The following is a 57,671-nucleotide window of genomic DNA, read 5'->3' as shown; positions in this document are numbered from 1 at the left end:
GGCCGAGTCCGTCGCCACGGAGGCGGCAGGGCGCGTACCCCCGGGCTTCGTGGTCGTTACCTACGGATGGGGGCCCGCCTGCGACTCGGCGACTCGGGCCGCCCAGCAGTTCGCCCTGCTCGGTTACCGGGTCAAGGAGATGCTGGGCGGCTATGAATACTGGGTGCGCCGCGGGCTGCCCGTCCTGACGCCTGACGGCCTGTTCAGGAGCTGGCCGGACCCGAGAACCGGCCCCGCCCCGGCGCCGTCGGCCGAAGGAATGTCACGATGACGCCGGCACACCGGCGCGAGGACGCATTGCAGACCCGAGCCGTGCACCCTCCGGCGCCCGAGACCGGCCTGCTGGGGCGGGCCAGTGCGCCTCCTGTGCACCGCACCGCCACCTTTACCTTCGACTCCTCGGACTCCTTCGCCACGGTCATGTCCGACCACACCCGCGGTTACGCCTACAGTCGGATCGACAACCCCACCAGCGACGCGTTCGCCCAGGCCGTCGCCGGGCTGGAAGGTGGTCAGGACGGGCAGCCCTTCGCGTCAGGCATGGCCGCCATCACCACCACCCTGCTCGCCTTTCTTTCCGCCGGTGACCATGTCGTGGCGCAGCGGCGGTTGTACGGCGGCACGCATCACGTCCTGACCCGTGTGCTGCCCCGCTGGGGCATCGGTGTCTCGTTCGCTGACTCGCCGCAGGAAGCGGCGGCGGCGATGACGGACACCACCCGGTTGGTGTGGTGCGAGACGATCTCCAACCCGACGCTGCGGGTGGCCGATATCCCGGCCCTCGCTGCGGTTGCCCACGCCGGCGGAGCGCTGCTCGCAGTCGACTCGACGTTCGCGACCCCGGTCGTGTGCCGCCCGTTGTCAATGGGCGCGGATCTGGTGGTGCACTCCGCCACCAAGTACATCGGTGGGCACAGCGATGCTACGGGCGGGGTCGTCGTCGGCGAGCGTGAGCACCTGGATGCCGTGCGTGCCCTGCGTACGGATCTGGGTGGATCGCTCGCACCGGACGAGGCGTTCCTTCTGCTGAGGGGGCTGCAGACTCTTCCGTTGCGGGTCGAGCGGCAGAACCGCACAGCCGCGCGTCTCGCCGAAGGACTTGCCGTACACCGTGCGGTCGAGAGGGTCGAGTACCCGGGCCTGCCCGGGCGCCCGGATCACGCCCTTGCCGAAGCCGTTCTCGCGTCCGGACGTTTCGGAGGGGTCGTCACGCTCACTCCCCGTGGGGGGAAGGAGGCGGCTCTGCGACTCTGCGACAGTCTCCGGCTGTGCCACATCGTCACTTCGCTGGGCGGAACGGCCACCGGAGTCTCCCACGTCGCCTCGACCAGCCATCGCCAGCTCGACGACGACGCACTGACTGCGGCGGGCATTGCCCCCGGGGCGATCCGCGTCGCTGTGGGGCTGGAGGACCCGGATGATCTGCTGGCGGACTTCCACAGTGCACTGGACGGCCTGTGACGGGGCGGAGACCTGGAGGACAGGCGCCGCACCGGGTGGCTCTGGTCGTCCTGCCGAATCTGGTTCCCCTCGGCCTGGCCGTGCCGATGGACGTGTTCGGTCCGAAGCCGGATCTCGACCGGCCCCTGCCCAACTGGGACTTGGCGCCCTACGAGACGTACCTCGTCGGGGCGGCCGGCCCCTCGGGCACGCTCGGCGACTGGATGGCGATGCGGGACGTCCGCCCGCCGGAGTCGCTGAGCGAGGCGGACACGGTGATCGTGCCGGGCATGGGCGACCCGATGGCCGCTGTCGCCCCGGAGCTGCTGGCCCAGATCGGCGCCGCGGGCCGGCGGGGTGCCCGCATGGTGAGCATCTGCACCGGTGCGTTCGCTCTTGCCCAGGCCGGGGTCCTGGCAGGACGGCGGGCGACCACGCACTGGATGTTCTCGCGCCTGCTGCAGGAGCGGTACCCCGATGTCCGGGTCATCGACCACCATCTGTACATCGACGACGGCCAGGTGCTGACCTCGGGCGGAGTGATGTCGGGCATGGACCTGTGCATGCACATCCTGCGTCGTGACCTGGGCAGCGAACGGGCCAACCGGACCGCCCGCATCCTGGTGTTCCCGCCCCACCGCGACGGTGGCCAGTCCCAGTTCGTGATGCACGCGTGGCCCTCGGACACCAGAGGTCTGGGCAACACGCTCGACTGGATGCGCGAAAACCTCGACCGCACGCTCACGCTGGACGATGTCGCCGCGCACGCCCACATGAGTGTCCGCTCGCTGAGCCGCAAGTTCCGCGAGGTCACCGGCAGCACTGTGGTGACCTGGCTCAGTGAGCAACGCATCGAGCGGGCCAAGCAGATGCTGGAGACCAGCGACCTGACTGTGGGGAGGATCGCCGAGCGCGTCGGCTTCGGCACCCACGAAGCATTCCGCCTGCAGTTCGCACGCCAGGTCGGAGCCACCCCGACTGCCTACCGCGCCACCTTCCGTACTGGTTTCCAGACTGCGGCTCCGCCCCGATAAGTCCATCGGACGCTGCCTGCCTGCCCTCCTCAAAGGCGAGGAGAGTACGGCGGGCAACAGGCATGACCAGGCATGTTGCGCTGCGGGAGCCTGTCCGGATCTTTGGAAGTGCTGGCCGGGCAACCCGTGTCGCCGCCACCGGCCACCGGGAGATCGTGGAGACACACCGGGAGACACCCCCGGGTAACCGGACGCGAACCGCATACATCGCATTCCGGGAACCGTGCACCCCTTTCTTCTTGGAGCCCTTTGATGCGTGCAGCTATAGCCACCGCCGCCGGAGCACCCCTGTCCCTCACCGAGCGGGACGTACCCGAGCCCGGGCCCGGCGAGGTCCTCGTGAAGATCACCGCCTGCGGTGTCTGCTTCTCCGACCTCAACCTGCTGCGCGGCCACTACCCCTTCGCCCGCTTCCCTGTCGTGCCTGGCCACGAGATCACCGGAACGATCGCCGCGACCGGCCCGGGCGTCACCGGCCTCACCGCTGGCGACGCAGTCGGCGCACAGTTCCTCTACGACTCCTGCGGCAACTGCGGGTACTGCGCCGCCGGAGAACAGATTCTCTGCCCCCGCAAGCGGATCACCGGCGTGGTCGCTGACGGCGGGTACGCCGAGTACGCCCTCTTCAAGGCATCCTTCGTCACGCCTCTGCCCGCTGGCCTCGACCCGGTGGCCGCAGCCCCGCTGATGTGCGCGGGCGTCACCGCCTTCAACGGACTGCGCCAGGGCGGCGCGAAGGCCGGCTCCCGCGTCGCGGTGATCGGGGCGGGCGGCATCGGAGCGCTCGCCGTGCGCTACGCGGTCGCCATGGGCGCCCGGGTCGCCGTCATCGGCCGTTCCGCACGCGGCGAAGAGCAGGCCAAGGAACTCGGTGCCGAACTGTTCATCGCCTCCGCCGACACCGACCCGGCTACGGCGCTCAAAGCCTGGGACGGCGGCGCAAACCTCGTTCTCAACGCAGCCCCGTCCACCGCCGCGGCCTCCGCCACCCTAGGCGGACTGGCCCCCGACGGCACGCTGCTGCTGTGCGGTTACGGCAGCGACCCGCTGACCCTGCCGACCCAGCCCATGGTCCTCAACCGTCTGCGGGTCATGGCATCCCCGTCCGGGTCGCCCCACGACCTGCGGGACGCCCTCGCCTTCTCCGCGCAGCACAACATCCTGCCCTCCGTCACGCCGATCACCCTGGAACAGGCACCGGCCGCGCTCGACGCCATGGCCGCCGGCGCGGGCGGCGGACGCTCCGTCATCACCTTCGCCTGACCCTCACCGTCCTGGGTACCGCATCCGCACGCCGTACACCCGGCACACCACCCGGGGCTGGCACCCGACGCTGCCACTTCCGCGGCCCGGATCACCAGCACACTGCGGGCTCCGGCCTGCGGCCCACCTGCCCTGGGGATAACCCCGGCTCGTCCTCGAGGTGCCTACATGAGCAAGACCATCGTCATCACCGGCGCCGGTACCGGTTTAGGGGCCCTGACAGCCCGCGCCCTGGCCGAGGCCGGCCACACCGTCTACGCGGCCATGCGCGACACCACCACCCGCAACGCCCTGAGGGTTGCCGACGCCCGCCGGTACGCCACCGTCCACGGCGTCGACCTGCGCACTGTCGAACTCGACATCCTGTCGCAGAGGTCTTCGGACGCGGCTATCGCGAGGATCACCGCCGAGGCGGGACACCTCGACGTGGTCGTGCACAACGCCGGATGCAGGAGCACCGGCCCCACCGAGGCGTTCACCCCGCAGGAACTTGCATCAGTTTTCGACACCAACGTGCTGGGCACTCAGCGGGTCAACAGGGCGGCCCTGCCCCACCTGCGCGCCCAGCAGCACGGCCTGGTCGTGTGGATCGGATGCACGTCCACCAGAGGCGGGACCCCGCCCTACCTGGCCCCGTACATCGCGTCCAAAGCGGCTGTGGATGCGCTCGCCGTCTCCTACGCCGCAGAACTGGCCCGCTTTAACGTCGAGACCTCGATCATCGTCCCGGGCTCCTTCAGCAGTGCAGGCCACCACGCGATCGGCTCCCGCCCGGGCGATCACAAGGCCGTCCATGCCTACGAGCGCCGCTACACCGGGCTCATGGAACAGGTCTCCCGGCGCCTGGCCGCCATGGCACCCCACGACCCGGGCGCTGAACAGGTCGCCGACGCGATTGTCGCGGTCGTCGATGCAGAGCACGGGACACGGCCCTTTCGCGTCCACGTCGACCCGGCCGACGACGGCTCCGAGGAAATCAGCGAGGTCGCCGACCGCATCCGTATCCACTTCCTGACCCGCCTGGGCCTCGCCGACCTTCTCGCCCCGCACACCGGCACCAGCTGACCTGCCCCAGCGCGCACCGGACCGAGCCGCCGCCCCACACCGCGGTTCCACTCACACCCGTCCAACCGGGTCTACGCGGCGCCCCGGACCCCATACCTCCAGCCGGCGGCGAACCCGTTACCCAGACCGTTCGCCGCCTCCTCCATCCACCAGCCTTCAACACACCCACCGCACCAACAGGAGACACTCCCATGAGCAGCACCATTCTGATCACCGGCGCCGGTTCCGGCTTCGGCGCCCTGGCCGCCCGCGCGCTCGCCGATGCCGGGCACACCGTGTACGCGGCGATGCGCAACACCACCACCCGCAATGCGGGGCGGGTCGCGGACGCCAAGGCATACGCCGCCGAGCACGGCGTCGACCTGCGCACGGTCGAACTCGACGTCCTCTCGCAGGAGTCTGCGGACGCGGCCATCACCACGGTCCTGTCCGAGGCCGGACGGCTGGACGTGGTCATCCACAACGCCGGCCACATGGTGACCGGCCCCACCGAGGCATTCACCCCCGACGAGATGATCGCCGTCTACGACACCAACGTGCTGGGCACCCAACGCGTCAACCGGGCCGCCCTGCCCCACTTGCGTGCCCGCCGCGAAGGACTGGTCCTCTGGGTGGGTTCCACCTCCACCAAGGGCGGCACCCCGCCATACCTCGCCCCCTACTTCGCGGCCAAGGCAGCCATGGACGCGCTCGCCGTCTCGTACGCCGCCGAACTGGCCCGCTTCAACGTCGAGACCTCGATCATCGTCCCGGGGTCCTTCACCCGGGGCACCAACCACTTCGCCACCGGCGGACGCCCCAGCGACCAGACCGTCGTGCCCGACTACGAGGCCCACTACGCCGGCCTGATGGACCAGGTCTCCCAGCGCCTTGCGGACCTCGCCCCGGCCGACGCCGACGTCTCCCAGGTCGCCGACGCCATCGTCGAGGTCGTAGGCACCGAGCACGGCAGGCGCCCGTTCCGGGTCCACATCGACCCCGCCAACGACGGCAGCGAAACCGTCAGCGCCGTCGCCGACCATATCCGCGCCGAATTCCTCACCCGCATCGGCCTGGAAGACCTCCTCCACCCGCACAACTGACCGCTGCCCGCCAAGCGGCCCCTCCAAGAGGAGGCCGCGCGCGGACGGGTACCCCGTGCAGCGCCGGTGCGGCGCCCTCACAGCGCCGCACCGGCACCCCCTTCCCCTGCCAGTCGTTCAGCCCAAGGAGTTCCCCCATGACCGTGATCCCTCTGCCCACCGCCTCCACCCGTGGTCTGCTGATAGGAGGCAAGGAAATCCCCGCCGTCTCCGGCCGCACCACCGACGACACCAATCCCCGCACCGGCGCAGCCTTCGTCCGCGTGCCCGCAGCCGAACCGGCCGACATCCAGCTCGCCGTCACCGCCGCGCAGGAAGCATTCACCGGGTGGGCAACCACCGCACCATCCACGCGCCGGCAGATCCTGAACGACACCGCCGACCTTCTCGAAGAACGCGTGGCTGAATTCACCGAGATCATGACCGCCGAGACCGGTGGCACCCGCATCTGGGCCAGCTTCAACATCCACATGTCCGCGACCCTGATCCGTCAGGCCGCGACCATGGCCACCTCTCCTGCCGGGTCCGTCCTCGCCACCGACGTGCCGGGCGAATGGTCGATGGCCGTACGGGAACCCGCCGGAGTCGTCGCCGCGTTCGTCCCCTGGAACGGTCCGCTCATCCTCTGCGCCCGGGCCATCGCCGTCGCCCTGGCCACCGGCAACCCCGTGGTCATCCGCCCCAGCGAAGACGGCCCCATCACCTCCGGATACTTCCTCGCCGACCTGCTCACCGAGGCGGGACTGCCCGCAGGTGTCGTCAACGTGGTCACCAACGACCGTGCGGACGCTCCCGAAGTGGTCGCGGCCCTGGTCGCCGACCCCCGCGTACGCCGCGTCAACTTCACCGGCTCCACCCCCGTCGGCCGGATCGTGGGCCAGCTGGCCGGCGAACACCTGACCCCCGCCATCCTGGAACTGGGCGGCAAGAACCCCATCATCGTCCTCGACGATGCCGACATCGCCTACGCGGCCGCGGGCATCACCGTCGCCAAGTTCATGAACTCCGGTCAGATCTGCATGTGTGTCGACCGCGTCATTATTCAGGACAGCGCGTACGACGCCTTGACCGAAGCGTTCTTGGCCAAGATCGCCACCCTTGGACAGGGCGACCCGGAGGACCCGCACACCCTCGTCGGACCGCTGATCAACGCCCGGGCCGCCCAGCGTGTGGCCGAACTGGTCGCGGACGCCCTCGCCAAGGGCGCCACCCTCCTGACGGGCGGAGGGGACGCCGACGGCGCGTTCTACCCGGCCACGGTCCTGAGCGACGTCACCCCCGACATGCGCATTTACCACGAGGAAGTCTTCGGACCGGTGGCCACCCTCTTCCGAGTGGACACCGAACAGGACGCCGTCGCACTGGCCAACGACACCCCCTACGGCCTCTCTAGCGCCGTCTACACCGAAAACGGCTCCCGCGGACTCGCGGTTGCCCGCCTCCTCCGCCACGGTGCCGTCCACGTCAACGACCACTCCGTGTCCGACGAACCGCAGGCCCCCGTCGGCGGCGTCAAGGACAGCGGCTACGGCCACTTCGGCAGCGAGTGGGGGGCCGAATTCTTCACTGAGACCCGGTGGATCACCCTCGCCGACCGCCACAGCACCTACCCAGTCTGACCACTGCCGGCCCCGCCCGCAAACCCCTGCGCCCGACCGCAACCGCAGCCCCCGGCCAGGCCCGGAGCCACGCCTGACAAGGAGGAAGAAAGTGCCCGCTTTCACTAGCGGTCTAATCGTTCTCGCCCCCAACCTGGCACGACTGCGGGCGGCCATCACAGCAGCCTCCTGCGCCGGCCTCGCCGTAACGATCGGATCCGCAACCGGCCACGCGGACACCGGTCTGGTCGCCAGCACCGGATCGCTGGCCGCGCTCTACGCCGCCGACAGCACCCCACGGCGCGAAGCCGCCCACGTCGCCGCAGCCGCAGCCGTACTCAGCGTGTCCCTGGCCGCCGGCGCCCTGGCCACCGGGCCGTGGTCCGCGGTAGTCATCACCACCGTGTGGACGGCCCTCGTCGCATACGGGTGCGCTGCACTCGCCACCCGTCCGCCTGGAGCGATGATGTTCATCCTGATGTGCACCCTCGGCACCGTTCTGCCCGGCAGCTCGTTGGCCGCGATCGTCGCCACCGCGGCCACCGGCATCGCAGCTGCCGCCCTCTCCACTGCCAGACCACGGCGCAGCGAGCAGGGCTTTGACCCGTTACTGCACATGGACACGAACCACGCCCGCTTCGCCCGTGCCCAGTGGTCTCTCAACCCCAAGGCGTCACCACTGGTCTTCATGGCGACGCGCAGCGCCTGCGCCGTCGCCCTGGCCGGCTCGGTCGCCGTCGCCGTAGACGCCGAACGCCCGTACTGGGCCATGGCAGCAACCGCAGCGGTCCTGGGCCGGGGCAATCAGGCGGCCACCACCATCCTGCGCGCGGGACAACGGCTGACCGGCACCCTGGTCGGCTGCCTGGTCGCCGGCCTTGTCCTTTTGGCCCATCCCCGCGGCCTGGTCGCGGCCCTCATCCTGGCGGCCCTCACCTTCGCCACAGAGCTCTTCGTCACCCGCAACTATGCCCTGGCCATGGCTTTCGTCACGCCCATGGCACTGCTCCTCACCGACGCCGCCGGGCCAGCGCTCCCACTGGAACCCCTCTTGGCCTCACGCGCCGGAGAAACCCTTCTGGGCTGCGCCGCAGCCGTAGCCGCCTCGCAGGTGGTGACCCGGCGCTGGGCCGTACGTCATCAACGTCACGCGCTAAGAGCCGTAGAGCGTCTCACCGAGTGGGGGTACTCCGGCGCGCGGAACCCGCGGCAGATACAGGAACGGGCAGGGAGTCTCGCAGGTGCCGTCCACCGGCTCGAAACCGTGACCACCCGCACCGCAGCGGAACGTCGCGGGATCCGCGAGTCCACGCAGGATCTGCGGCTTCTCTCCGACCAGGCGCTCATCCACGCACGGACCCTGCTGAACGACCTCGGCCAACAGCTCGGCACAGCGTCTTCCCTTCGAGAAGGAGCGCTTTCGCTGCCTGGCGAACCCAGCGTGGAGGGCCGGCCCACATGATCCGTTTGTTCCCGGCCCACTGCGCCTCGAAGCTTGCCCTTCGCACGGCCGCTCTAGCAGCGGCGCTTGTCGCAGGTGGATGGGCGGCGAACAGCTGCTCTTTTCCTTTCGCCCTTCCCTCCAAGGAGCACCCCATGTCCGCCCGACACGCCCTTCCCCCCATCGTCAACGCTTCCCTGGAAGCTGCGAACGCACATGACACCGACGGGTGGCTGATGACTTTCAGCCCAGGCGGAGCCGTGAACGACTGGGGCCGGGTCTTCACCGGTCACGACGCCATGCGGGACTGGAGCGACACTGAATTCATTGGCGCGAATGTCGACCTGCGGGTCACCGAGCTCAGAAAGCAGGACGACAGCATCACCCTGACAGCACAGGTCGGTGGCGACGGCTTCAACGGCCTCTCCCACTTCGAGTTCACCGTCCAAGACGAACGCATCACGCTGATGCGCATCACCGCATAGGAACCCCGACTCCAACCAGCCCGACGAACCAGACGGCAGAGCACGGCGGTGGCCAGAAAGGCGCCCCCCCATTGCGGATGAGCGTGTCCGCCGTGCGCCCGTTGCTGGCGCGGCGCAAAGCCCTGGTGCCAGTCCTCAGCCACCGAGCCTGCGGCTCGCCCTCACCTCGGAGACCTCCTCATGCGCTCCCTGCGCCTCATACTCACGGGACTTGTTCTTACCGGCACTGTCTTCGTCCTTACCGCACTCCTGGTCCCTCAGGCGCAGAACCCCGCCGCGGCCGCCGTCACCGTGTTCTGTTCCGTGTGGTTCGTCGTGGCGTTGCTCAACGCCACGAGCGGAATCAACAAAGGGCATCCACCCCGCCTCGAAGCCGGTCTTGCCGTACTTGTTTTCGCCGCACCCACCGCTGCCGCCCTGGCCCTGTGGTCCGAGGGCGGACTGGAGATCGACTCAGCTCGCACGCCCTGGATCCTGACAACCGGAGTCGCCCTATGGGCGGTGATCCTGCAGCTCGTAGCAGTCCGCAACAGCCAAGGGACGGTTCCAAATACTCAGAACATGACGGTGACCGTCTTTCTCCCACTCTGGCTGCTCCTCATGCTGGTCAACATGCTCGTGGGCTTGAGACTCGGCTACACGTTGACGGAGGAGTTGTCGGTGCTCTCGCTGAACTTTGGCGTACCCGCAGCCGTCGCTGCCATCGCCCGAGCATGCACCCGCCCCCGCACCGCAGGACGAAATACCGCACGATTCGAATGACGCTCCCACCAGCTGGTGGCTATGCCTGGACCACCGAGCGGCGTCGTCTGTATGCCAACGACCTGGGCTCGGACGTCACCCTCGTCGGTGTCACCGCCCGCTTTAACCGTCAGAAGAGCGACCAGGATCCGGCGACCTGGATGCCCGCGCCGACCGTCTACTGCCGGTACATCGGTGAGTTGGTGGCCACCAAGCACCGGTGGGGTCTCGCTGTTGACCAGGCAGAGCGTGAGACATTGCTGATGTACGCGGCTGACTGTCCGAACGCAGTACTGAACTTCGAGCGGGCCTCTACTCCAGCCGGACTTCTCCACCCCGCCGACGGCGGTGTTGTCTAGAGTGTGGTCATGCCGTCGCTCATCAAGCGTTCCCTTGTCGTGCCCTGGCTCCTCGTGCTGCTGGCCGGTTGTGCTGGTGGCACGGACTCGCCCAACACGAGCGCGATGAAGCCGAGTTCGAGTGACACCCTCGGCGGGTACGGCGACATTCTCGTCGCCGGCAGGCCCGTCACAGGGTCCAAGCCGAGCGGGAACAAGAAGTTTCCGTATCAGCGTACCTACACAGAAGGCGCGTTGTATGCACCCGTGACCGGCTATCGGTCACTCGCCTTCGGCGCCGCGGGGCTGGAGTCCATCTACGAGGACACCTTGACCCACCGCAAGGGCGACGTAGAGACCACCATTGATCCGGAGGTGCAGAAGGCGGCCTTCGAGGCGCTCGGCGAGCGGCGTGGGGCGGCGGTCGCGCTCAACGCCAGGACGGGGGCACTGCTGGCTGTCGTGAGCACGCCTTCCTACGACCCGGCGGCGTTCAGCGGCAACTTTCCGAGGGACCAAGAGGCCTGGCGGAAGGCGAGTGAGGACAAGAGCAGGCCCATGCTCAACCGGACACTGCGTGAGGCGACCGCGCCCGGCGAGGCCTTCGACATCGTGATCGCCGCGACGGCTCTGGACCACGGCCTGTACGACACGGTGGACGAGCCCACGCATGGCGGCTCGGGTGAGTGCGCGAACGCCACCATCCGTGAGGCACTGGCCAGGTCCTGCGACGAGAACATGGCAAAGCTGGCCACGGAACTGGGAGAGGAGAGACTGCGCGATACCGCAGAAGAATTCGGCTTCGGCGATGACGGGCTTTTGGTCCCGAACCGGGTTACGGAGAGCAGGTACGAAAGCTACGGCAACGGGGACATCACCGTCACCCCACTCCAACTGGCCAGGGTGACGGCGGCCCTCGCCAACCGTGGCCTGCTGAAGGGCCCACACCTGGTTGCCGAGGACGAAGGGGGGCAGGTCACGCAGAGTGTCCCGGAAGCCACGGCGGGCCTGCTGCTCCCCGCGGTGCGGGGGAAGAAGGAATGGGCGCCGACCGACGCCGGTGACGGAACCCCTTCCTCCTGGTCCCTCACTTATGCCCGGACCGAGAAGGGCGACACCGTCGCACTCGTGGTCCGCGTGGCAACCTCGGACGCAGCCACGGCCGCCCATGTCACGGCGGCGATGGCCGAGGCGCTTTCCTGAGGAGGGCTTGCGGAGGTGCTGAGAACAGCCTGCGTGACGGTTGTGATCAGGCTTCGCGAGCAAAGACCATCCGCGCATCCCCTCCAACCAATCTGCTGCAAGCAGTCGTTGACCAGCGCTAATGAAGAAGTCCGGCTCGAGTGCTAATCGTGGCAACCTGTTCCGTCCCGAAGAGGAGGAATGGACTGTTGGTCATGACGCTCTGGGCGCCAGCTCGCGGTATCGCGAGCCAGGAAATGGGCTCTGAACTGGGCTTTTCCGAGACTCTCCCCGGCCGGCATCCTTCCGATGACTTATCACGTGAAGAGCGCGGTGCACGGAAGCCGTTGCTCCTGGTTCAAAGTCCCAGAAAAGTCCCAGGGACTCCGTCACACCCCACCTCGACTCTCATTTGTGCAGGTCAGAAGGGGTGTGGCGGTGCTTCTTCCGCAAGCTTTCAGATGTCCCGGAAGAAACCAGCCAGCGAGGTGGCCTGCGACGATGAGAGGGATTCGGTCGCTGACCTGGGAGAATGGTCTTTCAGTTGTTTCATGCTCGTGCCAGTTGATGGAGCCGAAAGTCCCAGAAAAGTCCCAGAGCGCTCCCACGGCTGACGGAGGCTCTTTCGGCTTCACTCGACGTGGGGCAGCGTGGCGGGCCGGGGCCGGGGCCGGGGCCGGGGCCGGGGCCGGGGCTGTGGGCGGAGGTCGGCCTTTGTTCCCCCGCCGCGATGGGCAGCTCACCTCCGCTAGCGCGGAGAAGCACGTCTGCTGGCCTACCTGGGCGCGTCGGTTCAACTTCGCCGTCTCACATCCGAAGGCGCGCAGGTTCCAATCTGTTGCTCACATGCCCTTGCGATAGCCGCGTGCCACCGGCGCCGCCGCTCGGCTTGGAGGAGTTCCTGCTCCCGGTCCGGCCGGGACCCCGGTCTTGCCCTGTCGAGCGGACCGCCGATGGGCTACTCGGAAGTCCGGATGTGCTCGACCGCCACGTGCCCCTTGTGGTGCTTCTGGACGGTCGCCGGTTTCTGTCCTCGGCGGGGGAAGGCTGGCTGGTCAGGGCTGGAGTGGGGTGTTTTAGCTGTAGTCAGAGTTGCGGCACTTGGGTGGGGTCGGGGCTGATGCGTTCGCCGCGTGCATTGAAGACGAGCAGGTTGCGTACGTCGATGAGGAGGGGGATGTGCTGGCCTCTTCGATGACGGGCGCCCGGTTCATCGCGGATGACGAGTTCTCCGATGCCCTTGCGGGTAGGGGACTGCGCCGGAGGCTCTGTGGCGCCGGGGAGCGCGGGGTGGCGGCCGAAGAGGCTGATGCGGCGGCGGAGTTGCCGCAGGACGTCGGCGGCGCTTGTGCGGGCCTGGTGGTGGGGTATGTGGTCGGAGAGCTGGGCCGGTACGTCGGCCTGCTGTCCGCCCAGTGAGAGGTGGAGCAGCGCTTCGTGGCCCTGGAACTCGGTGTGCTCGACGACCCCGGTCATGGCTCGTTCGGAGGCGGTGGCGTGTGTCTTGTCGGCTATGCGGATGGCTTCGGGACGCAGTCCGATGAGGAGCGGCTGTCCCTGGACGACGCGGAGCATCTGGTGGTCATGCGTGAGCGGGTAGGAGAGGGTGATTTTTTGGGCCCCCAAGTTGAGCGCCATGACGCCGTCGACGGGGGCGTACACCGTGCCGTGCAGCAGGTTGATCCTCGGTGTGCCGACGAACGAGGCGACGAAGGCGTTGGCGGGCAGTGCGTAGAGGGTGCGGGGGGTGTCGACCTGCTGAAGGACTCCGTCGCGCATGACTGCCACCCGGTCGCCGAGCGCCATGGCTTCGGCCTGGTCGTGGGTGACGTAAATGGTCGTCGCACCGGTGCTGCGGGTGACCGCGAGCATTTCGGTGCGCAGGCGGGCACGTAGCCGGGCGTCGAGGCTGGAGAGCGGCTCGTCCATCAGGAAGACCGAGGGGCGCCGGACTACTGCGCGGCCCATGGCGACGCGCTGGCGCTCCCCACCGGAGAGCCGGCCGGGGATCTGGTTCAGGAGGTGGTCGATGCCCAGGGTCTGGGCGACGGACTGCACGTGGGCCGTCACCTGGCCGGGGTCCTGTTTCTGAACCGCGAGGGGAAAGCCGATGTTCTGCGCTGTGGTCATGTTGGGGTAGAGCGCGAAGCTTTGAAAGATCATCGCGATATCGCGTTCGCTTGGCTGGAGATCGTTGGCGATCTTTCCGTCGAGATGCAACTCGCCCCCGCTGATGGTTTCCAGGCCGGCGATCATGCGCAGCAGGGTGGACTTGCCGCATCCGGAGGGGCCGAGCAGGACGAGGAACTCGCCGTCCTCGACGGTCAGGGAGAGCTGGCGCACGGCCCTTTGCCGGTTGGGGTAGGTCTTGGTGAGGTCGTGAAGGGTGATGGTGCTGCCCACGGGTGCTCCTGGTACGTGTCGCGCTTGGCGGGAGAAGAGAGGGGCCGGTCAGGGGGTGAGTTCGGCGGCGGCGACGTGGAGGCCGGCGGCGACCAGGACGATGTTCTTGATGACGTACTGGCCTTCGAGGGTGGGAACAGCCGCGGTGTGCCAGGCGGCGTCGGGCAGTAGGAGCAGCGAGAGGAAGACTCCGGTCATGTGGAGGAAGAAGGCTGCCAGGGCCCAGCGGAGCAGGAAGCCGGTCAGGAGCGCGAGCCCGATGCCCGTCTCCAGGACCGCGAGCAGGAGCAGGCAGACCGGGTCGGGGATGAGTCCGATGGTTAATTCGGTCATGGCGCTGATGGCGAAGTTCTCGGCCGCGCTCGCGCCGGGGAAGAACTTCAGGGCGCCGAACCAGCAGAAGATCAGGCCGATGCAGACGCGCAGGACGAGGGTGCTGATCCGCGTGTAGCGGTACGCGTGGGCTGCGAGGCGGTTCCGCAGGGGCTGCTGTGTCCCCAACGTCGAGGTGAGTGAGCGGTTGGCGCGGGCGGGCTTCTCGCTGGGGTGGTGGTGGGAGGTATTGGTCATCATTGATCCTCCGCTGGAGAAGGCCTCGGACAGCCGGGGCGCTGGGCGTCCGGCGGTGGCTGTTGGCCGGCCCAGGGTCCTACGGAGTCGAGAGGGGACGAGCCCCGCGGGAGGCACTGCTTCCCGCGGGGTCCCGGGTCAGCCGGTCCCGGTCAGCTGAAGTTGACGTCGCTGCACAGGAAGTACTTCTGGTCCATGTGCGATGCCTTCCAGACCGTCACCACGACGTGGCGTCCGCTGTAGCCGGAGGTACTGACGTCCGTGACGTAGTGCGGCTGGTAGGGGTACCTGCCGGTCTTCTTCACCAGCTCGAGGTCGTCCCACCCGATCAGCTGGTACTCCGGGTTGAAGCCCTGCTTGGTGACGTAGACCTCGAGCCAGTCCGCACCGTGTCGTGCCTCGTCGTAGAGGTCGATGGTGAAGTCGGAGCCGATGTTGGTCATCTTCCACGGTCCGGGGCGGTCGAGGGGACGGTAGTTCGTCTCGCCCTGGCCGCCGGCGCTGCAGATCTGGCCGTTGGGGACGACCTGCTTGTAGTTGTCGCCGGTGTTGTTGGCGTAGACGGCCTTCCACGCGCCGATGGCGTTCGCGTTCTCGTGGTAGGTCCGGTAGCACATGGGGTCCTGGGACTCGTTGGGCTCGGTGTATCCCCAGCGCTGCAGGCAGCCGTAGTTGCGGGTCTCGGGGGTGATGACGGTGCCGTGTGCGGAGGCCGTCGGTGCCTGGATGACGCCCAGGAGTGCGGTGGCCAGTAAGGCCGAGCTCAGCGCGACGACGCGGGAGAGCGTTGCGGGTATGCGGTTCATGGTGCTCTTCCTCTGTGTGTGTGTGTGGAGATCACAGGCCGATCCCCGACCAGTGATTTAGGTGTACATGACAGCTTGTGGTGCGGTCAGGCGTTGCTCAGGTGGGTGCTCACCTCCTCTCGCCGGCGCGCGAGCCGGTTCAGTAGGGCGGCCAGGGACCACTGGCCGGGGCCGAGGGCGGCGATGAGCAGGAAGGCCCAGCAGAACAGCACGGCGCTCTCGCCACCGTTCTCGATGGGGAGCAGCCCGTCGCCCTGGTGGTTGACGAAGTAGGCGTAGGCCATGGACCCGGAGCACAGAAGTGCTGCCGTGCGCGTGCTCAGTCCGATCAGCACGAGTACTCCACCGATCAGCTGGATCACCGCGGCCCACCAGCTGGGCCACTCCCCGGTGCTGGGCATCGCGCCGTGCGGGCCGCCCAGGACGTTGAAGAGGGTGGCGGCTCCGTGGCAGGCGAAGAGCAGGCCGGTCACGATGCGGAAGAGGCTCAGGATGGGCTGTTCGAACCTGGCTGCTGGCATGTGCCGCATGCCTTTCTGCGGGGGAGGAGGAATAGGGGTACTGCTGGGCCCGGTCGCGGGTGGCCCGCTGCGGTGGTGGCCACCCGCGATCAGGTGGCTAGGCGGTGAGGCTGAACTTCTGGCTGGCCCAGGTGCTGCAGTCCCACAGGTGGAGGCGGGCACCGTTGGCAGTGCTCTGGCCTTCGACATCGAGGCAGCGGCCGGACTTGAGGTTCTTCAGGGTGCCGTTGGCCTGGAAGGCCCACTTCTGGCTGTCCCAGCCGCCGCAGTCCCACAGGTGCGCCTTGGTGCCGTTGGCGGTGGCGCCGCCCTCGACGTCCAGGCACTTGCCGCCGGACTTGAGCTGCTGGCCGTCCAGCGTCCACGTCATCGAGGCTGTGTTGGCGCAGGTCCACTGCTGGATCGCGGTGCCGTTGGCCGTACCGGCTGCGGCGCGGTCGATGCACTTGGTGTTGCCGCCGTTGACGATCCGGCCGGAGCCCGTGGTCGGTTCGGAGCCAGGATCGGGATTGCCGCCGGCGCCCCAGGCGTTCCAGTTGTCCCAGGTCTCCGCGTCGAAGCCGAGGCGGCCGGGCTGGTCCGCTCCCCAGTTGGTGCCGGCCTTGTTGATGACGGTGCCGCCGACGGTGTAGTTCTCGAGCTTGAGGCCCTTGCTCTGGGTCGTTTCGTTGCCCAGGGTGACTTTTTGGCCGGCGGTGTTGGTGTAGCGCTTGAGGAGGCTGACCTGGCTGCCCGGGTCGAGGCCGTTCCAGCTGTCAATCTTCAGGTTCTTGACGTGGATGTTCTCGGTGCTGGAGAGGGCGAAGACGCGGATCGCGCAGTTGGTCTGGCCTTCGACGGTGATGTTCTCGAAGGTCATGTTCTGGACCTTCGTGTTGGGGTCGCCCTTGGTGGTGGACCCCATGTCCTCCCAGTGGGAGGAGGAGTTGAGGATGCAGGTGTTGTACTTGACGTCCTTCCAGTACATCCGGTTGTGGATGACGTGGGTGTTGGTCACCCGGACGTTGTCGATGTTGCGGGGGGTCCAGCCCCACTGGATGACGGGGCCGTTCTCGTTCTTCCAGATGACGGTGTTATCGATGTTGACGTCGCTGTGGTACATCTTCAGGACGTCGTCGTTGGCGTTGAAGAATGTGTTCTTCATGGTGCTGCCGCGGTAGAGCTCGATGCCGTCGGTCTGCCAGTACCAGGAGCCGACCTGCTTGTAGTTGTCGACGCGCATCTGGAAGGTTTGCTCGTTGCCGTAGACGACGAACGAGTGGTAGGGCGGTTCGTTGATCGTCACGCCCTGCAGATCGAGGTACTGCTGGGCGTCGGCGGACTGGAACTGGAGCATCTTCACGCAGGAGGCGTGACAGTTCGACGCCCCGCTGAGGTGGTCGTAGTTGTTGTTGGTGTCCGCCTCGTAGACGTACTGCTCACCGGAGAGGACTCCGTACCCGGTCACCTTGTACAGGCCCTGGGTGTCGTGGAAGAAGCGGAAGGCGCCCTTCACGTACGCGCCGGGTGCCAGGTAGACCCACTTGACGTTGGCCGGGAGCACCGCGTGGTACTTCGAGCCCATGGTGTAGGTGCCCGGGCGGAAGTAGATGATGTCCTGGCTGATGTTGTTCAGGTTCGTGACCTGGCCGGGCTCGGGGTAGTGGATGCTTCCCGACGCGGCGGTGGGGATCAGCCGCTCCTTCTCCGCGCCGGTCGGCGTCGGCTCGGCGAAGATCATCATCGAGTTGCGCGGCTCGGTGTGGATGGCCCGGTTGTTGCCGCCGCCGGTGGTGGTCAGCTTGCCGGCGTCGTTGGCCGGGCCGGACATGTCGTTGTAGGCCGTGTACAGCTGCGGGTCGAACTCGACCGAGAACCGGTAGCCCTTCGAGCTGTAGGGCACCTTGACCCGGACGGTCTTGCTGTTGACCAGCTCCTTGTCGAAGTTCAAGCTGCTCGGCTTGATCTTGACCTGGTCGGCCGAGGAGATGCTCTGGTCGGTGCGCAGTGAGACGTCGACCCACACGTCGGCCGTGTACTGGAACGACGACCAGCTCATGGTGAGGTTCGCCGAGGCGGAGAACTCCGCGCCGTCCTCCTTGGTGTAGCCGATCTTTCCCTTGCCGCTGCGGGGGATGCTCATGTACGCGAACGAGTCGTACTTCGTGGTCGGCGCCGCGGCCGTGGCGACCTTCACGTCGTAGAAGGAGGACCGCCGCACCTTGTCACCGCCCACCGGGCTGCTCGTGTTGAACTCGTGGTTGTCGTGCCACCAGGTCTGCAGCTGCTCGCTGTTCGCGGTCTCTCCCGCCGCTCCCGGCGCGGGTGCCGAGGCCGCGGCGGCAAGGGCTGCCGCGGGGACAAGCCGGCCCGAGGGCAAGGGGGTGGCCGAAGCCAGAGCGCTGGCCGGCGTGACGGCGCCGGCGAGCGCCAAGGCCAGGCCGGCGGCGATGGCCGCCAGCGGGTTGAGCCGTCGCAGTCTTCCTGCGGGCATGTTGATGTCCTCTCCTTGATGAATCGGGGCATGGCCCCAAGGCGCACGCTCTTGGCGGGCGCAGACTCCGGGCCGGCAGCTGACCGCAGCCTGGCGGCGTCATCGGTGTGCGGCCGTCCGCGTGCCGTGCTTGGCGGGAGGTTCGGCCGTGCGCGGCATCCGTCCGGTCCAGCCGGTGGGAGCCGGCGATTTCTCTCCTCTCGGGGGGAGTTGAAGAGCGGAGTCCACGCGCGGGTCACTCGCAGGGCCGGGAGCACAGGACACCGGTCCTGCGAGTGGGCTGACCGGTTCTGTCGACCCGAGGGTGACGGGCTGCAGGTGTGGCGGGCCCTGTGGTCCACGGTCCCGGCTGCCGGATAACGTCCCGTCATTTCTTCGCCGTGTCAATGAAATGAGCGAGAATTACCGACTGCTGGGTTGCGCAGCGAAGCGGCCAACGCGACAAAGGCGTGCAATAAGGTCACTCGGGGTGACCGGCGGCGGCTCGTCACGGTTGAGTAACGCAGTGTTTTCTTTCTTGACGCACTAAAAGGGTGGGGGACACACTCCCGTCATACGCAGTCGACAGGGGCCATCCCGGCCGAAGGCGTCGCAGCCGCAGGAGGCACGATGACGATCTCCGCAATGCCTGGCGACAACGGAGCTCCCGCTGCTGGCACATCGCGGCGCCCGCACCGGGATCGATGGCGCTGAACCGCCCCCGACCGCCCTGACCGACCACCACCTGGAGGTACCGAGTGATGAGCCCGTCCAAGATCCGGTTTTCGGAGCTTGTCAGTGAGCAGACGCGCGCGGAGATCTTCGCGACCGTCCTCACCGCTGGGCCCATCTCGCGCACCCAGCTCGCCCAGCGACTCGGCCTCGTGCCCTCCTCGGTGACCCGCATGCTGCCGCCGCTTCTCGAGCACGACTATCTGCGTGAGAGCGACACCGCACCGAACGGCCGCGGCCGGCCGCAGAAGATGCTGCACGTTAACCCCGACAAGCACCTGGTCGTCGGTCTGAAGATCGGCCCCGCGCAGGTGTCGGGAGTCGTCACCGACATGGCGGCCAACGTCCTGGCCCGCGCCGAGCAGCCACTGGACGACTGCACCCCTCAGACCGCCCTGTCCGCCGCTGCCTCCCTGACCGGCAGGCTCCTCGCAGAGGCGCCCGATGCGACGGACAGGGTGCTCGGCCTCGGAGTAGGAGTGAGCGGCCACGTCGATTCGGCGGCCGGAATCTGCCGCTACTCATCCCTGCTCGACTGGAACAAGGTCGACGTGGCCGGCCCCTTGATGGAGGCGACCGGGCTGCCGGTGGTCGTCAACAACGACGTCAACACCCTGGTCGTCGCGGAACGCTGGTTCGGCGAGGGCCGGGACACCGACTCCTTCGCCGTGGTCACCGTCGGCCCGGGCATCGGCTGCGGCCTGCTCTTGGACGGCTCCCTCTTCTCCGGCGCCACCGGACTTGCCGGAGAGCTCGGCCACCTTCCCCTCGACCCCGCAGGTCCCATGTGCAGCTGCGGCCGCCGCGGCTGCCTGGAGGCCCTGGCCGGCGACCGAGCCGTCCTGCGCCACCTCCGGGACGCCGGCATCGCCTGCGACACGATCGCCGAAGCCATCGACCTCGCACGTGGCGCAAGCGGAGCGGCGAACACCGTCGCCCGCTCCGCGTTCGCCGAAGCCGGCACCGCCCTCGGACGGGGCATGGCCGGCATGTGCAACCTGCTCAACCTGCAGAAAATCATCATCGCCGGGGAGGGAGCGGTCGCCTACGACCTCTTCGGCCCGGCCATGACCGCGGCACTGGAAGCGCAGGCATTCTCCACGGCTGCTTCGGACTGCGACATCCATGTCGACCCCGTCCGGCACGATCTCTGGGCCCGAGGCGCTGCCTGCCTGGTCATCCGTGACGCGGTGGGCGCCGCAATCTCCTGACCCCGCCAGGCCGCACAGGGCGCACCCGCGGTCTCGAACACCCCAGCGATGTCACTTAAAGTAATCATGCGAACGCGATGAGGTTTGACGTGCCCGTGAATGAAGCCAATCCTGCCGACTCCTGGTGGAGCGAGGCGGTGGTCTACCAGATCTACCCGCGCAGTTTTGCCGACTCCAACGCGGACGGAATCGGCGACCTCCAAGGCATCATCGAGCGTCTCGACCATCTGTCCCAGCTCGGTGTCGACGTTCTGTGGCTCTCCCCGGTCTACCCGTCCCCGCACGATGACAACGGTTACGACATCAGTGACTACCAGGACATTGATCCGCTCTTCGGCACGCTCGACGAGTTCGACCGGCTCTTGGCCGCGGTCCACGAGCGCGGCATGAAGCTCGTGATGGATCTGGTGGTCAACCACACCTCCGACGAACATCCCTGGTTCACCGCGTCCCGCGACGGCGGCCTGCAGGGAAGCAATCGGGACTGGTACATCTGGCGCCCCGCCCGTGACGGCATGGAACCCGGCACCCCGGGCGCCGAGCCCAACAACTGGGGATCCTTCTTCTCCGGCCCCGCCTGGACCTACGACGAGGCGAGCGGCGAGTACTACCTGCACCTGTTCTCCCGCAAACAGCCCGACCTCAACTGGGAGAACCCCGCCGTCCGCCAGGCGGTTCACGCCATGATGCGCTGGTGGCTCGACCGTGGGGTCGACGGCTTCCGCATGGACGTCATCAACCTCATCTCCAAGACACCCGGCCTGCCCGACGGAGCCGTGCACGAAGGCAGCCGGCACGGTGACGGCAGCCCCCACTACATCTGCGGCCCCCGCATCCATGAATTCCTCGCCGAGATGCACCGCGAGGTCTTCGAAGACCACCCGCGCCAGCTGATGACGGTCGGGGAGATGCCCGGTGTCACCGTGGAGGAGGCCACACTCTTCACCGATCCCGCCCGCCGCGAGGTCGACATGGTGTTCCAGTTCGAGCACGTGGGCCTCGACCAGGGCCCCGGCGGCAAGTTCGACGTCCGCCCGCTGAAGCTGACCGACCTCAAGGCCAGCCTCGGCCGCTGGCAGACCGGCCTGGGCGAGACCGGCTGGAACAGCCTCTACTGGAACAACCACGACCAGCCCCGCATCGTCTCCCGCTTCGGCGACGACACCCCGGCCCACCGCGACCGCTCCGCCAAGCTCCTCGCCACCGTGCTCCACCTGCACCGCGGCACCCCGTACGTCTACCAGGGCGAAGAGCTCGCCATGGCCAACGCCCCCTTCGCCTCGATCGACGACTTCAGGGACATCGAGTCCCTCAATCACCACCGCGAGCAGACCGCTCTCGGAGCCGACGAGGAACAGACCCTGGCAGGACTGCGCCACCGCAGCCGGGACAACGCCCGCACCCCAATGCAGTGGGACACCACCCAGCACGCCGGCTTCACCACCGGCACCCCCTGGATCCAGGTGAACCCCGACCACACCAGCGTCAACGCCAAGGCCCAGCTCGCCGACCCCGACTCCGTCTTCCACTACTACCGCCGCCTGATCGCCCTGCGGCACACCGAGCCCGCCCTCACCCACGGTGACTTCCACATGCTGCAGCCCGACCACGAGCAGCTCTACGCCTTCACCCGCCACGACGCGGCATCCGGCACCGAACTGCTGGTCCTCGCCAACTTCAGCGGAGCCGACCTCACCGTCGACCTGCCCGACGGCTGGGAACACAGCGAGACCCTCATCGCCAACGTCCCGGCCTCCACACCTCTCACGGCCCCGCACACCCTGCAGCCCTGGGAAGCCCGTGTCCACCGCCGCAATACCTGACCAGCCCCACCTGAACACCCGTACCGCCTCCCCCCGCACCGCCCTGACCCTGCACACCCAAGGAATCCTCATGACGAACATGCGCTTCCGTGCTCCGCGCCGCACCACCCGACGAGCCCTGCTCGCCATGTCCGCTCTGGCACTCGTGGCGCCGCTGACCGCCTGCGGCGGCGGATCGGACACCGCCGAGGGAGACGGCAAGACTCTGCGCCTGTGGCACTACGAGCAGGAGGACGGCGCCCTGAGCAACGCCTGGGACTCGGCCATCGCGGAGTTCAAGAAGACCCACCCCGACGTGAAGGTCGTCTTCGAACGCAAGACGTTCGAGCAGATACAGCAGAACGCCGGCATGATCCTGAACTCCGACAAGGCGCCCGACGTCATGGAGTACAACAAGGGCAATGCCACCACCGGCCTGCTCGCCAAGCAGGGCCTGCTCACCGACCTGACCTCCGTCGCGAAGGAACGCGGCTGGGACAAGAAGATCAGCGAGAGCGCGTCCGTCACCGCCCGCTACGACGCCAACGGTGAAATGGGCGGCGACAAGTGGTACGGCGTCCCTAACTACGGCGAGTTCGTCCTCGCGTACTACAACGACGACCTATTCAAGAAGCACAACATCACCAAGCCCACCGACCTCCAGAGCTTCGAGGCCGCCCTGGCCGACTTCAAGGCCGCCGGAATCACCCCGCTCGCCAACGCCGGCAACGACCACCCCGCCGGCCACTGGCTCTACCTCCTGGCCCTGGCCAAGGCGAATGACGCCTGGGTCGACGACTACCAGCTCTACAAGGGCAAGGTCGACTTCCACGGCCCGGAGTGGACCTACGCGGTCGAAACGTACAAGGACTGGCTCGACAAGGGCTACTTCGAGAAGAAGGACGTCGGCCTCAAGGGCAGCGACATGACCGAGCAGTTCGTCTCGCAGAAGCGCCCGATCATGGTCGGCGGTAACTGGTGGTTCGGCGGCCTGACCACCGACATCACCGACTTCACCTGGTCCACCGCCCCCTACCCCGGCAGCAAGAAGACCCTCGGCTCCGGCGGCAACCACTGGGTCGTGCCCACCAAGGCGAAGAACAAGAAGCTCGCCGAGGACTTCATCGACATCACCATGTCGGACAAGATCCAGAAAATCCTCGGGGAAGAGGGCAACGTCCCGCTCGCTGTGAAGCCGGACTCCATCGAAAACCCCAAGTCCCGCGAGCTCATCACCGCGTTCAACACCTACCAGGACGGCAAGGGGCTCGCCTTCTACCCGGACTGGCCGGCACCCGGCTACTACGACACCTGGATGGGCGCCACCCAGAACCTCATGAACGGCGGCAAGCCCCACGCCGTCCTCGACGAGCTCAAGGCCCCCTACGAGAAGTACACCGCCACCCGGCGCTGAGACTGACCCGCCCGAACCCGCGCGTCAGTCCCTTCTTCCCGGGGACGGCGGCCCGCCCGCACCGGGCCGCCGTCCCGCCCCTCTTGGAGCAACAGTGAAAACCACACGTCACCCGCGGCCCACGGGATACGCCGTCTTCCTCGCCCCCGGCCTGCTACTGAGCCTGCTCTTCCTCGTCGTCCCGCTGGTGATGACCTTCTACTACAGCCTCACCCAATGGCAGGGCGTCGGAGAGCCCACCTGGATCGGCTTCGACAACTACACCCGACTCTTCAGCGACGCCGACTTCTGGGCCTCGTTCCGCAACATCGCCTTCGTCATCGTCGGCATCGCCGTCGTCCCCACCCTGCTCGGGCTCTTCCTCGCCGCCCTCCTGTTCGACTACATCGGCAAGAAGCACGGAGACGGCTTCGTCAGCCTCTTCCGCTCCGGCCTCTACCTCCCCCAGGTCATCCCCGTCGCCGTCACCGGGCTGATGTGGGGCTGGATCCTCGCCCCCGAAGGCGCCGTCAACAGCGTCCTCGAAAAGATCGGCCTGAACTCCCTCGCCCAGAACTGGCTCGGAGACCCCGACCTCGCCCTGTGGATGGTCCTCGCCGTCCTCGTCTGGATGCAGCTCGGCTACCCCCTGGTGCTGTTCCTCTCCGGGCTCCAGCGCATCGACCCCGAACTGTATGAAGCCGCTTCCCTCGACGGCGCCACCTGGTGGCAGCGCTTCACCCGCATCACCGTGCCCATCCTGCGGCCCGAGGTCTACGTCGTCCTTGTCACCACCACCATCGCCGGCCTGAAGGTCTTCGCCCAGATCTTCGTCCTCACCGGCGGCGGCCCCGGCAACTCGACCCTCGTCCCCGCGTACTTCGCCTACCAGAACTTCTTCGAGCGCGCCGACGTCGGATACGGCTCCGCGATCTCCAGCACGATCACCCTGCTCGTGCTGATCATCGCCGGAACGATGCTCACCCGCCAGGCGCGCGAGGACGGATGACCATGACCACGCACACCACTTCCACGGCACCCCCCGGCCACCGGCGCAAAGCGGTCAAGGCTGAAGCGGGTAAAGCCAAAGCGACGGGCAACCGCCGCAGCCCCGGCTCCTACGCCGTCCTGGCAGCCGTCGCCGTATTCGTCCTCGCGTTCCTGGCGCCCTTCATCGTCATCCTGCTCAACTCGTTCAAAACCAGCGCGGACTTCCGCACCAACGGGTCGCTGTCCCTGCCCGCCCAGTGGAACTGGAGCATCATCGCCGAAGTCTGGGACCGCGTCGGCTTCACCCAGAAACTCTTCAACAGCATCCAGATCAGCCTCGGCGTCGTTCTCATCGCCGTCCTGCTCGCCCTCTTCAACGCCTACGCCATAGGCATCGGCCGCATCCGCTGGCGCACCCCCTTCCTCATCTTCTTCCTCGGCGTCAACGTCCTGCCGCAAGAGGGCCTCGTATACCCCATCTACTACCTCTTCAAGGAGATGGGCCTCTACGACGGGAAACTCGGCTACACCATCCTCGTCGGCATCACCTACAGCGCCTTCGGCACCTACCTCCTCTCCTCCGTCTTTGCCAGCTTCCCCCGCGAACTCATCGAAGCCGCCTCCATGGACGGAGCCGGCCGATGGACCATCCTGTGGCGCATCGTCCTGCCCATGAGCTGGCCCACCCTCTCGGTGATGTGCGTCTTCTTCTTCGTCTGGAGCTGGAACGAGTTCCTCTACCCACTCGTCCTCCTCATCTCCAACGACAACCAGACCGTCCCTCTCGGCCTGTCCGTCATGCAAGGCCAATACACCAGCGACCCCACCTCCATGAGCGCCGCAGCCCTCCTCGGCATCGTCCCCATGGTCGTCTTCTTCCTCATATTCCAGCGCTCCCTCACCCGCGGTATGACCGCCGGAGCCGTCAAGTAGCCCATCCGCAACACCCCAAAGCCACCCCGGATCCGGCACGCACCGCCCCGCCGCCGGGTCCGGGGTACACCCACGCCTGCGGAGGGGCCCGCACCGCACGGCTCGAGCCGGTGACTCATGTCGAATCTCCCCTCCCGAAGAGGGGGGTGGCTGCTGGCCATGACGCTCGTTTGACGCCCGCAGACGGTAGAGCGGGCCGCTGAGTAGGCTCTGAACTGCGCTTTTCCGGGCCTGCTGGAACCGACATCTTTTCGATGACCCACCATGTCGAGTGCGTCGCGATCCTTGAGCCTGCCGCAAAGGGCGTCTGACCTGCGGTTTCGCTGAGTGTGCGTTATGTGCGCTGTGGGCGTTACGGGCGATATCTTGACGCATGAGCGACGCACGTGACGCACGCCTGACGCACGTTTGACGCACGTTCTGATGAGGCGTCAGGTAATAATTACTGCAGGTGACGGTGTGTCGAGTACGGCTTGAGGGGGGGGGGGCCTCTTTATCGCCTCTTGGTGAATCCGTGTTCGATATCGCCTGTTTTAAGGCTCAGTAGGAACGGGGTCCGTAAGGGCTCCAGTGGCCGAGGAAAGGCTTGAGGTCGTCGGCACTGGGCTTGGGTGGGTTGGGCAGCTTCGGCGCTGCGGCGGACTCGGTGAGGTGCTGGAGCCGGGCGTCCGTGAAGGCGAGCCACGCGCCGATCTCTGTTCTTTCCTGTCCGGGTGGCAGCGATGTGGCGTGGTCGCGTACTGCTGTGACGTATTCGGTCAGGCGCTTGGTCTGGTGCCAGGTGTCTGCTTGTTCTTCGAGGTGCTTGACGCGATAGGCGTAGGCGTATGCGGTGCGCGCTTCCTCCATGGCGGTTTCCCAGCGTCTCTGCTGGGCTTCCCTGGCCTGCTGGTCTGCAAGGCGTTTGTGTTCTGCGGCTTTGCCGCGGAGGTCGACTTCTTGTGCGATTTCGGCGAGTTGGTCTTCTAGTGGCCGGTCGGGGACATCGGCCCATTCGCTCGCACGGTGCGGGCTGCCGCCGCGGAGGATGAAGCGCAGGCGGTTTGAGGGGGTGTAGTCGAAGCGGGCGATGCGCATCCATGAGTGCTTCTTGGCGTCGGCGAGTTCCTTGTCGGTGGGGATGTGTTCGCTGCGGTCCTGTTCTTGAAGGACGAGGAATCCGACGCTTTCGCCTTGGGCGGTGATGGTGAAGTGCGGTGGTGCGCTGCGGCGACGGTGGGGTGGGGGAGCGCCTTGCGTGGTTCCGAGTGCTGCCTTATGGCCTTGTGATTCGGTGGCGGTGATGAGGGCCTGGATGATGCGCAGGGCTCGGCCTTGGATGGATTTGGTGAGCCCCATGGGCTGTGGCTGTTGTTGGAGGGCGGCCACGAGGGGGTGGGGTTTGGTGAGTCTGGCCGGAACGGGGAGCGGGTTGAGTTCGGCGAGGCGCCAGGCGGGGATGTCGGCGAGTTTGATTTCGTAGCCGCGGTGGGTGCGGTATGCGTAGAGCTCTTGTGTGCGCGGGATCTTGCCGGACTTGCGGGCGGTGTTCACCCGTGATGTCCAATTCACTGCGTGCGGTCCGGTTTCGATGGGCTTGATGAGGCAGCCGTCGTTCGCGGCCAGTTCTTCGAGGAGTTGGTCGGTGTAGTTAGTACGGGCGCTGAGTGCGCTCTTGGCGCGTGGCGGTGCCGGCTTGCGGCTGGGCTGTGCGGGTGGCGCGGCGTTCTGCTCGACGGGGCAGATGCCGCGGTCGGTGAGATGCTGCCGCCCTTTGGCGGTGAGGTTGGCGCTCCAGTGCCCTCGGCGTTTGGTGATTCTGATGAGTCCGCGACTCTGCAGTGCCTGAGCGCTGACCTTGAAAGTGCTGTCCGGCCAGACTCCGTCGGGACATCCCTGGCCCACCCAATCGAGCACGGTCTGCTGCCGCTCGTTGAGGGTCTGGTGCATGTGGACCTCTCGCGGCTCCCGGGTGTGTTGCCCCGGAGATGATGCCCGTAACTTCCGCGGTAATTCCGAGCGTTATGAGAGGACGTTCGTTCGGATGAGACGTGTTGCGTGGCCCGCGCATCGGAGTGCAGCAGGCTGCGGAAGCGCGCTCGCCCTCGCTGACCCGCCCGTCCCGCAACAGGGCCCGGGGTGCTGCTGTATGACGGGCATCGCGTGTCGTCATGCGCCGCAGTGTTTCACCCACCACTGACAGACACGTTGTCTGGCATCAGAACGCAGAACACCCTGAAGGACAGAGATCGACCAGGAGCGCAGGTTCACCGGGCCAGAATGGGCCAGCCCTTACTCGTGATCTTCGAGGTACTTCTCGTACTCGTCCATGTATGGATAGCAGTCGTCGGCAGTGGCAAGGTCGCTGCCTTCACAGAGGCTGTACTTGTAGGAGCCATCGGGGTTGCGCTCTTGAGGATCAGGCAGGCCGGTGTCGCGAGCGAAGTCACTACCGTCGTCGGCCCCCTCCGACGCCGAGACACCATCCCGCGCGATGTCGCGGTACCGTCGCTCGGCGTCGGGCGTGAGCTTGCCGCTTTCGCAGTCAGCGGGGTCCTCGACCATGTAGAAGAGGACAGACCAAAAATCCCCGTCCGTCGTCTCATCGCCCTTGACCCGCTCCGTCTCATGCCAGCAGACGGTCCACTCGCCCCCAGGGTCGTCCAGGGAGCTGTAATCACGCCCTCCAGCCCCCGTGTCCAAGCGTGTCGCGTAACCCGCCGCCTTGGCGGTCAGCGCCGCATCATTGAACGACCTCCCCTCCTGACTTGCCAACGGAGGTGCCTTGTCGCTCTGCGGGCTTCCCGTGCCGCCTTGCCCGTCGCACCCCGTCAGGGCAACGACGCCAGCAAGCACCAGCATCGCGATGCGCTTCCTCATGGCTCCCCCTCCGGCGAGTCTGCCGATGATCGCTCTGGATGGTAGTGCAGGAGCCAGATACAGGAGACGGCACCCACGGACGCGCGTTAGCTCAATGAATGCCTGGCGGTACGCTGCCGGCGGCCGACCACCGCCCCGGTCCAGCAGCACCGCTGCCGATACCAGCCTCGAGAAGGAACTCACGGTGACCAAGCCCCTAACGCACAAGCAAGCCCTGGCAGCAGTCATACAAGCTCTCGGCGGAACGTGGGACCCACCGCGCGCCGCTCTGGCACTGCGTCTCGCCGGCTACGAGCCAGCTACCTCGCAGGCCGGCGAGAAGGAAGCGCGCCGGATCCTGCGCGAACTCACCGAAGAGGGAACGATCGTCCGGCCCGACCCCGAGCGTACGGAGTACCACCCTCTAGGAACCTGAGGTTGCGGACGGCTCCCTGCCCGGGCCCGGGTCGTCCGGCACTGACGAGGTTCGTGGTTGAGAGAACGCGTGATCAACCAGGGCCTTTACTACCTGTCGTGGCTCACCCGGTACCGGAGCGCCTTCGACAGCCTGGTCCGCGACAGGCTCGGAGTGCCGACCGCAGCGCAGGTCCTGTGGAGCGCCCCCCGCCTGATCTGTGTTGCCGGCGACTTCACCCTGAGCCTGATCCGCTTTGACGGACATTCGAGATCAGGGGTTCATCCCCGGGAGGATGTCCATCATGGAGAGCATGGGGAAAGAGAAGCCTCGCCGCCCTCGCCGTTCGTTCACGCCGGAGTTCAAGGCCGAGATCGTCGGGCTGTGCCGACGCGGTGACCGCTCGGTCGGACAGGTCGCCAAGGACGTCGAGCTGACCGAGACCGCGGTGCGGGACTGGGTGAAGCGGGCCTCTGCCATCGCCGGGTCTGCCCGGCATCTGGCATTGTCCTCTTCGACCTGTCGTCGAATCGATACGCTTCTCTCCTCGCTCTGCTTCTGACGACGGTGGTCCCTACGGGTGAGTTCGTACACCTCCAACGGAACCCCACTGCTCCGGTATTCGACTTCGCACATGACGGTCAGCGTAGAAGCAGCGCCTACGCGGCCGTGGGGAAGAACGGTCTTGGTCAACCAGCTTGCGGATTCTGCCCATGAGAGACCGACGGGGTGCGTGTCGCGTACGCTCCGAGGCCAGCCGCGTGGGCTCGCGTGGTGCGGCGGCGATGGCCGCTCTGAGGCAAGCCATGGGATACCACCGACGAGCAACCGACGGTCCTGGTCAAGCCGCCGCCAGGCACACCCCCCAACACCGCCGCCCATCCACTCGAACGAAACAAGAGCAGACAGTTTCCCGCCAGTCAGCCGGTTTTGATCAATCGGTGGCTCGCTACCAACGCTGTTGGGCAGTATGCCGTCCTGGGGCATTGTCGGTTGAAGGACCGGAGGGGGAACATGGCGATCAGAGTGTTGCCGGTGTCTGCGGAGCAGTCGGAGCTGCTAGACGCGATCATCGCTTTGGGCGACCGGTACACGAAGTACCTGGGGCTGCTGACGCCGCCTGCCTACCGTAAGCACGCCGAGGACGACGGCCTGCTGGTGGCCCTGGATGGCGAGGAGGTGGTCGGTTACGCGCTCTTCGGGCTTCCCAAGCGGAGTCTGCATGTGAGGCTGGCTCACTTATGCGTTGCAGAGGAGCGCCGAGGCCAGGGTGTCGCTCGTGAGCTGATCGAGGCGATCCGTGCGCGGCACGCCCATAGGCTCGGTATCCGTGCGAAGTGCCGGCGCGACTACGGGCTCAGCAGCATGTGGACGGCGCTGGGCTTTGTCCCCAGGGGAGAGAGCCTGGGGCGGGGCAAAGACAAGGAAACGCTGGACACCTGGTGGCTCGATCTGGGGCACGAGGACCTGTTCACCGAGGCCCAGAGCGATGCGCTGCTGGTGGTGACCGTGGACCACGGTGTGTTCGCCGGGCTGCGCGGTACGGGGACGGAACGCGCTGTTGAGGAGTCGCGTGCTCTCGAAGCGGGATGGCTCGCCGACCTGATCGAGCTTGCCTTCACTCCGCAGCTTCTGCATGACGTGCGTGATGTCGAGGAACGTGAGGCGCGCACCCATCAGCGGGCGGGCCTTGCCGAGCTGCGGTCCCTGTCTCCCGACAGTGCTGCCGTTGCCGTCCGCTTGGAGGAGCTGGTCGCGACAACGGGGAAGGAGGTGCCTGGTGTTCCTCTCGATGGTCGGCAGCGTGCCCGCTTGCGCTACGTGGCCGAGACGTCGTGTGCCGGGCTCCAGGTACTGGTGACGCGCGATCCTGCACTGGCGGCTCTGGCAGATATCGCCTTGGACATCGCAGGGGTCAAGGTCGTCTCCCCGGCGGTGGTCACGCTGCATGTGGACGAACTGCGCCAGGCCCAGGTGTACCGTCCAGCCGATCTCATGGGCACTACCTTCTCCGCCGAGGAGATTGCGCCGGGCGGTGAAAGAGAGTTGGTCGGCTTCTTCGAGCAGGCCGAAGGCGACCGTGGGACGGCCTTCGCGGAACGGCTGAGGAGTCTCGCCAATGACAGGGTGGTGTGGCGCAGGGAGCTGCTCCGGGACGGTGAGGGACATCCGGTAGCCCTCTACGTCTGGGCCATGGACGGCCGCACGCTAAACGTCGCGTTCCTCCGCACGGCATCGCACCGGCTGGAGGAGACCCTTGCACGGCAACTGCTGTTCATGCTCAAGCGGCTCGGCCGAGAGCGAGGGGCGCAGGCAATCCGCATGACCGATCCGTTTCTGTCGCCGGCCGCGATGTCGGCGGCCGGTGCCGACGGCTTCACCGAGGACGAGAGCGGCTACACCGTCCTGCTGGTCGACGTCTGCGGACCTGCCGAGGCCGTGTCGCGGAAGGCGGCGGAGATCGCAGGACGCATGAGACGGTCGGCTCCTCGGCTGGATGAGCGCGTGTCGCCGGAGGTCGCGAGCATGGCCGAGCGGGTGTGGTGGCCGGCCAAACTGATCGACACAGCCCTGCCCTCCTTCATCGCGCCCATCAAGCCGCGATGGTCTACGGAGCTCTTCGACGTTCCGGCCATGCTCGTTCCCCGGGACGACGTCCTGGGCATCAGTCGCGAGCACGTCTACTACCGTTCGTCTGGTCGCCGGGGAGAGAGCGTTCCCGCCAGGATCCTGTGGTACGTCAGTGAGGGGGCTTCCGGGCAGCAGGGCAAGATGGTCATCGGTTGCTCGCGCCTCGACGAGGTGGTCCTCGACGACCCCGACACCCTCTTCTCGCGATTCGAACACCTGGGCGTATATGGTCATGTCGAAGTGCGTGATGCAGCCGACGGGTCGGGGAAGGCCATGGCGTTGAGGTTTTCGGACACGGAGATCTTTCCCGTCCAGGTGACGCATGCGCGAATGACCGCGTTGGCCAAGGGGCTGGGACTACGGTGGGTACCGCCGATGCAGCTGTCGAAGATCAGCAACACGCTGTTCCAGGCCATGTACGAAGAGGGGCACCGAAAGACGTGAGTGATCCGGAACGCGCGATGCTGCTGTCCGTCCACCCTCGGTTTGCCACAGCGATCCTGGCTGGGACCAAGACGGTCGAGGTTCGCCGGCAGCGCGTCGCCGCCTCACCGGGAACTCCTGTGCTCCTGTACGCGACCGCGCCCACGATGGCCATTGTGGGCATGGCGCGGATCTCTTCCGTACAAGTAGCCTCGCCGCGGGAAGTCTGGTCGGCCAACCGCACGAGCGCTGGGATCAGTCGGCGTGAGTACGACGAGTACATGAGTGGAGCGACCCAGGCCAGCGGTCTGTCACTCGAAGAACCGATCACCTTCGAGGCCCCGGTACCGCTGGCCGCTCTGCGTGCCTCGGGATCGTTCCATCCACCGCAGAGCTACCGGTACTTGACCGGTGAAGACCTCCGGAGGGTCGCTCAGGCGGCACCCGTGACCGGTGCGGCCCTTCAAGGTGCACTGAACGACCTGACACCGGCCTAGGTGAGAAACCAGGTGCTTTCAACAGGCTGACCCTGTACTTCCGCTCCCGGACACTGCCCGGCAAACTAGCTCTCCGTAACGGAGAACCTAGGGGGAATCATGGAGTTGGAGCCCACCGAACTGTCCGATGCGATCAAGGCGGTGCGTGGGGGCTTGGCCGCCGCGCAACAGGATGGGGACGGGTCACCGGTCCGGTTCACGGTCAAGGAGATCGTGCTGGACCTGGGAATCGAGCTGCGGCACACCGCGTCGGCCAGCGGCGGAGTAAAGGCGTTCGTGGTCTCCGCAGACGCCAAGGGAGAGCGGGCGAAGACAGCCACGCACCGCATGACGGTCACTTTGGCGGTGACTCCTGATGGCGATGGCAGCGATCTGCTGATCGGTGACCTGGGTGGAGGCCGCGGCGGACCGGTGGACGGTCTGCGGTAGGGGGCGGCGTGAGGGCGGGGGCAGCGGCTCGGCGGACCGTTGAAGTCACCAACTATGACAAGGACTCCTATGGGACCGGCTGCCTGATCGCGCCGGGCCTGGTGCTCACCGCCTACCACGTAGCCTGGCCCGGGGAGGGCGCTGTCGCCGTTCGGGACACCGCGAGTTCTGACTTCACCGAGGCGGTGGTGGTGTGGGAGGACACCGAGTTGGACGCGGTGCTGCTGAAGGCCGACAGTGCACTGGTCGGAGCGAACCTGGGTATCGTGCGCTGGGGCGAGCTGGTCTGTGACTACCCGGAGCGTCGCCCCGTGTGCTCGACGTCGGGGTTCCCCAAAGCGATGCGCCGTCGGGCCTCCTCTGGCTCCAAGCAGTACATCGACGACCTGAAGACGGTGGAGGGCATCATCGCTCCCCACACCGGATCCCGCTCAAGGCTGTACGGTCTCGAAGTCGACGGCACTCTGCCGACCGAGGTGAAAAACTGGCAGGGACTGTCCGGCGCCGGGGTCTTCTGTAACAGCGTGCTGATCGGCCTCGTCCGCCTCGTCGACCGCCAGTGGGACCGGACCCTCATGGTGGTGCCCCTCTCGCATCTGCTGGCCGCCGACGGCTTCATCCTCGCAGTCGCTGCCCACACCGGCATGACCCCGAGCCTCCAGCCCGCCGACCTCCGGCCCCTGATGGACAACGCCCCCGATCCTCAGCTGTCCTCCACCTACCTGCTCGATCCACGCTCCAAGGTCACCGAACTCACCGGCGTCAATGGACTTGTCCGGCAGATCGAGCAGTGGTGCAAAGGCCCGGACCGCCTTGACGTCGCCGCCGTGACCGGGTTGGGTGGCACGGGAAAATCCCGGCTTCTTATCGAGGTCCTGCACCGGCTCACCACAGGTGCAGGCGATCAGCGGCCGTGGAGTGGAGGGTTCCTCGCCGATCACCCCAGCCACACCGACTACCAGGTTCTTGCCGCGGCCAACTACCCGCTGCTCCTGGCCGTCGACCTTGCAGAGGCCCGCCTGCCTCAGATCCGCGATCTCATGGCGGCCTTGGCTGCCTCCCACGACGGTGCCGCAGTCAGGGTTTTGCTCCTGGCCCGTGCACACGACACCTGGTGGCCGGCGCTGCGTCGGCACCTGCGCACCCGGAGCGTCGGCCCCATCGGACATGCCTTCACCCTTACACCCGACAATGCGCTGGACGGCCACACGGCGGAGGACATCTATGTAGAGGCGAAGGCGGCCTTCGCTCGCCGGATCCGTCTGCTCCGGAAGGCCGGACACGGCGACGGCACTTGGCCGGACCGTGTCGTCGCCGATGCACCGCGCTACTACGGAGCCGACGTCGAGCACAGCACCCGGCAACCGGTCATCTACCTCTACATCGCCGCACTCGCCGACGTGCTGGCCCACGCCAACCCCGAGTTCGCCCTTAACGATCACCCCATGGAGGTCCTGCTCGCCAACGAGGTGGAGTACGTTCGGCGCGTCGCCGAAGCCCGCCTCCCTGCAGGCACCGCTGACGACAAACTGCTTCGCTCCCTGATCACGGCCCAGTTCCTCGCCGGAGCACGAACCGCGCAAGAGGGCCGCGCCGCCATCCGGGCCGGCTTCGACACCCACCACCGCGGCTACGGGGCCACCGCCCCTCCCGATGCCCGCCAGCTGGCCGCACTCGACGACGTCCTGACCGCCGCCTACCCGGCCACCGACGGAGCCCACTGGGGATCCGTCGGTGAACCGCTCGCCGCCGCCTGGCTCGCCGAAGTCGAGGCCGACAGCGGCGAGGAGTTCATCGAAGCCTTCCTCCAGCACGACGCCCTGGCGACCGGCCAACGTCACCAGACACTCAGCACCGTCGCCCGCACCGCCAAGGACCAGCCCGGACTCTCTGCCGGTGCCCACCGGGCCGTCGCCGCCGACCCCGAACGTCTCCTGCCGCTCGCTGTCCAGACCGCCACCACTGAACTCAGCACCGACCACGCCCGCCAGTGGCTCAGCGACCTCGAACACGCCGTCGCCGACCGGGCTGCCGATCCGGATTGCGACCCCGACATCAACCAGTGGGCCACCAGCCTTATCAGCGAGGCCCAAGCCTGTACCGCCGACGACAGGGACCTGCAGGAACTGATCGGCGCCCCTCTCCCCCCGGAGGACGACACTCCACAACAGCCGACCCCGGACGCGCCCGCCAGCGACGCCCACCCTGTCCTCGTCAAACCACAGGTCGGCCGGCTCACCCGGATCGTCATCACTTTCCTGGGCCTCTGCCACCTGGTACTTGTCGCGGCCGTCCCCTCCGCCGTCGCTCTCACCACCAGCACCGAAGACGACGGTTGGGTGATGTGGCTCCTGGTTCCCTTTAACGTGGGGATGCACCTGACCATCGCGAGCGTCTTCGGCGGCCGCCGACCTGGAACCTCTGCGATCTCCTGGACCGCACCGCTGTTCACGATCGCGTCGACGACCCTCTCCGGCCTCATGCTCAGCCAAAGCTGGCCCCCGGGCTGGTTCCTGTGGCCGGTCCTTTTCGCCCTCGGCCTGACATCCCTGACCTACGCCTGGCGCATCTCGTTCGGCCAGCTTCAGAACATCACACAGCCGCCCACACCACGTGCGGACAAGTTCACCACCTCGACCGGTGAGCCCTCGATGCCGTCGGCGCCGGAGGCGCTGGGCCGCATGAACATGCGCTGGGAGTTGCTGCGACGCCGGGTCTACGGAGACGGCCGCGGCCTCCCCGGCACGGTCCCAGCGCCGTGGCGGACCTATGCCGCGCTCACCGGCGGGCCGTTGGACGGGCTGCTTCTGGACATCACGGACTGGACGAAGGACGAGATCGACAATGGCGCGGCCCTGGTTGCCGAACGCGGGCGATTCCCCGGCGGCCGCACACTGTATGCCCCCCACCCCGAGGGACCACGAGCACCGGCCCCCGGCGTGACGTGCTGCTTCCACCACACCGGTGATACGCCCTGAACAGGGCCCGTGAGATCGCCCCCGACGGGATGAACCTCGAGCAGCTGCACCTCGCTGCCCGGGGCGGGGTCGGGCTCGAAGACTTCTACGGCCGTCTCGGCTGGAAGGAGATTGGACGATGGCCCGGCGCCCTTCGGCTCGCGCGACTGGCGGAGTCACGTGGTCAACAGTTGCCAGCAGATGGTTGGGCCGTTGCCGCCGTCGGGGCAAGTCCGTCCGTAGTACGGCACGGTCACGCACATCAAGGATGAGGCGGTGCTCGCTGTGGTCATCACCCTCGTTGGCAGCGGCCTTCATCGAAAGAGCTTGGCCGCCCTGGTTCGGGGCGTCTAGCTTGGCACCATGATCTCCCGCTATTACCTCAAGTGCCCGGGATGTGCAGAGGCGTTCGACGCCCGACTCGGTGTGGAGCCGACCCGCGGAACGCGCTTCTACCTGCCGTGCCCGCACTGCGGACTGCCGATCCGGGGCTCGATGTCGGGCACTGAGCTCGAAGACCACCGTATCGCCATCGAGTGCGAGGTGCTGAGCGACTCCGCGCCAGAGTCGCCTGACGGACGCGTCGTGACCATCAATCCGTTCGTGCCGTCGCGCTACGACGCCGACACGTTCACGCCGATGGGGTCTTTCCCGACGATGACGCTCCTCCAGGCCCTCGGCGACCACGCCTTCGCGGAGTTCCAGTCCGAACGGCATTCGGCGCTCGAAGCAGGCCGCGATCAATGGCCCACGGTCCGCATGTTGTTCCAGTACTACCTCCAGGGCAACACTGCGATGTTCGTTCGCATCGCGCAGCAGCAGCTCGGACTCGCATGGGAACCGAGCACGAGCCATGAGCGGACGACCGTCGCTTACCAGGCTATGGGCGCAGTGACGACGGTCATCACAGGGACCACGGGGACCACCAGCGCCAACGTGATCGGCCGTTTCTCGCGCAAGCACTTCGCAGCGATGAAACGACACAAGGATCACCTCGCGACCTTCCGGCGTCGAGGACAGTCCTCGGCGGCTCTGGAACGAGATGTCTTCACCGAGCTCAACCGTTTCGTAGAACATCACGAGTCCTGGGAGATGGGGCTCCTGGGGAGGTTCTTCGGCCCGGGCGGCAATAATGCCTTCGACGACCTTGTCCTCTACCGCGACGAGTTCTCGATGGTGAGGGACCTTTACCAGCACGGATTCGAGCTCGCCTGCAAGTGCCTGTGGCCGCTTGTTGCAGCACAGAACACGGTGAAGCGCGGAAGCCCGGACGACTTCGGAGCCGCCCACCCCGACCGCGTACCCGAGAACAAGCGCCCCAGGAACCTCGACAAGTTCGACAAGTTGCCGAATGCCTTCAAGATCGCATATGTGGCACAGGTGCCGGGTTGGGAGCCATTCGAGAGCTTGCTCAACAACCGTCGCCGGAACACGATCGGGCACGCGACAGCACATCACGACCTTCAGACAGGCCGCGTCGTCAGCGATGAGAGCCCCTCCGGGATGACGTATCTCGAGTTCCTCGGCGAGGTCCTTGGTGTCTTCGAAGCGCTCTCGACCCTTGCCCAGGTGCTCAGGGCCAGTCGTGTTGCCTCCTCGCCGGACTTCGGCCCTTTCGAATGACGACACCGAGATACACGGGCCCGTGCCACAGATGGCCGGGCACCGTCTCACCACCCTCCCTGGATGTGTACCGGGCAGGGGCGTTGCGGCGTGGGCATCCTGGTAGCGGCGTCAGGGAGTGGCAACACGTCGGAACTGTCTGCAGAACCGCAGGATTCCGGGGTGACGAGCTGCGCGGGCACGCCGATGCCGGCAGGATCTCGGCCAGCCAGCGAGCCGGTTCCTCCCCTGGGCGCAACGGGCGGGCCCCGAGACGCTCGAGGCGGCGGACGACCCCGCTGCTGCCCGCCTCCCGGCCGTTGATCTTGGCCGTCGACCCACCGCGAAGACACCGACGCGCAGGCCCTGGTAGTCAGGGCGTCATTGCGCGCATATATCGCCGCATTACCGGCTCGCGGTCTATCTGCAGGCAGGTACTGGCCAGCGTCCAAGCGAGGCCCTCGCCTTCTCCACCGAATGTCGACGGTCCGGATTCGTCAGGATCCGTTGGCAGGTCAGCGCCATGGCCCACCGTGCGGACTGCCGCACGGTCTTCGTGCCGCTTAAGAATCGGACGGAGGGTGAATATCGCGACGTCCCGACTGCCCTCTTTGTTGATCAGGAGATGGAGGCTCATCTGTCGACATGAAAGCCGGTGCCCGTGATCTTCATCGGGCAGAGGGGCAAGCAGCGCAGGCTTGAAGCCTTCTTCTCCCCGCGTTCCCACGGCAAGAGCACGACGCCCACCGCGTCCACCTACGGCTACCACTTCAAGAAAGCGTGCCAGTGCCCACGTTCACTCGTCGGGGGACTCCGTTGCCAGCGGGATGCCGCACCGCCAGCAGCCGTTCGCGTGGTCGTCCCCGCAGACGTAGCCGATGCCACCATCCACGCACCATTCGGCGGCCTCCTCGGACAGCAGGTCGGGCCCGGCATGGAGCAGCCGACGGAGCTCCGTGGTGTCCGCGATGTCGGCTGGGCGGTTGGTGAACCACTCGTCGAACCAAGGCTTGTCTCGGTGCACGTTCCAGCGCGCATTCTCCCGGTCGTCGACAGCCGTAGTGAACCGATCGACGACGCGCCCCCAACTCGGTGTTCCAAACCAGCCGTTGTCGGACGCGCAGAAGAATTCGATCAGGGTTCGCAGGCCGAACGTCTTCTCGCGAAGGCAGTACGCCCGCCCCCAAGCGATCGCGTCCTGTGCCATCTCCGCGAGTTCTTCGCGCGGATCAGCCTCGTGCGCCGGATCGTCAGGATTGTGGCAGGCCAGCCCGAGCTCGAGAACAGACTGCCCGGTCGGTAGAACCCGGGACGGGTTGATGATCGTGAGACCGAGACCGATCCAGTCGACATGGTCGAACGACAGCAGCGAGCGCACGAGTCGGGTGGTTGCCGTGTTGATCCGCATCATTGTGCCGTCGTGTAGCGGACTCTTCCCGGCATGCCAGTTCTCGATGGGTGTGTTGCGCCACACCGCGAGCGTGATGCGGGTGGCAGCGAGCCACAGCAGCGCGTCGTCGTCGAGATGCCCGAACCGCTTGGCGCACTCCTGGGCGCCGTAGGGAATCAACTCTTCCGGTTTCGGCCACCTGTGGCTCTCGGGCCCTTCAGGCGCGTGCTCGTAGTCGTCGGCGTACTCGTCGAGGATCGCGCTCAACTCGGCAGCGCTGTAAGCCTCGCTGTACTCGGAGCTGTCCGGCTCCTCGACGGTGTACATGTCGTGGTCCCAGGAGACGTACACGTCGCGCCAGAGCACTACGGCATCGCACTCGCCGGCGTTGTCCGTCACAACCGGCCTGATGGTGATCGGGGCAGTACGCCCGTCGGTTCGCTCGCCGTCCTTCTCGGCGGCCCATGCGGTGATGACCCCGAGCGGCTTCGGAAGGAGAGGACCGACCTCGGTGATGCTGAACGGCTCGTCGTCGTCATCGGTGTCGAACCGGCTGTTGACGAACGCGACTGCCTCGGAGGGCGTGCTGACGAGGGACTGGCTACCACTCTCGTTGTCAACCACTCGCCACAACGGGCTGTTCTTCAAGATGCTCTCCGATCGCGGTGAGCGCACCCGGGGCGGGTGCGATGTGCCGGGTCGCTCGGCACTGACTCCGATTATGGGCTGATCAACCGATCCGTAGTCCCGGAGGCGCTTGTCAGCGACAACGTTCGGTACGTTCGCGCGTAACCTGCTTTTCGCGACCGCGGCGATAGAGCAGAGTCCCACAGCGGAGGAGGCGAGGATGGCGCTGAACAGGAAGGGTTCCCGGCGCGTAACCGTTGACGGGATCGAGTACCGCTGGCGGATCCGCAGGAAGCCCTCCTACATGCAGGGCCTCTGCTGGACACCGCTGACCTATGCGGTTGAAGCGGCCAGCGGCAACCAGCCGGGCACGACCTTGATCGTCAACAGCGGTCAGGCCCATCCCAGCAACTGGGTGGGCGTCGAGACGGAGCCCATTCGTCCGGCTCACGTTGCTGCCAGCATGCGAGAGGCACGGGATCAAGGCTGGGATCCAACCCGGGTCGGTTCTCCTTTCCAGCTCGACCGATCGGCAGGATTCATCGCCCAGTCATGAGACAGAGCGGAGTAGGGCGGCGCATCTGGCCCGGCACCATGGCCTGGTGACCAGATGGATGCGCTGCTACTGGGACGAGGAAGACATCTGGTCTCCTCCGACGAGGGAGCGTCCTGCATGAGCTGGCCGCGGAGGCTGCCTTCGCTGCCCATGGCAACAACACCGGCTGAAACCGACACCCAAGGGGAGGGCCCCATTGGCTGATCAACTGGAGGGGAGCCCGAGTTTGTCGAAAAACGCCCGGTTGCGTTCGGTAGCGGCGTTGACGAGGCGGTCGAAGCTCACCACTTCGATGTATGCCTTGAGCGGTTCGTTGAAGCCGAAGTAGCCCATGCCGTCGTGCGTGGGCCGCAGAGTCGCGTACTCGCATCTGTCCACCATCGTCTTCGTCAGATCGGCGAGGACGTAGCAGAAGGCAGGTGCTTCACGTGTAGGGGGAATCGGCCGCCCGAGCGCGGTCTTCACTCCGCCGGCGCGCACACGCTTGACGTAGTCCAGGCACTGCTGGATGGGGTCCTTGTCCTCCGAGGCGTCATTGCGCATCGGCCGCTTGACTTCGACCACGACGATGGACGGCAGCGGCAGCGATTGCCCCTCCGAGGCCAGGACCGGCGAGCCGACGAGCCGGGTCGCGAGCAGGTCGGGCTCCCTCGTCGAATCGGAACCCGTTATCGGCATGCTTTTGAGGGTTTTGTCCGAGGCGAGGTAGTCGTGGAACGCGAGCCGCTCGTCGATGATCCACAGGTTCGAGGCATCGGTGCCGACCTCATTAGAGTCGGTCCGCATCGGCATCAGCAGCGAGTGGATCGCATCCTCTCTGCTGTACCTGCCTTGGCCGTCCACCTCGACCAGCCGCTGGAGCACGTCGAGGATCGCCCGTCGACGTGAGACGTAGGCGGCCAGATCGGACTGGTTGATGTCGGTCACCGTATTCAGGTACCGGGCCAACCGGTCGTCGTACCCCTCTGGCGGGGCGGAATTTCCTTGGCTCAGGACCGCGTGGCCCTCGGCGAGCGCGGACGCTTCGAGCTTCTGGAGGTTGCTGTGGAGCAGCAGTTCCAGTTCCTGGTCCTTGATGGACGGGTCCACGGTCACGCCGAGCGGTTCCAGTCGCGAAAGGACGGGCCGGTACCTCGGGGCACGGTTGCTGACGAATTCGTGGACTCGGGCCTTGCCCTCCTCGCGCGCTGCGCTGAGTGGTCCGGCGAGGATTCGCTCGACTTCCTTGAGCGCGCTCTCCCTGATGTCGTCCATCGACACGTCCTCGATTAGAGGGGTGTCCGGTGCCTGTTCGCTGATGTCGAAGGCCGTGCGGTCGGCGCGCACGTGGCTGTCCAGGAAGTCTGAGGACAAATAACAGACGTACGTGAACGGGGAGGACTCCGAGTCCTTGAGCCTCCCATAGAGTCCGGGCACCTTGCTGGTGAGGTTTTCCTCCAGCACCACACGGTTCGCCGCGCACCAGTACAGCCGTGGTGCGTGATTCCGCGGCGAGGACTTCAGTCGGAGGCTTACCATGTCGAAACTCTCGCCCTTGACGTCTATCGAAGTCCTTTGCAGGTCGGAATAGACGAAGTCGTTCATGAGGCTGTTGAGCGAGACTGCCCCGTCGTCGTCGGACACCATGATGTGGGGCGCGCCGCCGGGGCGTAGGAAGTACCAGATGCAGTGCTCGAATACCTCACGGGCGATGGCTTCTACAGACTTCAGCCCGCTCTGCTGGTAGGGCTTCTTGAACCCATCGAGGCTCACGGCCGCGCCGACCTCGGCGGGCAGTTCTGCCTCCGGGTCCAACTCGACCTCTCCGTGGACGGAGAAGCGGAATTGCCGCCCGTCGATGCGTCCGGCTTCGTCCTCGTAGGCGCTGCGAATCGTTACCCTGTCGAACGCCTTCAGCCAGAGCAGGCGCCCCACGCCGCGGCAGCCCATGTCGGCCTTGTGGTCGCTGTCCAAGGTCTCGAACGATGTCATGTTCTCCGGAGTGAAGCCCACCCCGTTGTCCTCGACGGTGAAGCCCACAATGGGTTTCAGGGCTGCACGCCCCGGGCCGACGTGGCTGAAGTCGAGTGCTTCCTGTGGGCTGCGGTGGATCCTGATCCTCAGACGACCGGACTCGGTATCGTCACCGAACCGCGCGTCGATTGCCTGGATCGCGTTGACGACGGCCTCCAGGAGCGGCAGCAGGGCATGACTTTTCGGCAGGCTCGTGTTCCGGACCCTGCCGGCCAGTGACGTGGTCAGCGCCATGGTCTTCCTCCTCGCTCCCGGGCCGCCCACCCTATCCGCGGGTATGGCCCAAAGCGTGCTGGACGACCAAGACTCCCAGGAATTGGCTTCCCGGCGATGCCCGCTTTCGGATCGGCAATCTGCAGGCTTGGTAGTCCGAGCGAGCCTGACTGACCCCAAGACAACTCTGGATCTTGTCCGATTCGGTGACAGAGCAGGAGACAGGAACTCCCCGAAAGCTATTCCCGCGATGGAGCGCACCTTCGCCCGCGGCTCAGCGCTCGTCCTTGGCCCGAGGAGGCGGGTGAGGAAGACGCAGTTGGAAGCATGCGCCGGTGTCGGAGGGGACGAAGACAAGGGTGCCTTGGTGGTGGGCGAGTTCGCGTGCGATGGGCAGGCCCAGCCCGGTGCCCCCGCGGTCGCGGGAGCGGGCGTCGACGAGCCGGACGAAGCGTTCGAGGACGCGTTCGGCGTTCTCGGCGGGTACGCCCGGCCCGGCACCGTGGACGGACAGGATGACGTGCTGGTCCTGGGTCCGGACGGTGACCTGGACGCGGCTTGTGGCATGGCGGGTGGCGTTGTCGACGAGGTTGCGTCGTGCACGTAGGCGGGTCCGGTGGCGTCCGTGTTGAGCGCCGGCGGGCGGTCGGGCGGCTGTTCGTACCGTTCGGTCAGCTGGGAGACGACGCGGCGATCTGGTCGGTGACGGTGGCGACGACGGCGCTCGCGTGGATGGGGTGGGTATCGAGCAGGACCCGGGCGTCGGGTGCGGGGCCAGGGCCGCGGCCTAATCTGTGCAGTCGTGCCGCCCTGGGCAGCAGCTGCCGCCTAACGGCCGCTGGAGTGCGATGGGCGGACTGGTTTCGTGAGGGACTGCCTGGGGCCCAATGTTTGAATGGCACGCTGGGTGCCTCGTGCGTCAAGAAGCCGCACGCAACGCACACAGTGCACGTAACGCACGCAAGCGCTTTGGCCAGAATGTCCTCCACGGAGTGCTGACCTGCGGCTACTTCCACGCGTTTGCGTTCCACATGTTTCGCGATGACTCATCACGTGAAGAGCGCGGTGCACGGAAGCCGTCGCTCCTGGTTCGAAGTCCCAGAAAAGTCCCAGGGACTCCGTCACACCCCGCCTCGACTCGCATTTATGCAGGTCAGAAGGGGTGTGACGGTGTTTCTTCTGCAGGCTTTCAGATGTCCCGGAACTCATAGACAAAGCTTCTGACCTGCGCAAATGACCCCTCTTGAAGATCATCTTGCACGGTTGTTGCACAAGCCGCACGGAGCAGGAGTCACGCGGCCCTGGTGTAGGCGCTCCGGACCGCGATGCGGACCTTGGAACCGGCTCCCACGACCCGGTGCACGTATTTACGCAGGGTAAACGCGGGATCGGCGTGGCCGAGGCGGTCCGCGAGCGTGTACACGTCTACCCCGCCGTTGATCATCATCGACGCGTACAGGTGTCGGAGCGCGTGCATCATCACGTCGCGGGACTTCTCCCAGCGTCGTCCCTTCGCGTCGGGCTCAAGGGGCTTGATGAGGCCGGCCGACGCCAGGGCGGGCTTCCAGCGGTAGGAGTTGAACCAGTTCGACTGAATGGCGGTCTTCTCCCGGGTATAGAAGATCAGCCGCACCGTGACCGGGTTGCCGCCTTTGCTGCCCCACGGTCGAGTCACCTCGACCGGCGGGTACTTCTGCATGTGCTCGCGCAGGGGGATGGCCACGTCGTCGGTCAGCTCGACCCACCGGTCCTTCGAGTCCTCGTCGTCTCCGCCCTTGGGGAGGGCGTATACGAGGAACGAGCCGTCGTGGACTACTTGCCGTTGCACGTGCACGATGGCGCCGTCCGGATGTGCCCAGTCGATGTCTTCTGGTGACAGGCCGAATATCTCTCCTTGCCGAAGACCCAGGCCGCGACCACAGTCGACGAGTGCTTTGTAGCGGTCGGGAAGTTCGGCACGGATCTTCTCGGTGTCCTCCCATGTCAGGGTCAGCTCTGCCCGGCCGCCTCCTCCTCGCTTCGGCTTGGCATCCTGCACCGATTTGGCGAGGCACGGATTTTTGTGTATCAGGCTGTCGTCCACGGCCAGGTCAAAGACACCCCGAAGATTGTCGAAGACCAGGCGCAGCGTGGAACTTTCGAGCAGCCTGCGACGGTCGTGCAGCCAGTCCAGCAAAGACGAGGCGTTCACGTCCTTTACGCGCATCTTCCCAACTGTGGTAGGAACGACGTGCAGGAGAATTCGCTCCTTGTGGCGTCGGTAAGTCCGTGGATTCTTGTGTTCGTGCCCCTTGAGCCACGTAAGGGCGAGTTCACCGACCCTGACCTCGCCGGCGCGAGGGTTGATGTACGAGCCGTCGTCCACTCCGGACCGCATCTTGGTCTCGTGCCTGCGGGCTTCGACCTCGGTGCGGAACAGCTCCGTCTGCTGGACATCTTCCCGGTTGCGCCATCGGGCCTGCCACCGCTTCCCCGTCCCGTGATCCCGCGTCGGGACTTTGCCGTGTTCCTTGCAGGTCGACTCCCCGTTTTTCGGGCGCGACTTGTGCCAGCGGTCGTACGGCATCGACTCAACTCCTAGTTTCCAACGGCCCTTTGAGTCTATTTGTGGACTCTTTTCAATCAGGGCTATCGTCGGCGGCGAGATTGTCTGCCCGTTCATCGCGCCCTGAGTGAATTGGATGTTGATCCAGGCGAGCTGAAGATGTCAAATGCATTCTTGGGGTCTTCGCGACAAAGGGTGCAGAGTGGTAGAGAAGATTTCACCTGGGCGAATGCTCGCTGAGGGTTCGGCGAGGGTTCGCCGAACCCTCAGCGAAGATTCGCCGGTGTCCTTCGAGAGTTCGCAAGGGTCGTAGGCGTTTCGTCGAAAGGCCCTCTGTTTGGTCCGGCCGGAAAATAATGCAAACGTACTGTGCACCACCACGGCGGAATACCGCTCACGTGGTTCTTTCCTGCCCGCTTCGAACCGTTCTGGAGTTCCCATGCGTCGAACCACTGCCCGCGCGGAAGAAGCCGCTAGTGGCGCGGGGGCCCGTTGTCCCTTGATGAGCGCGGAGGAGCTGGCCGACTTCCTGGGCGTACCTCTGAATACGGTCTACATATGGAATCACCGACACCAGGGTCCGCGAGCCCACAAGGTCGGGCGCTATTTGCGCTACCGCTGGTCGGAGGTAGAGGCATGGCTGGAAGCTCAAGCAGTGAATCGCGCGACCTGATCGGCCAAGATTGAGCCTTTTCCATCTTGATCAGGTGGCGAGTTCGAGGGCGACGACGGCTCGGACGACGGCGGTGATCCGGGTGGTGCTGCAGCGGAGCTTCCGCAGGAGCCGCCAGCATTTGAGGGTGGCCATGGCGCGTTCGCCGAGGCTGCGGATCTTGGCGTGATCGCGGTTGTGACGCCGACGCCAGCCGCGCAGATTCTTGCCCCGGAACGGGACACGGACCGCAGGACCTGTGCCCTGATACGCCTTGCCCGCCCAGCACTTGATGTCATTGATGGCGAGAGCGTCGGGGATGCCTTGGGTCCGGGCCGCGGTCAGATCGTGCATGGCTCCGGATAGCGCGTCCGAGACCCAGATCAGACGGTCGGCGGGATCCGCGAGGACCTGCACATTCATCCCGTGGTGCTTCTTCTTCCCCGAGTAGTACGGGCGGTCGGCGGCGATGCGGTCGATCGGCAGCACGGTGCCGTCCAGGATCACATACGCCCTCTTCCGCACGGTCGGCATGGCCTGCTCCAGCGTGGGCGCGAGGGCGGCCAGGAGGTCGACGGCCTCGCGTATGTAGCGGTAGGCCGTGGCGATCCCTATGCGGAATTCTGCTGCGAGGCGGGCGTAGGTGTCACCGCAGCGAAGGTGGGCCAGGACGAGCAGGGCTTGCTGGCCACAGGTCAGGCGACGCCACCGCGAGCCGATCCGACGGCGGTGACCTGCGAGGAGACCGGAGAGGTGCTGCAGGGCGCGGCTGGACAGATCGATACCGGACGGGTGGACAAGCACGCGAAAGCGCCTGGCAGTCTGGTGATCTTGGTCGTGAACCCGTCTACCAGGAGCTTTCTTCATGCCCGCCGCCGGGGGTGCCGTGCAACCACCCGTCAGGTTGGACACTGCTTATTCAGTCCGCCTACCGCCGCTCCCTTCGGCACGGGCACGTGCTGGATCGCAACGTCCGTACGGTTGAGAGCTCCCAGTCTCCGGCGCTCCGCGCCGAAGGAGCCGAGACGTGGGTACTCCGCGTTGCTCAGCCGACCGGTCCCCTCGCCATGAGAGGCCGTACCGTCGGTTCGAGCAGCGACAGTGTCCGCTGCTGTGCATCGAGGCCGATGCGGATGCCGACCGGCATCGGCAGATTCGGGCCGGCATGTCCGAACTCGACGTTGCCCAGGACGGGGATGTCGCGGTCGCCGAGGACGTCGAGAATCAGCTCGGGTAGGGTCGGGGACGTGTCGGGCGAGTCGAGTCCGCCGGTCGCGTGCGGGACGCCCACGACCATGCCGGAGATGCGGTCGAGGATGCCGGAGTGCCGCAGTACCTGCAGATAGCTCCACACATGCGATGCCTGGCTGCCCGCCTCCTCCCAGAAGAGCACCGCGCCGTCGAACCGTTCGAGCGGCAGCGCGAAACGTGTTGCCTGCGCCAGCACGATGCGGTTGAGCAGCCCGCCGATCAGCTGGCCTTCGGTGCGACCGGCACGCCAGCACTCCCACGCCGGGGTGGCTGGCAGCGCACCGATCGCCTCGCCGCCGGTCAGCAGCGTCGAGTAGAGCTTTTCAAGTTCCGCTCTGCGTGCTGCTGGCGCGGCCTGCCAGTGCCTGCCGAGTCCGGTGGTGGCCACGTCGGCGTGGAATCCGACGAGACCTGTGCGCGCGTAGAGCACCAGATGCAGCAGTGAGATGTCGCTGTAGCCGAGGATCGGCTTGGGGTCGGCCGTGATCGCCTCGACGTCGATCAGGTCGAGGTAGCCGAGCACCGTCTGGCCGCCGTCATGCGCGATGATCGCGCGCACCTCAGGATCACGCAGTAGTCCATTGAACTCCTCGGCGATCTCCGCCGGCCGACTCGCGCTCCACCAGTGGTGCCGCCCTGCTTCGAGGAGCGGTGCCCGACGCACGCGGAATCCCATCCGCTCGAGCACGACCACCGCCTGCTCGAGGTCAGGCTCGTAAGCAGCGTGGAGCGGCCCGGACAGCGATGCGATAACGACGAGATCTCCGGGCTTCAGGGCGCGAGGGCGGAGCAGTTGAGGCAGTGCAGAACCGGTCACCGACGAAGTGTCCCAACACTCGCAACGTCACGCTAAACATTTACCGATTGGCGCCCTCCCAGGTTGGAAGGGGCTCAGTGACGGCCAGGAACGGGTGGGCGAGCATGGCGAGGGTGATGTGCCGCTGCCAGCCGACGTAGCGGCGGACTTCGTACTGGTCCAAGCCGCATTCGTTCTTCGCGCACGTGCGGAATCCGAGCTGCGGTCGCCGTCCGCCCGATCCCATGGAAGCGGTCTGCATCGGAGCCGCTGTCGGTGACGGTGGAATTGCGCGGCCGCCGACAGCGTGCACCCTCTATTGCCATTCTCGCGACTTCGCGAGCGTTGACAAACCCATCAGCTTTATCGAAGCGTTTCGAACTTTGCATGTTCGGCGCGCGCAAGATCGATCACCGTGCGCTCGATCTCGCGCAGCAGTGCCGATATCTCCTCGGTGTCGAGGTATTCGTCGTCCGCTTCGAGCGAGAGGTTGGGTCGGTCTTGGTGGCGCTCCCACAGGTGGATCATCGCCTGGACCCGAAGCGGGCCAGCGCCGACGGCGCGTGAATCGTGGTGTTCGAGGGGCGTCGGGGGTGCGTCCTCGTCGTGGCGCAGGAATGTGTTGGCGAGTTCCGGGCGCGCCGTGCGCGAGCTGGGTTTGCCGACGACCGAGCGTACGTCGTTGAAGCTGATCCAGGAGTCGGCGCCTACCTGCTCGATCAGCGCCTGCATATCGTCCGGGTCATACGAGGAACGGCGCGCGGCGGCGAAGATCGCCCGGTCCACGCCGCGGATCTCGGCCACCGCGTCCGCGGCATCGCCCGCCACTGCGATATAGATCGGCTGGGAGCGGTGGCCCACATAGGCTTTGGTCGCGGGCGTCCACCGGTCCCCGCTTTCGATCTTAAACACCGCGCGCGGCGCGTCCAGCACCCGGTGCACAGCTGTGGCCGCGGCGACGATCGTGATCGCGCCCGAGGTGAACAGGCCGAGCCTGCGCCCCAGGTAATCGTGCGCCGATTGGAAGGAGTCCGTGTTCAGATGCGCGCCCCGGACCATCGGGACCGCCGGCGCGTGGCGCGGGGTGCGTAGTGGATTGTCCGCCGCGGCCAGGATGGCCGGGCGCATCAATTCCCGCGCCCGCTCGCTGCGGGCGCGGGCGAGTGCGCCGCTTTCCTCGGCCGCCGCGGCGATCGGATCGAACGCGACCGGTTCCGGCTTGCGCCCGGACACGATCCGCCGCAGGTCCTCAACCAGTGCCAGGGCGCCTGCCCCGTCCAGGTTCACGTGCGACACGACGATCCCGAACACGTACGCGCTCGCGCCGCATACGCCGAGGATGAACCGGACCGGCATGTCTAATTCGAGGTCGAAGCGCCGGGATGCCGTGGCGTCCAGGTGCGCCGATAGTGCCTGCTCGCACCGCTCCGGATCGTCCTCGGCGACGATGTCCACACCGATCCGCCCGCCCGCGTCGACGATCTGCTCCACGACACCGCCGGATGCGTCGAGCCGGAACCGGGTGCGCAACGCGACGTGTCGTTCGATCAGAGTGCGTATGACGTCGAGCGCGTGCTGCACCGTCACCGGACCGTCCGTGCCGACCGGTATATGGCAACGGAACCGTAGGTTCCAGTCGTCCACCGGGCCGAACCGCTGAATCTCGGCTCTGATATGCCGCTGGCCCCAGGTCGCGGCGAACGTGCCGCCACGCTCCGCATGGAAGACGAGCTCACGTCGCGTGACAGCAGACCTCTGGCTCACTTACGTACCTCTCGTTCCTCGACACACGGCACCCTCACCGAAGCTCGGCCAGCAGGCGCGGGTGATCAGTGTCGCTCACATCTAGCAACTGCAGATATAAGCAGCCCACCTCGGCGGCCTCGGGTCGCTTCGGCGGTTGAAGGCGAAGCCGAACAGGGGCTCGTCCGCTATGGCCGCACGGCGGGCCGGGTTGAACCAGTCGCTCGATCCACGCCTTGGGATCCCGCCTCGGCCCGCCCCCGGTCGATCCGATCGTCGTAGGTGACGTCCTCGCCGAACTCCCGGCGGTGGTGCTCCAGGTGAGGGTGCCCAGATTCGGCTACGAACCCCTGGATCACACGCCGCAACCAGTGCCGCCATCGCACGCTGCGACGGGCGAAGCTTGCAGCGCCGATCGCCCTCACGAGCATTTTTACCCACTCCACGAGCGCACGCGGCAGGTCGAGTGCGGCAGGATAGATGACCAATGAGGCCCCCGAGCAGCGTGATTGAGAGGTCAGAAAACTCGATCAACAGCCCGGGGGCCTCGCTCGTTGCGCTCTGTGAACCGTCACCTGATCGGCGGCCATCTCGAAGAAGCTCACTGAACAGCAGCTCAAGCGGAAAATCGATGCTCCATGGCTCTTCCGCACGCGCCATGAGATCGAGCGCAGAAAGTGAACTTCTGCCCAGTTCGAAGAAAACCCTTTCCCCTGCGAGTCCTGCTCCTCCGAGTACGGCATCCCACGCCTCTTCGACCACTCCGCGAACTGCGTTGCCTTCGAACACGGAGCATCTCACTAACGGACTCGGGCCTGAGAACCCCTACTTGAAGCGCCCCTGAACCCAGACGCGGTCCGCGGGGCCTTCAACACGGTCAGCCAAGACGCCGTCCCGGTAGATCTCCTCCTGCATGACGTCCCCCGCGTCCAGCGCCTCGCTCCAGGCACGCGTGGGGCCGACACCCCAGGGAACCCACGGGGTGAGGTCGTCGACCACGACCAGGCTCCCCGGCCGGCACAGAAGTTGGCAGTTCCCGAGGTCGGGCTTCACCACGTCGTATTCGTGGCCGCCGTCAACGAAAGCCATATCGAAGAGCGACTCCCCGTGCTCCGCGAGGTACTTGGGAAGAGCCGTACGGGAGTCCTCCACAATCAGTCGGTGACGGCCGGGGAACCTCTGATCGATGAACTGCTTGGCGATAGGCGACGCCAGGTTTTTGGGATGGTCGAACGACACCACCTGGACACTGTCGGACGCACTAAGGAACGCATGACTCGAGAAACCGATGTTGAAGCCGACCTCTATTACGGACTGCACCTCGTACGTTTCGACCAAGTGCATGAGGTGCGCCAACTCAGGAACACTCGACGACAGTTCGGAAATAGATTCATCACCGTGTTGCACGTGATCCCAAATCTCCTTGGAGAAGCCACGGATCATATCGAACCAGCGCACTAGATAACGCTCTTCCATGCCGCTCCCACACATACCGGAGAATGTGAATTAATAGATGAATTTAGCTTGAGCGCTGACCATAGGGGGCGTCTCGCGAGCCTGTCAACACTTATTAGGAATACCTTCAGGGAAAATGCCGTCGAAAAATGGACATTCCCCGACGCAAGGGACGCATGCAGGCCCCAGTCCCATTGACACGGCTGGTTGTTAGCCGCAAGGATTAGGCGATCGAAGCGCTTCGACAAATCGACTCCTGTTCACGATCGATGAAGCCCCATCATCCTGATTCCTGCTGGTCAGCGATGCTGGCGTGGCGTCTCGATGGGGTTCTTATGCGAGGACGGGCGTGGAGACCGTTTTCTTAGGGCCTCCAGATCACCCACACACTCGGTGCGGGGCTCTCGCTCGGCGCGGGCGACCGGGCGCTGCGGCTCGCCGTGGAGTTCGCGCGCCAGCACCGAAGCAGCTCCTTACCTAGCTACGACTGCGGCGAGCTCTTCTCGCCGCTGACGGCACGACTTGCGGAGGCGCAGGCATGAGTATCGGCACCGAGCAGAACACGGCGGTTGGCTTCACACGGGACGGCAGCGGCATCGAGATGCTCCTCGGTTACCCTCTGGACCAGGACAACCCGCTCGGCTTCGATCCGGAGCACAAGCTCAGCGACCTCGGCATGGACTCGATCCACGCCCTGTCCCTGTGCGGCGAGGTCGAGGAGCGCTACGGACTGGAAGCGGAGTCCACGCTGGCCTGGGACCACCCCACCATCGAGGCGCTCACCCGCTACCTCGCCGCCGAGCTGGCCGCAGGCTGACCATGCGCATCGTCTTCCTCCGCCCGCTGCGAGCCGCCGGGCCCGTCCTCCTCACCGCGCTTCTCACCCTCCTGCTGCTACAGGCCCTGCTGCCGGCCGCCACCGCACTCGCCATGGGAGAACTGGTCGGACGCGTGCGCGGCGTCCCCGGCGAGGAACTGTGGCAGGCCGTGCTTTGGCCGCTGCTGGCCTTCACCGGGCTGCTGCTCGGCACCCACCTCCTGGAGTGCCTCACCGAACCGCTCGACTTCCTGGCCCGCGCGCGGGCCGACGGCGACCACCGCAGACGGCTGCTGCTGCGCGCGGCCAGCACGCCGACGCTGGAGGTACTGGAGCGGCCCGGCACCCGGCAACTGCTGCGTACCGCCGCAGCCGATCCCGAGAACTGGACAGAGCGCAAACCGTCGGACGGGGCCGTCGCCCAGCTCCGGCTGCTCTGCGCGGCCGTCGGCTTCGGTGCCTCGGCCGTCGTCCTGGCTGGCTATGCCTGGTGGGCGGTGCCGGTCCTGGTGGTTCCCGCCGTCGCCCTGAGGGTGCATTTCGGCCGCTCCATTTCCGCCTTCGTCCGCCGCTGGCTCGCCGGGACCGGGGCGTGGGACCAGATGATGGTATGGGCCTCCGCCCTGGCGTCGGGGGGGGCTGGCAAGGACGTACGCGTCTTCGGTCTCGGCGAATGGATGGTGGGCCGCATGCGCCACCATCTGCTGGAGATGTTCGAACCGGTGTGGCGGGAGCACATTCGGCATCTGTGGCGCTGCCTCGCCCATGGTGCGGTCGTCCTGGCGGTGCTGCTGTGCGTGTTCGTCCCGGCGGCCTCCTCGGCGGCCGGCGGGGAGAGCACGGTCGCGGCGGCGACGGCGGCACTCAGCGCGGGCTGGTCGCTGTTCACGCTCGCCGAGTACTGCGATCCCCGCGATGTCGTGGGAGCCCGAGCCTGTCTGGAGGCCACCGCCGAACTGGAACGTCTGCTGCCCGTGAGGCCGGCGGCCGGGGCGGCGGACCTCGCCGAAGGTCCCTTCACCGTACGGTTCGAGGACGTCTCCTTCCGCTACCCGGGCACTGACCGCACCGTGCTCGATCGCTTGGACCTCGAGATCGCACCCGGTGAACTCCTCGCGATCGTCGGAATGAACGGCGCCGGAAAGTCCACCCTCATCAAACTGCTGGCCGGCCTCTACACCCCCACCTCCGGACGGATCACGGCGGGCGGAACGGACCTGGCCGATCTCGGGCCAGAGACATGGCGGCGCCATGTCTCCATGGTCTTCCAGGACTTCGTCCGCTACGAACTCAGCGCGGCGGAGAACGTCGTCCTCGGCCGGGCCGACCGGCCTCGCGACGAGCAAGCACTGGCCAGGGCCGCGGCCGACGCCGGTCTCAGCCCTGTGTTGCAGCGGCTGCCCGCAGGCTGGGACACGCCGCTGGCGCGTAGCCGGACCGGCGGCGTCGACCTGTCCGGCGGGCAGTGGCAGCAGATCGTCCTTGCCCGCGCCCTGTACGCCGTGCACAGCGGGGCCGGCCTTCTCGTGCTGGACGAGCCGACCGCCCATCTCGACGTCCGCACCGAGTTCGACGTGTTCGCGCGACTGGCACGGCGCAGGGGAGACACAGGCGTGGTCCTGATCTCGCACCGCCTGTCCACCGTCCGCCAGGCGGACCGCATCGTGCTCCTCGACGGCGGCCGCATCACCGAGCAGGGCACCCATGACGAGCTGATGGCGCTCGGCGGAACGTACGCGGAGATGTTCCACATCCAGGCCGAACGGTTCCGGCGGGGCTACGACGACCGGCTCGACGGCCCGCCGGACGATCGTCCCGGGACGGCAACCACCCAAGGAGAATCGGCATGAAGCGCGTCGTGTCCCTCTGGGCGGAACTCTTCGCCCTGTCCTGGCGCCGCACGCCCGGCGTCGTTGCCGGGAACCTCGCCGTACTCTCGCTCGGAGTGGTGGCGACCAGCGGCACCGCCGTCGCCCTGGCGCGGGCTGTGGACGGGATGGCGGGCGGCAACCGGACGGCAGCAGTCGTCGGCGCCGCGGCAGCCGCCGTCTGTTATGCCGTCTCCCACATGAGCGGCCTCATGTCCGGCACCCTGCGGGTGGTGGCCGTCGAGCGCGTCGGTTTTACGGACGTGAACAGCGAGATTTATCGCGACATCGGCACCCTGCAAGGTCTGGAGCACTTGGAGCGCACCGACTTCCTGGACCGGGTCACCACCGTGAGCCGCTCCGCGTGGGGGATCACCAACAGTCTGTGGGGTGCCATCGGTATGCTCGCCGACACCCTGCAGCTCGTTGTGCTGCTCTGCCTTCTCGGCACGGTCAGCCCCTGGCTGCTGCTGCTCCTGCCCGCTGCCTGTCTGCCGCTGCTCGCCAACTACCGCGCCCAGCGCCTGGTCACCGCCGCGGAGACTGAAACCGCCGAGGACTTCCGACTGCAGCGCCATCTCTTCGAACTGGCTACCGACGCCGGCGCCGGCAAGGAGATCCGGGTCGCGGGCGCCACCGCCGCGCTCGCCGAACGGCAGTCCGCCGCCTGGGATCGGGCGATGCGCGCACGCTACTGGGCCCGGCTGCGGGCGTCGGCGGTCAAGGCCGCCGGCTGGGCCGTCTTCACCACGGGCTTCGGCGGCGGACTCGGACTGGTGGTGTGGCAGGCCGCACACGGGCAGGGCAGCTCAGGGGACGTGGTCCTCACCATCACGGTGGCGGCCACCCTGCGCCAGGCGGTACAGCAGACCCTGGCCCGCGCCGGGGAGACCCTCGACGGGATGCGTCTGGTCGAACCGTTCCTGTGGCTGAGGGCCTACGCCGCCCGGGACCGCGCCCGCACCAGGGGGACCGAGACCGCCCCCGGTTCACTGCGCGAGGGTATCCGCCTGGAGCAGGTCACGTACACCTATCCCGGCACCGACCGCACCGCGCTCGATGCGGTCTCGTGCACGCTGCCGGCCGGAGCAGTGGTGGCGGTCGTGGGCGAGTACGGATCCGGCAAGACGACCCTGGTCAAGCTGCTGGCCAAGTTCTACCGCCCCGACTCCGGCCGGATCACGGTGGACGGGTACGACCTGGCCACACTGGACACTGATGCGTGGCGCGCCCGCATCAGCGCCGCCTTCCAGGACTTCGGCCGGTTCCGCACGGTCTTCGCGGAGACGGTGGGCCTCGGCGACCTGCCTCACAAGGACGAGCCCAGCCGGATCGCCGAGGCGGTGGCCGCGGCGGACGCCGAGTCGGTTGTGGGCAGCCTTCCAGAGGGACTGGACACCCGCCTCGGCAGGGAACTCGGCGGCGTCGACCTCTCCGAGGGACAGTGGCAGAAGACGGCGTTGGCACGCGCTGCCATGCGTCAGAGCCCGCTCCTGTTCGTCCTCGATGAGCCGACGGCGTCGCTTGACGCCCCCAGCGAGGAGGAGATCTTCCAGCGCTACATGGACCGTGCCCGCAGTCTCGCCGCCCGCACCGGAGCCGTCACGGTGATCGTGTCCCACCGTTTCTCAACCCTCAGCGGTGCCGACCTCATCCTGGTCCTGGACCGGGGCCGCCTGGCCGAACAGGGCACTCACGAGGAACTGCTCGCTCTCGGCGGGCGCTACGCCGACCTTTATGGAATCCAGGCGACTGCCTATACGGCGAGCTGACGCGAGGGGAAGCCATCTTCGGCCATGGCTTCGTCGAAGCGTTTCGACGAAGGAGGGTTGGGAGTGGACAGTCAGAGAAACTGGACGACTTTCGACTCCTTACTGCAGGAGGTCTCGCATGGGCACAGAAACGATTGATGCACAGTTGGAAGGCATTATCAGGGAGTATTGCCCAGATATCGAACCCCATATTCCTATCCACCCGGATGACAACCTGAAGGACTTCGGCTTGAACTCGGTGGGTACGATCGGAATCCTCGTGGCAGTGGAGCAAGCCTTCAATGTCGCCCTCTCCGATGAGGATCTTTCTTTTGAGACCTTCAAGAGTATCCGTAGCCTACGGATCACGGTACTGAAGTATCTTGCGTAGCCCTACGTAGGCCGACGCGCCCCTCGAGCCGTGCAGCCTGCGCCGATTGCAGGCCGGCGCACCATATGAACGAAAGAAGGTGGAGCGGCAATGTTCGATGCCCGATTCGAAGCCATACTGCGGTCCGTCGCAGAAATTACGGAGGATCTCGTGATCACCAGCGAGCAGAACCTGCGGAATGAACTGGGCGTCGATTCGCTGAAACTCATGGATCTCATCGTGAACCTAGAGAGCGAGTACAGTATCGAGTTGAGCGATGACGTTTCGGCGAATGTGGCAACCGTCGAAGAGCTTTGGCTTGCGGTCAGCCGGGAGGCGGGCTGAATGCAAGGAACGCAGGAGATCTCCAAGGCGTGCGGCGACACCATGCTCGACGAATTGCATGCCCGGCATCTGATTTCATCGGTAGTGAATAATACCGGGCTCATCGGTTACCGTTTTCACGGTCCGCTCTTCGAAGCGTTCGAGGCGCTGGACCGCGCGCTGGTTCGCTTCTTCGAGAAGTGCTTCCCGCTTATTCCGCATTCCTGTACCACTTTGGTTCAGCGGGGAGTGCTCGAGGCGATCGACTTCTTCGACAAGCTCCCCTGTATTCCCATGAGTGCGGCGCCCCATGAGGTCGCTTCGGTTGAGATTTCGAAGCAGGACGAGTGGGTGCTCAGCCCGTCCACCTGCTACCACACGTTCGCTCACCTCTCGGACATCAACCAGCGCTGGGACCTGCGTTGCTACACGGCACGTGGGACCTGCCATCGGTTCGAACCCTCGCACGAGGCCTTCCGGCTGGCGAGCTTCACGATGCGTGAGTTCGTCCTCATCGGAGATGAAGACCTGGTGATGGGCCACGGCGAGTCGGCGTTCAACGAAGCCGTCGATCTGGTCGGCAAGCTGCACAGTCAGGTGTCCGTCAGCACGGCGAACGACGTCTTTTACGGCGACCGCGCAGAGGTGACGCGTAGGGTGCAGCTCGCGCGTGGCGTCAAGAGGGAAATATCTGTTCCCTGGGGCGATGGGAGCGAGGTCGCCATCGGCTCTCGCAACCTGCACCAAGATCTGTTCACTACGTCCTTTCGCATAGGTACCGCGGCGGAAGGCCCTGCGATGCATTCCATGTGCATCGCCTTTGGTATCGAGCGCATGCTGCTGGGCCTGCTGGCCCAAACGGAGAACCACGACCCTCAGCGTCTCATCGCTGCGCTCGACGAGATCTGAGGGTCTGCTCATGGGATCTGACATCGAGCACGTGAAGGCGGGCAAAGTCGAACAATTCCCCGTAGCGGCCCGCAACTGCTTCTCGGGGAGTCTCCAGCGGATGACGCTACTCCTTGGTCGGCAGGTCGAGGAGGCGGCCATCATGGAGGCTGGAGGCGGCTATCTACTCCAGGCTGGCCTGGATGAACGGTCACATCCGGAACTGGTGTTCGGAGTGGAGTCCGTCATCCTCTCCGGCCTGACTTCGCTCGGGTACGAGACCCAAGCCGTCGCGATCAAGCCGGACGAGTGGCGCGAGCAACTGCAGGGCCTGTTGGCCGAGCACGCCGGTGTCGCCATCTGGGTCAACTCCGCGCATCTGGACTATGCCGATGTCTACTCATCCCATCCAGGCTTCATGCACGCCGTCTTGGTCCTGGAGCAGTCGGCAGATCTGAGATGGATCAAGGTCTTCGACTCGCTCGTTGATGAGCGCAGCCGTTATTCCTGTGTTGCTTGGATGACGGACACCGCATTCGAAGGTGCAATTCTTGACCGCCTACGTTCTAAGTCCCTCGATCACATGGGGAGACTCCACACACTGGTCGCGGTGCGTGAATACGTGGCCGACAGCAGGGGCCTCGCGACGATGGGCCTTCTGAGGCAAGCGGAGGCATTCCGCACGAATTCCTGTTATTTCAACGCCATCCACGAATACAGGCTTCTGTGCCGAGAGGCCATGGCGAGCGAAGGGGATGTCTCCAGGAATGTGGCACGGCGTATCTTCGACCATGTGAATGTTCTCTACGTTCTCCCGAGTTTGAAACTGCTTGAACATTCATTGTGCCGGGCCGAAGCGCCGGAGTATGTCTCCGATCTGTGCCGGACGCTCATGGGCGACTGGCGTGTACTCGGACTGCAGTCGCTCAAGTTCGAATCTACGTCCTCGATATCGATCGCGGCTCGCATGGACGAGCGCTTCGAACGTTTGGGTACGGCCACCGCCTACCTGTGGGAAGCTCTGGCCATGGAGTTGGGGGATAGGAAATGACGACTTCGCGTGAGGCGCCGCGCGACGACGATAAACGGCTCTGCGGGCTTTCGGTACCACTCGGCGTCGGTGGCAGTTGGGAGAAAG

The 57,671-nt window shown here is 66.3% G+C and carries 49 protein-coding genes and 4 pseudogenes (2 of these 53 running past the window's edge); 36 read left to right on the top strand and 17 right to left on the bottom strand.

Annotated features, from left to right (window positions below):
• From P8A20_RS07660 to P8A20_RS07605, 12 genes are all read left to right on the top strand, one after another.
• Positions 1–271 carry the 3' portion of a rhodanese-like domain-containing protein gene (locus P8A20_RS07660; protein WP_306103194.1) on the top strand. Its footprint begins 203 nt before the window's first position, so 271 of the gene's 474 nt are visible here — the last part of the coding sequence; the start codon falls outside the window, past its left edge; it ends in the stop codon at positions 269–271.
• Entirely contained in the window at positions 268–1,461 is a 1,194-nt protein-coding gene (locus tag P8A20_RS07655; protein ID WP_306103193.1) for a trans-sulfuration enzyme family protein, read from the top strand. Before P8A20_RS07660 ends, P8A20_RS07655 begins: the two co-directional genes overlap by 4 nt.
• Before the next feature lie 35 nt (positions 1,462–1,496).
• A complete protein-coding gene (locus P8A20_RS07650; RefSeq protein WP_306103192.1) occupies positions 1,497–2,474 on the top strand; it encodes a GlxA family transcriptional regulator in 978 nt (325 codons plus the stop codon).
• Between the two features lie 252 nt (positions 2,475–2,726).
• The gene (locus P8A20_RS07645) at positions 2,727–3,737 is read left to right on the top strand and encodes an alcohol dehydrogenase catalytic domain-containing protein (protein WP_306103191.1); all 1,011 of its coding nucleotides are present in this window, start codon (positions 2,727–2,729) and stop codon (positions 3,735–3,737) included.
• Positions 3,738–3,905: 168 nt separating this feature from the next.
• Positions 3,906–4,802, top strand: coding sequence for an SDR family oxidoreductase (locus tag P8A20_RS07640; RefSeq protein ID WP_306103190.1), 897 nt, complete (start codon positions 3,906–3,908; stop codon positions 4,800–4,802).
• A 191-nt stretch (positions 4,803–4,993) separates the two neighbouring features.
• Positions 4,994–5,884: an SDR family NAD(P)-dependent oxidoreductase gene (locus P8A20_RS07635; protein WP_306103189.1), complete on the top strand. Its 891-nt coding sequence runs from the start codon at positions 4,994–4,996 to the stop codon at positions 5,882–5,884.
• Positions 5,885–6,021: 137 nt separating this feature from the next.
• The gene (locus tag P8A20_RS07630) at positions 6,022–7,503 is read left to right on the top strand and encodes an aldehyde dehydrogenase family protein (RefSeq protein WP_306103188.1); all 1,482 of its coding nucleotides are present in this window, start codon (positions 6,022–6,024) and stop codon (positions 7,501–7,503) included.
• A 91-nt stretch (positions 7,504–7,594) separates the two neighbouring features.
• Entirely contained in the window at positions 7,595–8,944 is a 1,350-nt protein-coding gene (locus tag P8A20_RS07625) for an FUSC family protein (protein WP_306103187.1), read from the top strand.
• A gap of 134 nt (positions 8,945–9,078) precedes the next feature.
• Positions 9,079–9,408: a nuclear transport factor 2 family protein gene (locus P8A20_RS07620; RefSeq protein WP_306103186.1), complete on the top strand. Its 330-nt coding sequence runs from the start codon at positions 9,079–9,081 to the stop codon at positions 9,406–9,408.
• A 180-nt stretch (positions 9,409–9,588) separates the two neighbouring features.
• Entirely contained in the window at positions 9,589–10,170 is a 582-nt protein-coding gene (locus P8A20_RS07615) for a hypothetical protein (protein WP_306103185.1), read from the top strand.
• Positions 10,167–10,508 carry an HNH endonuclease family protein gene (locus P8A20_RS07610; protein WP_306103184.1) on the top strand — a complete coding sequence of 114 codons (342 nt, stop codon included), beginning with the start codon at positions 10,167–10,169 and terminating at the stop codon, positions 10,506–10,508. Before P8A20_RS07615 ends, P8A20_RS07610 begins: the two co-directional genes overlap by 4 nt.
• Positions 10,509–10,517: 9 nt before the next feature.
• Complete coding sequence (locus P8A20_RS07605; RefSeq protein WP_306103183.1) at positions 10,518–11,690, top strand: penicillin-binding transpeptidase domain-containing protein; 1,173 nt, start codon at positions 10,518–10,520, stop codon at positions 11,688–11,690.
• 1,065 nt (positions 11,691–12,755) lie between these two features.
• On the opposite strand, the gene P8A20_RS07600 is transcribed toward P8A20_RS07605, so the two are convergent.
• From P8A20_RS07600 to P8A20_RS07580, 5 genes are all read right to left on the bottom strand, one after another.
• On the bottom strand, positions 12,756–14,072 hold the full coding sequence (locus P8A20_RS07600) for an ABC transporter ATP-binding protein (RefSeq protein WP_306103182.1): 1,317 nt from the start codon (positions 14,070–14,072) through the stop codon (positions 12,756–12,758).
• Between the two features lie 48 nt (positions 14,073–14,120).
• On the bottom strand, positions 14,121–14,642 hold the full coding sequence (locus P8A20_RS07595; RefSeq protein WP_306103181.1) for a DoxX family protein: 522 nt from the start codon (positions 14,640–14,642) through the stop codon (positions 14,121–14,123).
• A 152-nt stretch (positions 14,643–14,794) separates the two neighbouring features.
• Positions 14,795–15,448 (bottom strand): lytic polysaccharide monooxygenase auxiliary activity family 9 protein, encoded by a 654-nt coding sequence (locus tag P8A20_RS07590; protein WP_306103180.1) that lies wholly within the window; start codon positions 15,446–15,448, stop codon positions 14,795–14,797.
• 86 nt (positions 15,449–15,534) lie between these two features.
• The gene (locus tag P8A20_RS07585) at positions 15,535–15,969 is read right to left on the bottom strand and encodes a DoxX family protein (protein WP_306103179.1); all 435 of its coding nucleotides are present in this window, start codon (positions 15,967–15,969) and stop codon (positions 15,535–15,537) included.
• A 97-nt stretch (positions 15,970–16,066) separates the two neighbouring features.
• Positions 16,067–18,442, bottom strand: coding sequence for a family 49 glycosyl hydrolase (locus P8A20_RS07580; protein WP_306103178.1), 2,376 nt, complete (start codon positions 18,440–18,442; stop codon positions 16,067–16,069).
• Positions 18,443–19,182: 740 nt separating this feature from the next.
• Between P8A20_RS07580 and P8A20_RS07575 the strand changes: the two genes are divergently transcribed.
• The 5 genes from P8A20_RS07575 (at position 19,183) to P8A20_RS07555 (ending at position 25,482) form a co-directional block, all read left to right on the top strand.
• Entirely contained in the window at positions 19,183–20,364 is a 1,182-nt protein-coding gene (locus P8A20_RS07575; RefSeq protein WP_306103176.1) for an ROK family transcriptional regulator, read from the top strand.
• An 89-nt stretch (positions 20,365–20,453) separates the two neighbouring features.
• Positions 20,454–22,187, top strand: a complete 1,734-nt coding sequence (locus tag P8A20_RS07570) for an alpha-glucosidase (protein ID WP_306103175.1) — start codon at positions 20,454–20,456, stop codon at positions 22,185–22,187.
• A gap of 70 nt (positions 22,188–22,257) precedes the next feature.
• Positions 22,258–23,580 (top strand): ABC transporter substrate-binding protein, encoded by a 1,323-nt coding sequence (locus P8A20_RS07565; protein WP_306103174.1) that lies wholly within the window; start codon positions 22,258–22,260, stop codon positions 23,578–23,580.
• Positions 23,581–23,674: 94 nt separating this feature from the next.
• Positions 23,675–24,568, top strand: coding sequence for a carbohydrate ABC transporter permease (locus tag P8A20_RS07560; RefSeq protein WP_219568418.1), 894 nt, complete (start codon positions 23,675–23,677; stop codon positions 24,566–24,568).
• A 2-nt stretch (positions 24,569–24,570) separates the two neighbouring features.
• Positions 24,571–25,482, top strand: coding sequence for a carbohydrate ABC transporter permease (locus P8A20_RS07555; RefSeq protein WP_306103173.1), 912 nt, complete (start codon positions 24,571–24,573; stop codon positions 25,480–25,482).
• A gap of 540 nt (positions 25,483–26,022) precedes the next feature.
• Here the strand turns inward: P8A20_RS07555 and P8A20_RS07550 are convergent.
• Both P8A20_RS07550 and P8A20_RS07545 read right to left on the bottom strand, forming a co-directional pair.
• Complete coding sequence (locus P8A20_RS07550; RefSeq protein ID WP_306103172.1) at positions 26,023–27,411, bottom strand: hypothetical protein; 1,389 nt, start codon at positions 27,409–27,411, stop codon at positions 26,023–26,025.
• A 342-nt stretch (positions 27,412–27,753) separates the two neighbouring features.
• Positions 27,754–28,341: a hypothetical protein gene (locus P8A20_RS07545; protein ID WP_076968385.1), complete on the bottom strand. Its 588-nt coding sequence runs from the start codon at positions 28,339–28,341 to the stop codon at positions 27,754–27,756.
• 184 nt (positions 28,342–28,525) lie between these two features.
• Between P8A20_RS07545 and P8A20_RS07540 the strand changes: the two genes are divergently transcribed.
• From P8A20_RS07540 to P8A20_RS07500, 9 genes and pseudogenes are all read left to right on the top strand, one after another.
• Positions 28,526–28,756, top strand: coding sequence for a hypothetical protein (locus tag P8A20_RS07540; protein ID WP_076968386.1), 231 nt, complete (start codon positions 28,526–28,528; stop codon positions 28,754–28,756).
• A gap of 69 nt (positions 28,757–28,825) precedes the next feature.
• Positions 28,826–29,005, top strand: a pseudogene (locus P8A20_RS07535) (transporter); the annotation flags it as partial.
• 34 nt (positions 29,006–29,039) lie between these two features.
• Positions 29,040–29,297, top strand: a complete 258-nt coding sequence (locus P8A20_RS07530; protein ID WP_306103171.1) for a helix-turn-helix domain-containing protein — start codon at positions 29,040–29,042, stop codon at positions 29,295–29,297.
• A 452-nt stretch (positions 29,298–29,749) separates the two neighbouring features.
• Positions 29,750–31,810, top strand: a complete 2,061-nt coding sequence (locus P8A20_RS07525) for a GNAT family N-acetyltransferase (protein ID WP_306103170.1) — start codon at positions 29,750–29,752, stop codon at positions 31,808–31,810.
• A 17-nt stretch (positions 31,811–31,827) separates the two neighbouring features.
• Positions 31,828–32,286 carry an ASCH domain-containing protein gene (locus P8A20_RS07520; protein ID WP_069169201.1) on the top strand — a complete coding sequence of 153 codons (459 nt, stop codon included), beginning with the start codon at positions 31,828–31,830 and terminating at the stop codon, positions 32,284–32,286.
• 99 nt (positions 32,287–32,385) lie between these two features.
• Positions 32,386–32,715 carry a trypco2 family protein gene (locus tag P8A20_RS07515; RefSeq protein ID WP_069169202.1) on the top strand — a complete coding sequence of 110 codons (330 nt, stop codon included), beginning with the start codon at positions 32,386–32,388 and terminating at the stop codon, positions 32,713–32,715.
• Positions 32,716–32,723: 8 nt separating this feature from the next.
• The gene (locus tag P8A20_RS38655) at positions 32,724–35,693 is read left to right on the top strand and encodes a hypothetical protein (protein ID WP_371934389.1); all 2,970 of its coding nucleotides are present in this window, start codon (positions 32,724–32,726) and stop codon (positions 35,691–35,693) included.
• A gap of 17 nt (positions 35,694–35,710) precedes the next feature.
• Positions 35,711–35,836 (top strand): annotated as a pseudogene (locus P8A20_RS07505) (GNAT family N-acetyltransferase); the annotation flags it as partial.
• 199 nt (positions 35,837–36,035) lie between these two features.
• Positions 36,036–37,295 carry a hypothetical protein gene (locus P8A20_RS07500; RefSeq protein WP_143670956.1) on the top strand — a complete coding sequence of 420 codons (1,260 nt, stop codon included), beginning with the start codon at positions 36,036–36,038 and terminating at the stop codon, positions 37,293–37,295.
• A 775-nt stretch (positions 37,296–38,070) separates the two neighbouring features.
• Here the strand turns inward: P8A20_RS07500 and P8A20_RS07495 are convergent.
• Positions 38,071–39,312, bottom strand: a complete 1,242-nt coding sequence (locus tag P8A20_RS07495; protein ID WP_306103169.1) for a hypothetical protein — start codon at positions 39,310–39,312, stop codon at positions 38,071–38,073.
• 199 nt (positions 39,313–39,511) lie between these two features.
• On the opposite strand from P8A20_RS07495, the gene P8A20_RS07490 reads away from it, so the two are divergent.
• Positions 39,512–39,847 carry a hypothetical protein gene (locus P8A20_RS07490; RefSeq protein WP_306103168.1) on the top strand — a complete coding sequence of 112 codons (336 nt, stop codon included), beginning with the start codon at positions 39,512–39,514 and terminating at the stop codon, positions 39,845–39,847.
• A 204-nt stretch (positions 39,848–40,051) separates the two neighbouring features.
• Here P8A20_RS07490 and P8A20_RS07485 read toward each other — a convergent pair whose 3' ends face one another.
• The 3 genes from P8A20_RS07485 to P8A20_RS07475 all read right to left on the bottom strand — a co-directional run bounded on the left by P8A20_RS07485 (position 40,052) and on the right by P8A20_RS07475 (position 44,639).
• Complete coding sequence (locus P8A20_RS07485) at positions 40,052–42,094, bottom strand: ATP-binding protein (protein ID WP_306103167.1); 2,043 nt, start codon at positions 42,092–42,094, stop codon at positions 40,052–40,054.
• A gap of 253 nt (positions 42,095–42,347) precedes the next feature.
• On the bottom strand, positions 42,348–42,818 hold the full coding sequence (locus P8A20_RS07480) for an ATP-binding protein (protein WP_371934434.1): 471 nt from the start codon (positions 42,816–42,818) through the stop codon (positions 42,348–42,350).
• 546 nt (positions 42,819–43,364) lie between these two features.
• Positions 43,365–44,639, bottom strand: coding sequence for a tyrosine-type recombinase/integrase (locus P8A20_RS07475; protein ID WP_306103166.1), 1,275 nt, complete (start codon positions 44,637–44,639; stop codon positions 43,365–43,367).
• 418 nt (positions 44,640–45,057) lie between these two features.
• Between P8A20_RS07475 and P8A20_RS07470 the strand changes: the two genes are divergently transcribed.
• The gene (locus P8A20_RS07470) at positions 45,058–45,291 is read left to right on the top strand and encodes a helix-turn-helix transcriptional regulator (RefSeq protein WP_078863285.1); all 234 of its coding nucleotides are present in this window, start codon (positions 45,058–45,060) and stop codon (positions 45,289–45,291) included.
• A gap of 30 nt (positions 45,292–45,321) precedes the next feature.
• Here P8A20_RS07470 and P8A20_RS07465 read toward each other — a convergent pair whose 3' ends face one another.
• From P8A20_RS07465 to P8A20_RS07440, 6 genes and pseudogenes are all read right to left on the bottom strand, one after another.
• Entirely contained in the window at positions 45,322–46,074 is a 753-nt protein-coding gene (locus P8A20_RS07465) for a transposase family protein (RefSeq protein ID WP_306103165.1), read from the bottom strand.
• 241 nt (positions 46,075–46,315) lie between these two features.
• Positions 46,316–47,338, bottom strand: a complete 1,023-nt coding sequence (locus P8A20_RS07460) for a S66 peptidase family protein (protein ID WP_306103164.1) — start codon at positions 47,336–47,338, stop codon at positions 46,316–46,318.
• Between the two features lie 40 nt (positions 47,339–47,378).
• A pseudogene (locus P8A20_RS07455) lies at positions 47,379–47,519 on the bottom strand (IS701 family transposase); the annotation flags it as partial.
• A 161-nt stretch (positions 47,520–47,680) separates the two neighbouring features.
• A complete protein-coding gene (locus P8A20_RS07450; RefSeq protein ID WP_306103163.1) occupies positions 47,681–49,081 on the bottom strand; it encodes a hypothetical protein in 1,401 nt (466 codons plus the stop codon).
• A 345-nt stretch (positions 49,082–49,426) separates the two neighbouring features.
• A pseudogene (locus tag P8A20_RS07445) lies at positions 49,427–49,548 on the bottom strand (IS5/IS1182 family transposase); the annotation flags it as partial.
• Positions 49,549–49,885: 337 nt separating this feature from the next.
• A complete protein-coding gene (locus P8A20_RS07440) occupies positions 49,886–50,536 on the bottom strand; it encodes a class I SAM-dependent methyltransferase (RefSeq protein WP_306103162.1) in 651 nt (216 codons plus the stop codon).
• A gap of 517 nt (positions 50,537–51,053) precedes the next feature.
• On the opposite strand from P8A20_RS07440, the gene P8A20_RS07435 reads away from it, so the two are divergent.
• The 8 genes from P8A20_RS07435 to P8A20_RS07400 all read left to right on the top strand — a co-directional run.
• Complete coding sequence (locus P8A20_RS07435; protein WP_306103161.1) at positions 51,054–51,332, top strand: acyl carrier protein; 279 nt, start codon at positions 51,054–51,056, stop codon at positions 51,330–51,332.
• Between the two features lie 2 nt (positions 51,333–51,334).
• Positions 51,335–53,182 (top strand): ABC transporter ATP-binding protein, encoded by a 1,848-nt coding sequence (locus P8A20_RS07430; RefSeq protein ID WP_306103160.1) that lies wholly within the window; start codon positions 51,335–51,337, stop codon positions 53,180–53,182.
• The gene (locus P8A20_RS07425) at positions 53,179–54,972 is read left to right on the top strand and encodes an ATP-binding cassette domain-containing protein (protein WP_306103159.1); all 1,794 of its coding nucleotides are present in this window, start codon (positions 53,179–53,181) and stop codon (positions 54,970–54,972) included. The genes P8A20_RS07430 and P8A20_RS07425 overlap by 4 nt, the downstream gene beginning before the upstream one ends.
• Before the next feature lie 118 nt (positions 54,973–55,090).
• Positions 55,091–55,342, top strand: a complete 252-nt coding sequence (locus P8A20_RS07420) for a phosphopantetheine-binding protein (protein WP_306103158.1) — start codon at positions 55,091–55,093, stop codon at positions 55,340–55,342.
• Positions 55,343–55,432: 90 nt separating this feature from the next.
• Complete coding sequence (locus tag P8A20_RS07415; RefSeq protein ID WP_306103157.1) at positions 55,433–55,666, top strand: acyl carrier protein; 234 nt, start codon at positions 55,433–55,435, stop codon at positions 55,664–55,666.
• The gene (locus P8A20_RS07410; RefSeq protein ID WP_306103156.1) at positions 55,667–56,554 is read left to right on the top strand and encodes a class-II aminoacyl-tRNA synthetase family protein; all 888 of its coding nucleotides are present in this window, start codon (positions 55,667–55,669) and stop codon (positions 56,552–56,554) included.
• 10 nt (positions 56,555–56,564) lie between these two features.
• Positions 56,565–57,584, top strand: a complete 1,020-nt coding sequence (locus P8A20_RS07405) for a hypothetical protein (protein WP_306103155.1) — start codon at positions 56,565–56,567, stop codon at positions 57,582–57,584.
• Positions 57,581–57,671, top strand: partial view of an LLM class flavin-dependent oxidoreductase gene (locus P8A20_RS07400; protein ID WP_306103154.1) — the start only. It continues 776 nt past the right edge of the window; only the first 91 of its 867 coding nucleotides appear in the window; it begins with the start codon at positions 57,581–57,583; its stop codon lies off the right edge, out of view. The genes P8A20_RS07405 and P8A20_RS07400 overlap by 4 nt, the downstream gene beginning before the upstream one ends.

It is taken from the genome of Streptomyces sp. Alt3 (genome assembly GCF_030719215.1).
In the GTDB taxonomy this organism is placed as follows: Bacteria; Actinomycetota; Actinomycetes; order Streptomycetales; family Streptomycetaceae; genus Streptomyces; species Streptomyces glycanivorans.
The sequence above is the reverse complement of the archived record's forward strand: the minus strand, read 5'-3'. Positions and strand labels throughout refer to the sequence as shown.

Coding starts and splice junctions, on each gene's coding strand:
- P8A20_RS07640 (WP_306103190.1), top strand. CDS start 3,906: ATGAGCAAGACCATCGTCATCACCGGCGCCGGTACCGGTTTAGGGGCC.
- P8A20_RS07550 (WP_306103172.1), bottom strand. CDS start 27,411: ATGCACCAGACCCTCAACGAGCGGCAGCAGACCGTGCTCGATTGGGTG.
- P8A20_RS07645 (WP_306103191.1), top strand. CDS start 2,727: ATGCGTGCAGCTATAGCCACCGCCGCCGGAGCACCCCTGTCCCTCACC.
- P8A20_RS07440 (WP_306103162.1), bottom strand. CDS start 50,536: ATGGAAGAGCGTTATCTAGTGCGCTGGTTCGATATGATCCGTGGCTTC.
- P8A20_RS07430 (WP_306103160.1), top strand. CDS start 51,335: ATGCGCATCGTCTTCCTCCGCCCGCTGCGAGCCGCCGGGCCCGTCCTC.
- P8A20_RS07490 (WP_306103168.1), top strand. CDS start 39,512: ATGGCGCTGAACAGGAAGGGTTCCCGGCGCGTAACCGTTGACGGGATC.
- P8A20_RS07590 (WP_306103180.1), bottom strand. CDS start 15,448: ATGAACCGCATACCCGCAACGCTCTCCCGCGTCGTCGCGCTGAGCTCG.
- P8A20_RS07585 (WP_306103179.1), bottom strand. CDS start 15,969: ATGCCAGCAGCCAGGTTCGAACAGCCCATCCTGAGCCTCTTCCGCATC.
- P8A20_RS07410 (WP_306103156.1), top strand. CDS start 55,667: ATGCAAGGAACGCAGGAGATCTCCAAGGCGTGCGGCGACACCATGCTC.
- P8A20_RS07565 (WP_306103174.1), top strand. CDS start 22,258: ATGACGAACATGCGCTTCCGTGCTCCGCGCCGCACCACCCGACGAGCC.
- P8A20_RS07415 (WP_306103157.1), top strand. CDS start 55,433: ATGTTCGATGCCCGATTCGAAGCCATACTGCGGTCCGTCGCAGAAATT.
- P8A20_RS07515 (WP_069169202.1), top strand. CDS start 32,386: ATGGAGTTGGAGCCCACCGAACTGTCCGATGCGATCAAGGCGGTGCGT.
- P8A20_RS07485 (WP_306103167.1), bottom strand. CDS start 42,094: ATGGCGCTGACCACGTCACTGGCCGGCAGGGTCCGGAACACGAGCCTG.
- P8A20_RS07615 (WP_306103185.1), top strand. CDS start 9,589: ATGCGCTCCCTGCGCCTCATACTCACGGGACTTGTTCTTACCGGCACT.
- P8A20_RS07405 (WP_306103155.1), top strand. CDS start 56,565: ATGGGATCTGACATCGAGCACGTGAAGGCGGGCAAAGTCGAACAATTC.
- P8A20_RS07520 (WP_069169201.1), top strand. CDS start 31,828: ATGCTGCTGTCCGTCCACCCTCGGTTTGCCACAGCGATCCTGGCTGGG.
- P8A20_RS07500 (WP_143670956.1), top strand. CDS start 36,036: ATGATCTCCCGCTATTACCTCAAGTGCCCGGGATGTGCAGAGGCGTTC.
- P8A20_RS07610 (WP_306103184.1), top strand. CDS start 10,167: ATGACGCTCCCACCAGCTGGTGGCTATGCCTGGACCACCGAGCGGCGT.
- P8A20_RS07555 (WP_306103173.1), top strand. CDS start 24,571: ATGACCACGCACACCACTTCCACGGCACCCCCCGGCCACCGGCGCAAA.
- P8A20_RS07525 (WP_306103170.1), top strand. CDS start 29,750: ATGGCGATCAGAGTGTTGCCGGTGTCTGCGGAGCAGTCGGAGCTGCTA.
- P8A20_RS07605 (WP_306103183.1), top strand. CDS start 10,518: ATGCCGTCGCTCATCAAGCGTTCCCTTGTCGTGCCCTGGCTCCTCGTG.
- P8A20_RS07620 (WP_306103186.1), top strand. CDS start 9,079: ATGTCCGCCCGACACGCCCTTCCCCCCATCGTCAACGCTTCCCTGGAA.
- P8A20_RS07420 (WP_306103158.1), top strand. CDS start 55,091: ATGGGCACAGAAACGATTGATGCACAGTTGGAAGGCATTATCAGGGAG.
- P8A20_RS07530 (WP_306103171.1), top strand. CDS start 29,040: ATGGAGAGCATGGGGAAAGAGAAGCCTCGCCGCCCTCGCCGTTCGTTC.
- P8A20_RS07630 (WP_306103188.1), top strand. CDS start 6,022: ATGACCGTGATCCCTCTGCCCACCGCCTCCACCCGTGGTCTGCTGATA.
- P8A20_RS07655 (WP_306103193.1), top strand. CDS start 268: ATGACGCCGGCACACCGGCGCGAGGACGCATTGCAGACCCGAGCCGTG.
- P8A20_RS07575 (WP_306103176.1), top strand. CDS start 19,183: ATGAGCCCGTCCAAGATCCGGTTTTCGGAGCTTGTCAGTGAGCAGACG.
- P8A20_RS07425 (WP_306103159.1), top strand. CDS start 53,179: ATGAAGCGCGTCGTGTCCCTCTGGGCGGAACTCTTCGCCCTGTCCTGG.
- P8A20_RS07580 (WP_306103178.1), bottom strand. CDS start 18,442: ATGCCCGCAGGAAGACTGCGACGGCTCAACCCGCTGGCGGCCATCGCC.
- P8A20_RS07545 (WP_076968385.1), bottom strand. CDS start 28,341: ATGAGGAAGCGCATCGCGATGCTGGTGCTTGCTGGCGTCGTTGCCCTG.
- P8A20_RS07435 (WP_306103161.1), top strand. CDS start 51,054: ATGAGTATCGGCACCGAGCAGAACACGGCGGTTGGCTTCACACGGGAC.
- P8A20_RS07595 (WP_306103181.1), bottom strand. CDS start 14,642: ATGACCAATACCTCCCACCACCACCCCAGCGAGAAGCCCGCCCGCGCC.
- P8A20_RS07635 (WP_306103189.1), top strand. CDS start 4,994: ATGAGCAGCACCATTCTGATCACCGGCGCCGGTTCCGGCTTCGGCGCC.
- P8A20_RS07475 (WP_306103166.1), bottom strand. CDS start 44,639: ATGCCGTACGACCGCTGGCACAAGTCGCGCCCGAAAAACGGGGAGTCG.
- P8A20_RS07470 (WP_078863285.1), top strand. CDS start 45,058: ATGCGTCGAACCACTGCCCGCGCGGAAGAAGCCGCTAGTGGCGCGGGG.